Annotated in this window: 43 protein-coding genes and 2 pseudogenes (1 of these 45 running past the window's edge); 28 read left to right on the top strand and 17 right to left on the bottom strand. The window is 60.4% G+C overall.

What is annotated here, in order from left to right; genetic code table 11:
- Nucleotides 1–57: 57 nt before the first annotated feature.
- Nucleotides 58–405, bottom strand: coding sequence for a carboxymuconolactone decarboxylase family protein (locus tag V7773_RS23870; protein WP_092165140.1), 348 nt, complete (start codon nucleotides 403–405; stop codon nucleotides 58–60).
- Between the two features lie 110 nt (nucleotides 406–515).
- Here V7773_RS23870 and V7773_RS23875 point away from each other — a divergent pair, with 110 nt between their 5' ends.
- Entirely contained in the window at nucleotides 516–1,439 is a 924-nt protein-coding gene (locus V7773_RS23875) for an AraC family transcriptional regulator (protein ID WP_336075534.1), read from the top strand.
- Nucleotides 1,440–1,442: 3 nt separating this feature from the next.
- Here V7773_RS23875 and V7773_RS23880 read toward each other — a convergent pair whose 3' ends face one another.
- From V7773_RS23880 to V7773_RS23900, 5 genes are all read right to left on the bottom strand, one after another.
- Complete coding sequence (locus V7773_RS23880; RefSeq protein WP_336075537.1) at nucleotides 1,443–2,348, bottom strand: LysR family transcriptional regulator; 906 nt, start codon at nucleotides 2,346–2,348, stop codon at nucleotides 1,443–1,445.
- Nucleotides 2,348–3,268 (bottom strand): LysR family transcriptional regulator, encoded by a 921-nt coding sequence (locus V7773_RS23885; RefSeq protein ID WP_336075539.1) that lies wholly within the window; start codon nucleotides 3,266–3,268, stop codon nucleotides 2,348–2,350. The genes V7773_RS23880 and V7773_RS23885 overlap by 1 nt, the downstream gene beginning before the upstream one ends.
- Before the next feature lie 77 nt (nucleotides 3,269–3,345).
- Nucleotides 3,346–3,975, bottom strand: coding sequence for a glutathione S-transferase family protein (locus V7773_RS23890; protein WP_063321590.1), 630 nt, complete (start codon nucleotides 3,973–3,975; stop codon nucleotides 3,346–3,348).
- Nucleotides 3,976–4,160: 185 nt separating this feature from the next.
- The gene (locus V7773_RS23895) at nucleotides 4,161–6,215 is read right to left on the bottom strand and encodes a 2Fe-2S iron-sulfur cluster-binding protein (RefSeq protein ID WP_336075540.1); all 2,055 of its coding nucleotides are present in this window, start codon (nucleotides 6,213–6,215) and stop codon (nucleotides 4,161–4,163) included.
- A 199-nt stretch (nucleotides 6,216–6,414) separates the two neighbouring features.
- A complete protein-coding gene (locus V7773_RS23900) occupies nucleotides 6,415–8,022 on the bottom strand; it encodes an ATP-binding response regulator (protein ID WP_336075591.1) in 1,608 nt (535 codons plus the stop codon).
- A gap of 103 nt (nucleotides 8,023–8,125) precedes the next feature.
- Between V7773_RS23900 and V7773_RS23905 the strand changes: the two genes are divergently transcribed.
- The 3 genes from V7773_RS23905 (at nucleotide 8,126) to V7773_RS23915 (ending at nucleotide 11,466) form a co-directional block, all read left to right on the top strand.
- On the top strand, nucleotides 8,126–8,764 hold the full coding sequence (locus V7773_RS23905; protein WP_336075542.1) for a response regulator transcription factor: 639 nt from the start codon (nucleotides 8,126–8,128) through the stop codon (nucleotides 8,762–8,764).
- Between the two features lie 318 nt (nucleotides 8,765–9,082).
- Nucleotides 9,083–9,580, top strand: coding sequence for a hypothetical protein (locus V7773_RS23910; RefSeq protein WP_092141838.1), 498 nt, complete (start codon nucleotides 9,083–9,085; stop codon nucleotides 9,578–9,580).
- 191 nt (nucleotides 9,581–9,771) lie between these two features.
- Nucleotides 9,772–11,466, top strand: a complete 1,695-nt coding sequence (locus V7773_RS23915; protein ID WP_336075543.1) for an ATP-binding response regulator — start codon at nucleotides 9,772–9,774, stop codon at nucleotides 11,464–11,466.
- Here the strand turns inward: V7773_RS23915 and V7773_RS30595 are convergent.
- The 3 genes and pseudogenes from V7773_RS30595 to V7773_RS23925 form a co-directional block, all read right to left on the bottom strand.
- On the bottom strand, nucleotides 11,447–12,061 hold the full coding sequence (locus V7773_RS30595) for a methyl-accepting chemotaxis protein (protein WP_371914646.1): 615 nt from the start codon (nucleotides 12,059–12,061) through the stop codon (nucleotides 11,447–11,449). The two genes, V7773_RS23915 and V7773_RS30595, sit on opposite strands and share 20 nt — an antisense overlap.
- Nucleotides 12,035–12,802: pseudogene (locus V7773_RS30600) on the bottom strand (PAS domain-containing protein); the annotation flags it as partial. The gene V7773_RS30595 and the pseudogene V7773_RS30600, both read right to left, overlap by 27 nt.
- An 84-nt stretch (nucleotides 12,803–12,886) precedes the next feature.
- Complete coding sequence (locus V7773_RS23925) at nucleotides 12,887–13,792, bottom strand: transcriptional regulator GcvA (protein ID WP_336075592.1); 906 nt, start codon at nucleotides 13,790–13,792, stop codon at nucleotides 12,887–12,889.
- Nucleotides 13,793–13,905: 113 nt separating this feature from the next.
- On the opposite strand from V7773_RS23925, the gene gstA reads away from it, so the two are divergent.
- On the top strand, nucleotides 13,906–14,505 hold the full coding sequence (gene gstA, locus V7773_RS23930; RefSeq protein ID WP_336075545.1) for a glutathione transferase GstA: 600 nt from the start codon (nucleotides 13,906–13,908) through the stop codon (nucleotides 14,503–14,505).
- A gap of 149 nt (nucleotides 14,506–14,654) precedes the next feature.
- On the opposite strand, the gene V7773_RS23935 is transcribed toward gstA, so the two are convergent.
- The gene (locus V7773_RS23935; RefSeq protein ID WP_336075546.1) at nucleotides 14,655–15,611 is read right to left on the bottom strand and encodes a threonine dehydratase; all 957 of its coding nucleotides are present in this window, start codon (nucleotides 15,609–15,611) and stop codon (nucleotides 14,655–14,657) included.
- 93 nt (nucleotides 15,612–15,704) lie between these two features.
- Here V7773_RS23935 and V7773_RS23940 point away from each other — a divergent pair, with 93 nt between their 5' ends.
- The 13 genes from V7773_RS23940 (at nucleotide 15,705) to V7773_RS24000 (ending at nucleotide 32,655) form a co-directional block, all read left to right on the top strand.
- Complete coding sequence (locus tag V7773_RS23940) at nucleotides 15,705–16,520, top strand: helix-turn-helix transcriptional regulator (protein ID WP_336075548.1); 816 nt, start codon at nucleotides 15,705–15,707, stop codon at nucleotides 16,518–16,520.
- A gap of 221 nt (nucleotides 16,521–16,741) precedes the next feature.
- Nucleotides 16,742–18,616, top strand: coding sequence for a 3-dehydroquinate synthase (locus V7773_RS23945; protein ID WP_336075549.1), 1,875 nt, complete (start codon nucleotides 16,742–16,744; stop codon nucleotides 18,614–18,616).
- Complete coding sequence (locus V7773_RS23950) at nucleotides 18,613–19,503, top strand: UbiA family prenyltransferase (RefSeq protein ID WP_336075550.1); 891 nt, start codon at nucleotides 18,613–18,615, stop codon at nucleotides 19,501–19,503. Before V7773_RS23945 ends, V7773_RS23950 begins: the two co-directional genes overlap by 4 nt.
- Nucleotides 19,500–20,273, top strand: coding sequence for an EboA domain-containing protein (locus tag V7773_RS23955; protein WP_336075552.1), 774 nt, complete (start codon nucleotides 19,500–19,502; stop codon nucleotides 20,271–20,273). Before V7773_RS23950 ends, V7773_RS23955 begins: the two co-directional genes overlap by 4 nt.
- 39 nt (nucleotides 20,274–20,312) lie before the next feature.
- On the top strand, nucleotides 20,313–21,197 hold the full coding sequence (locus V7773_RS23960) for a TatD family hydrolase (RefSeq protein WP_336075554.1): 885 nt from the start codon (nucleotides 20,313–20,315) through the stop codon (nucleotides 21,195–21,197).
- Nucleotides 21,194–22,423, top strand: coding sequence for a metabolite traffic protein EboE (gene eboE, locus V7773_RS23965; protein WP_336075556.1), 1,230 nt, complete (start codon nucleotides 21,194–21,196; stop codon nucleotides 22,421–22,423). The genes V7773_RS23960 and eboE overlap by 4 nt, the downstream gene beginning before the upstream one ends.
- Nucleotides 22,413–23,858: an alkaline phosphatase family protein gene (locus tag V7773_RS23970; protein ID WP_336075558.1), complete on the top strand. Its 1,446-nt coding sequence runs from the start codon at nucleotides 22,413–22,415 to the stop codon at nucleotides 23,856–23,858. The genes eboE and V7773_RS23970 overlap by 11 nt, the downstream gene beginning before the upstream one ends.
- A complete protein-coding gene (locus V7773_RS23975) occupies nucleotides 23,837–24,979 on the top strand; it encodes a hypothetical protein (protein WP_063321603.1) in 1,143 nt (380 codons plus the stop codon). Before V7773_RS23970 ends, V7773_RS23975 begins: the two co-directional genes overlap by 22 nt.
- Before the next feature lie 10 nt (nucleotides 24,980–24,989).
- The gene (locus tag V7773_RS23980; RefSeq protein WP_336075560.1) at nucleotides 24,990–27,374 is read left to right on the top strand and encodes a hypothetical protein; all 2,385 of its coding nucleotides are present in this window, start codon (nucleotides 24,990–24,992) and stop codon (nucleotides 27,372–27,374) included.
- A gap of 136 nt (nucleotides 27,375–27,510) precedes the next feature.
- Nucleotides 27,511–28,431 (top strand): hypothetical protein, encoded by a 921-nt coding sequence (locus tag V7773_RS23985; protein WP_336075562.1) that lies wholly within the window; start codon nucleotides 27,511–27,513, stop codon nucleotides 28,429–28,431.
- 19 nt (nucleotides 28,432–28,450) lie between these two features.
- A complete protein-coding gene (locus tag V7773_RS23990) occupies nucleotides 28,451–29,755 on the top strand; it encodes a hypothetical protein (RefSeq protein ID WP_336075564.1) in 1,305 nt (434 codons plus the stop codon).
- A 3-nt stretch (nucleotides 29,756–29,758) separates the two neighbouring features.
- A complete protein-coding gene (locus V7773_RS23995) occupies nucleotides 29,759–31,567 on the top strand; it encodes a hypothetical protein (protein ID WP_336075566.1) in 1,809 nt (602 codons plus the stop codon).
- A gap of 32 nt (nucleotides 31,568–31,599) precedes the next feature.
- A complete protein-coding gene (locus tag V7773_RS24000; protein WP_336075568.1) occupies nucleotides 31,600–32,655 on the top strand; it encodes a hypothetical protein in 1,056 nt (351 codons plus the stop codon).
- Between the two features lie 465 nt (nucleotides 32,656–33,120).
- Here the strand turns inward: V7773_RS24000 and V7773_RS24005 are convergent, their stop codons facing one another.
- Nucleotides 33,121–33,885 carry an SDR family NAD(P)-dependent oxidoreductase gene (locus V7773_RS24005; protein WP_092221877.1) on the bottom strand — a complete coding sequence of 255 codons (765 nt, stop codon included), beginning with the start codon at nucleotides 33,883–33,885 and terminating at the stop codon, nucleotides 33,121–33,123.
- 304 nt (nucleotides 33,886–34,189) lie between these two features.
- On the opposite strand from V7773_RS24005, the gene V7773_RS24010 reads away from it, so the two are divergent.
- Both V7773_RS24010 and V7773_RS24015 read left to right on the top strand, forming a co-directional pair.
- Nucleotides 34,190–38,365 carry a DUF5801 repeats-in-toxin domain-containing protein gene (locus V7773_RS24010; protein WP_336075570.1) on the top strand — a complete coding sequence of 1,392 codons (4,176 nt, stop codon included), beginning with the start codon at nucleotides 34,190–34,192 and terminating at the stop codon, nucleotides 38,363–38,365.
- A gap of 464 nt (nucleotides 38,366–38,829) precedes the next feature.
- A pseudogene (locus V7773_RS24015) lies at nucleotides 38,830–39,188 on the top strand (DUF6124 family protein).
- A gap of 82 nt (nucleotides 39,189–39,270) precedes the next feature.
- On the opposite strand, the gene V7773_RS24020 reads toward V7773_RS24015, so the two are convergent.
- The 6 genes from V7773_RS24020 to V7773_RS24045 all read right to left on the bottom strand — a co-directional run bounded on the left by V7773_RS24020 (nucleotide 39,271) and on the right by V7773_RS24045 (nucleotide 46,743).
- Nucleotides 39,271–39,990: a response regulator transcription factor gene (locus V7773_RS24020; RefSeq protein WP_063321613.1), complete on the bottom strand. Its 720-nt coding sequence runs from the start codon at nucleotides 39,988–39,990 to the stop codon at nucleotides 39,271–39,273.
- Nucleotides 39,991–40,436: 446 nt separating this feature from the next.
- A complete protein-coding gene (locus V7773_RS24025; RefSeq protein ID WP_063321614.1) occupies nucleotides 40,437–41,810 on the bottom strand; it encodes a TolC family outer membrane protein in 1,374 nt (457 codons plus the stop codon).
- Between the two features lie 2 nt (nucleotides 41,811–41,812).
- On the bottom strand, nucleotides 41,813–43,138 hold the full coding sequence (locus tag V7773_RS24030; RefSeq protein ID WP_170867279.1) for an HlyD family type I secretion periplasmic adaptor subunit: 1,326 nt from the start codon (nucleotides 43,136–43,138) through the stop codon (nucleotides 41,813–41,815).
- Nucleotides 43,107–44,891, bottom strand: coding sequence for a type I secretion system permease/ATPase (locus tag V7773_RS24035; protein WP_092221869.1), 1,785 nt, complete (start codon nucleotides 44,889–44,891; stop codon nucleotides 43,107–43,109). Before V7773_RS24035 ends, V7773_RS24030 begins: the two co-directional genes overlap by 32 nt.
- A 117-nt stretch (nucleotides 44,892–45,008) precedes the next feature.
- Nucleotides 45,009–45,920, bottom strand: coding sequence for a bifunctional helix-turn-helix transcriptional regulator/GNAT family N-acetyltransferase (locus V7773_RS24040; RefSeq protein WP_336075593.1), 912 nt, complete (start codon nucleotides 45,918–45,920; stop codon nucleotides 45,009–45,011).
- 226 nt (nucleotides 45,921–46,146) lie between these two features.
- A complete protein-coding gene (locus V7773_RS24045) occupies nucleotides 46,147–46,743 on the bottom strand; it encodes a TetR/AcrR family transcriptional regulator (protein WP_063321617.1) in 597 nt (198 codons plus the stop codon).
- 511 nt (nucleotides 46,744–47,254) lie between these two features.
- Here V7773_RS24045 and V7773_RS24050 point away from each other — a divergent pair.
- The 8 genes from V7773_RS24050 to V7773_RS24085 all read left to right on the top strand — a co-directional run.
- Nucleotides 47,255–48,268 (top strand): SDR family oxidoreductase, encoded by a 1,014-nt coding sequence (locus tag V7773_RS24050; RefSeq protein WP_063321618.1) that lies wholly within the window; start codon nucleotides 47,255–47,257, stop codon nucleotides 48,266–48,268.
- A gap of 81 nt (nucleotides 48,269–48,349) precedes the next feature.
- Nucleotides 48,350–49,870: a class I adenylate-forming enzyme family protein gene (locus V7773_RS24055; RefSeq protein WP_336075572.1), complete on the top strand. Its 1,521-nt coding sequence runs from the start codon at nucleotides 48,350–48,352 to the stop codon at nucleotides 49,868–49,870.
- On the top strand, nucleotides 49,860–50,471 hold the full coding sequence (locus V7773_RS24060; protein WP_003201018.1) for an HAD-IB family hydrolase: 612 nt from the start codon (nucleotides 49,860–49,862) through the stop codon (nucleotides 50,469–50,471). The genes V7773_RS24055 and V7773_RS24060 overlap by 11 nt, the downstream gene beginning before the upstream one ends.
- 3 nt (nucleotides 50,472–50,474) lie before the next feature.
- Nucleotides 50,475–52,238 (top strand): FAD-dependent monooxygenase, encoded by a 1,764-nt coding sequence (locus V7773_RS24065; RefSeq protein ID WP_092461641.1) that lies wholly within the window; start codon nucleotides 50,475–50,477, stop codon nucleotides 52,236–52,238.
- A 118-nt stretch (nucleotides 52,239–52,356) separates the two neighbouring features.
- Entirely contained in the window at nucleotides 52,357–53,448 is a 1,092-nt protein-coding gene (locus V7773_RS24070) for an acyl carrier protein (RefSeq protein WP_336075575.1), read from the top strand.
- Nucleotides 53,449–53,522: 74 nt separating this feature from the next.
- Nucleotides 53,523–56,951, top strand: a complete 3,429-nt coding sequence (locus tag V7773_RS24075; protein ID WP_336075579.1) for a beta-ketoacyl synthase N-terminal-like domain-containing protein — start codon at nucleotides 53,523–53,525, stop codon at nucleotides 56,949–56,951.
- Nucleotides 56,952–57,007: 56 nt separating this feature from the next.
- Entirely contained in the window at nucleotides 57,008–57,478 is a 471-nt protein-coding gene (locus V7773_RS24080; protein ID WP_063321623.1) for an SRPBCC family protein, read from the top strand.
- An 85-nt stretch (nucleotides 57,479–57,563) separates the two neighbouring features.
- On the top strand, nucleotides 57,564–57,671 hold the 5' end (the start) of the coding sequence (locus V7773_RS24085; RefSeq protein ID WP_336075581.1) for an outer membrane protein. 591 nt of this gene lie beyond the right edge of the window; the window shows 108 of its 699 coding nt (coding positions 1–108); it begins with the start codon at nucleotides 57,564–57,566; its stop codon lies beyond the right edge, outside the window.

The raw sequence follows: 57,671 nt of genomic DNA on the forward strand, positions 1-57,671 counted from the left end.
TCAATGAACAGCATTGCGGTGTCGTTGAGGCAACCGGGGCTTGGGATCGGCTATGAATCACGCCGGCTTTTGCAGCGTGTCATACGCTTCAAGCGACCGCAGCGAGTAGATGTAGGCCGCGCCCGCATTCAACGAAATCGCAGTTGCCAGGGCCGCTGCGACCTCCTCGCGACTCGCGCCAGCCTTGATCGCCGCGTCCGTGTGGGCGGCGATGCAGCCGTCGCAGCGAGTGGTGACGGCGATGGCGATCGAGATCAGTTCGCGAGTCTTGGCATCGAGTACATTGTTTTCGCTGGCGGCTTCCCCTAGCGCCATATAGGCCTTGACCATTTTCGGGTTGCTGCGGCCCAGCGCGCCAAAGGCTTTCTGAATGGTGGGCAACAATTCGGACCAGTTATTGAACATGGCATTAACTCCTGAGTGGGTTGGGTGTACTGTTTTGACGCCCTCAGTTTTTCACCCTGGCGCCACTCGGATTTGCTCAATGCGCTCAGGTTTTTTGGCGAAACGCTCAAATGAATGCGATCGATAAACTCATCAGCCTGGCCAACGTGCGCGGCAGCCTGGACCTGCGCTGTCAGTTCCAGGGCGACTGGGCCCTGGATCACGGGCAGCAAGCCCTGGGCACAGCCCCCTATCACATCGTGCTGGCCGGTGAATGCCGCGTCGAGTTTGCCGATGGGCAGCGCTTGCCCATGCGCGCCGGCGACATCCTGCTGTTGCCGCGCGGTGCCCCTCACGTCATGCACAGCCCTGGCAAAACGGTAACGCCGACCTCACCCCGGGTCATGACCGGGGGCACCTTGCCGATTCATCGCATTGGCGGCGCCAGCGCGGAGCTGGACATGCTTTGCGGGGGCTTTCACTTCAACCGGGCTTCGTTGCTGTTCGGTGCCTTGCCCGAATACCTGGTGATTCCCAGCGGCGCATTACCAGCCAATGGGCCGTTGCCGGCGCTGGTGGAGGTCATGCGTGCAGAAGCGGATGGGGATAAGGTCGGCGCGCGCTTCTTGCTCGATGCCCTGTCACAAGCGCTGTTCACCCTGATTCTGCGTGCGCATCTGGCCAGCCAGGGACAGGACAGTGGTTCGCTGGCCCTGCTCGGCGATAAACGTCTGGGCCGGTCCTGGCAGGCCATGTTGGCAGACCCTGCGCACGCATGGACCATCCAAGGCCTGGCGGACATCGCGAGCATGTCCCGGGCCAATTTCATGCGCGCATTCGTCAAGGTGGCCGGCGTCTCGCCGTGGGTGCTGTTGACGCAAGTACGCATGGAGTTGGCCTTCAGCCTGCTCAGCCATTCACACTTGGGACTAAGCGATATCGCCGTACAGGTCGGCTACCAATCCCAGGCCGCGTTCAGCAAGAAATTCAAGGAAGTCTTCGGCGAGGCGCCAGGACGCGTGCGCCGCGCGATTCTGAGCCCAAGCGCGAGCTGATACTCAAGAAACATCCGCTCGCAGGGCCGGGTGCTCGCGCAGGCGCTCGACGATGTAATCCACGAAGCTGCGCACGCGCATCGGCGCCTTGCTTCTTTCGCGGTAGACCACATGAACCGGTATCGAGGGCGGCTCATAAGGTTGCAAGACCCGGCGCAAGCGTCCGCTGTTCAGATAGTCGTGCAGTGGATAGTTCAAGCAGCGCATCAACCCAGCCCCATGAGCCGCCGCATCGATGGCCGTCTGCAGCGTGGCGCAGCTGAGCCGCGTGCGTGCCTTGAGGCCGCTGGCCTGCTGATGAAAAGGCCACTGGACCCAATCCTGGTTGGCCTGCGTGGCGATCAGTCGATGATTGTGCAGATCCTGCGGCACAACCGGTTCACCATGAAGCGCCAGGTAGCCAGGACTGGCGCAGACGAGTGAACGAACGCTGCCGACCGGTCGTGCGACCAATGAGCAGTTGGGCAGATGCCCCACCAGCACCGCCACATCCAGCCCTTCCTCATGCATGTTCGGAAAACGATCGTGGTAGTGGGCGAATATCCTGATCTCGGGGTACTGATCCATGTAGCCGGCCAGCACCGGGGCCATGACATAGCGGCTGAACAGCAAGGGCAACAGGATCGTCAGGTTGCCTTGGGCCTGGACATGCCAGCCCTTGGCCGATGCCTCGGCCTCGTCAATCGCCCTGAGGATCCGTGAACAGTCGGCCATGAAGCCGATCCCGGCCTCAGTCAGCACGACCCCGCGCGTGCTGCGCAACAGTAATTGCACACCCAGTCGCGCCTCCAACCGAGCGATGGCACGCATCACGGTCGGTCCGGAAACGTTGAGGCGCTGGGCTGCCGAAGCGAGACTGGGGCACTGCGACAGCGCATGGAACATCAGCATTTCATGGTGGCGAGCCATCAGGCGAGGCCTTTTACGACAGGCTTGAGCGTGACGTCGTCCCCCAACCGATCAGCGAGAAAGTCGACGAACGTGCGCACCTTGGCCGGCACTCGATTGCTCTTCTGATACACCACGTGAATCGGCAACGCTGGCGGCTCGAACGCCTTGAGCACCACCTCAAGTTCCCCATCGGCGACCTGCCGGGCTACTTGATAGGACAAGACCCGGGTCACGCCCCAACCCTGGCAGGCGATATTGATCGCCGCCTGATTCGCGGTCACCACCAGGCGTGGATCAAAGCGCAAGCTCAGCGAACTGGCCTCGTCCATGAACTGCCAGTGGCTCAGCAAATGACTGGCCGAAGACATCACGATGTTGGCCTTGCTCAACTCACCAGGATGCGTTGGCCGTCCGTGTCGCTGGAAATAGGCCGGGGAACCACAAATCACCTGGCGCACTTCACCAACCTTGATGGCGTGCTGATTGTTTTCCTGCAAATGACCGATGCGGATCGCCACGTCGATGCCTTCGTCGGCGATGTTCACCACGCGGTCGACCAACAAGGCGTTGAGGTGTACCGAGGGAAATTGATCCAGGTAATCCGTCAGCAAAGGCGCGATGTACAGCTCGCCAAACAGCACCGGAGCAGTGACCGTCAGATACCCGCAGGGGACCGAATAGCTGCCGGCAGCAGCCTCCTCGGCTTCATCGAGCTCACTCAGGATCCGTCGGCAATCTTCCAGGTAGCGTTGCCCCGCTTCGGTCAAGTACACCTTGCGGGTGGTGCGCGACAACAGCTGGGTGCCAATCCGCTCCTCCATCGCCGCAATGGCGCGCGTCACGCTTGGCGGTGAAATACGCAGTCGGCGGGCAGCAGCGGCGAACCCTTCCTCCTCGGCCACCGCCATGAAAACCTGCATTTCCTGAAAGCGATCCATGGGCGGTCCAGTCTTGAGGGCACGTGGCTTGAATTACTTGCCGGAAGATGGCCCCCGGCAAGCACCCGCGGTTTGAATCAGGCTTGCTGCAAGCCCTTGGCGGTACGTTGCATGCCGACGAAATTCGGCAAGGCTTCGATGCTGCCCAGCCAGGCCCGGACGTTCGGGTAGTCGGTCAGCGCGACGTTGCCTTCCGGCGCATGGGACACGTAGGTGTACGCGGCCACATCGGCGATGGTCGGTTGCTCACCGGCCAGGAACCGGCTTTGCCCCAACTCCGTCTCCATCACCTTCAACAGGGCATGGGAGCGCTTGATGGCGTCTTCGGCGTCATAGCCGGCGCCGAACACGGTGATCAACCGGGCGTTGGCCGGCCCCTGGTTGATCTGGCCCGCCGCCACCGACAGCCAGCGCTGCACCCGCGCCTGGGCAAGCGAATCACTGGGCAGCCATTGCCCCTTGCCATACTTGGTCGCGAGGTAGACCAGGATCGCGTTCGAGTCGGCCAGGACGGTGCCGTTATCGTCGATCACCGGCACCTGGCCAAAGCTGTTGATGGCAAGAAATTCCGGCGTCTTGTGCTCACCTTTCATCAAGTCCACGAATATCAACTCGGTTGGCAAGCCAAGCAGCGAGAGCATCAGCTCGACACGATGGGCGTGCCCCGACAGCGGGTGGCGATAAAGTTTGATCGCTTTCTCAGACATGACGTACTCCATGTTGTTTTGGGCTCGAAGCGGTGATCGCGTCGATGGCGCTATCCTCTGCTCCTGTCCCGGACAGCGGAATAACCAGCTTCTACAATCCAGCATTTCATCCAGTGAAACAGTCGGGCGGTCAGCCTAGTGGCCTGTACGGTTAATTCGAGTACACGAATCAGCCACGCAGGCCACTAGACCTCCAGCACCAAAGGCTCGCTCCCCTGGGCCGGTACGGCGCAACAGATCAGCACTTCACCTTCGCCGACCGGTTCGGCCGGCTGGCTCAGGTAATGCACCTGGCCGCGGCTCAAGCGGGTTTTGCAGGTGCCGCAGGAACCGCCGCGGCAACTGAATTCCGGGTTAAGGCCGCGCGCTTCGGCCAGCTCCAGCAGCGTCCCACTGCCCGGCTCCCAACGTGCCTCCTTGCCGGAACTGGCGAACAAGACCTTCACCGCTTCATTGGCGGCCGGCACTTGCTCTGGCGCCGGCATGCTCACTTCGAGATCTCGCACGAGCGTCGAGGGCCCGAAGGTTTCCGCGTGGATGCGATCGTCAGGAATGCGCAGTTTGCGCAGCCCGTCGTACAACGCCTGGGTAAAGCTGCCCGGCCCGCACAAATAGAAGTCGTAGTCGTTGAGCGGCAGCAGCTTCTTGAGCAGTTCCACATCGATCCTGCCGGCCAGGTCATAGCCCTCAGCGCTCCCTCCATCAGTGGGTGGCTGGCTGACCAGGCGCAGAACCTGTAGCTTGTCGCCGGCACGGGCGGCCAGTTCGTCGATCTCGTCACCGAAAGCCAGGTCGGCCACCGAACGAGCGCTTTGCACCAGCCAGACCGGGCGCATGCGGCTGATGCGTTGGCCCTGGTACACCACCTCGCGCAACATCGACAACAACGGCGTGATACCTACCCCCGCTGCCAGCAAGACCAACGGACGCCGCTCGGTGGCCTGGACGGTGAAATGGCCCTGAGGCGCCCGCGCCTCAATCTCGTGCAGCGCCTGCACCTGATCATGCAGGTGGGACGACACCGAGCCATCGCGCTTGACGCTGATACGCAGGAAATCATCCGACGGCGCACTGGATACGCTGTAGGTCCGGATCGATGGAGCGCTCTGCCCCTCCAACAAGATCCTCACCGGCAAATGTTGCCCGGCTTCAAACCGGGGCAAACCCAAGCCATCGCTCGCCTGCAAGTAGAACGAGCGAATGTTGTGGCTTTCATCCACCACCCGCGCAACACGCAACGCCCGCCAGCGGCTACGCAGCGCCTCGGCCTGCAAGCGCTCGGCGGCCTGCTCCCAACTGCCGGTCATCATTGAATTGGGCGAGTCGCCTTCGTCCTGGTCCTTCCAGCGCAGCGCAATGGCTGCTGGGCGATACACGATGCGTTGCGGGATAAAGCGCAGCAGCCGCTCGGCGCCCTGGAACGCGCTGATCTCGGGGTCGTCCAACAGCACTTGCGCCGAGCCGCTCATTTGCAGCAGATCGCCCGTCCGGAAATCGACGAACACCAGCCCGGCCCTTGGATTGAGCAGGATGTTGCCCAGCGTGTTGAAAAACAGGTTGCCGGAAAAGTCCGGGATGGTCAGCGATCCGTCTTCATCCATGCGCACAAACCCCGGCTTGCCACCACGGTGGGAAGCATCGACCTGCCGCTCGCCATCGCGTACCACGTAGGTGGCGATATAGAACGAATCGGCCGCCGTCACCAGGCGCCGCACCAGCGGGTCGGACAGGGTCAGTTGACGCGGCGCAACGGCCTGCGCGTCGACAAAGTGGTACTGGCGCAAGTTGATGTAGCGAGGGCAGTTGCCATACGCCTGGCTCACTGAAATCTCGAGCCCCGGGTCGAGCTGACGACGGACGACACCGTTCATGCGGTTGCGTCTGCGGGTGTGCAACTCGATCCCCAGCATCCCGATGGCATCGCCCTCGCCCATGCCCTCCTGGGCCGGGTCGTTCGGCTCAGGTTCGAGTTGGATTTGCAGGGTCTGCGGATCGGGTGAGTTCATGAAGCCCGGTTGTCCCGCGCGCAGGGTCGCCCAGACGTCGCCTTGCCGATCCACCGCCCCCAGCACCACGAAAGGCAGTTGGGCGTAGAACTCCCGATGCTGGTCCGGCATCCAGGTACGCGCCAGTTGCCGTTGACCGACACTGGCCATCATGTCGACTGCCCCGACGGAGCGCTGCAAGGCCAGCTCTCCTTCGTGCCAGGGCGAGGTTTTTGCTTGCAAGGCTACGTCCATCAGCTACTCCTCGCGCTCGCAGCATGAACGCCTGCGCCAGTGCGCTACGGTTGGGGATTCTCCGCCTTCGTTTGCACGGCTGTGCAAGTGGCTGGAGTCATCTTCTGCCCAAAGCGACGGCGCAGGAATACGCACAAACTGCAATCCACCGTTTCATAAAATGGAATGGTGGAAGAACGAGCAATGGCCCGGACGGCGATCACGTCCTGATGCTGGAAAAGTTCTTGGTCAGCTCGAGCAAGGTCGCCCGCAACTCTGGCGGTCGCACGGGCTTGGCCAGGATCGAAATGTTCATGTGGTGCAGCGCATGGCGGATTCTCTCGATTTCATGGCCGGTCATGATCATGGCGGGGACTTCCCAGCCCCGTTGTTCGCGAATCGCGGCGATGCATTCGGAACCGGAGACCTTCGTGCCCAGGTCGAAGTCGGCAATGATGATGTCGCAGTCACTGGTCACGCCCACTCCGTCGCTGTGGGTTTCCACTTCGCACCCCCACTTCTCCAATAGCGCGGATGTCGCCATCAGCACGTTGGCGTCATCCTCTACCAGGCACACCCGCAAGCCTTGCAAACGGCTGTGCGTGGACACCGGCCTGTCCACCATCGCCCTTGGCGCGACCGTTTCCAGCCCCTGGATCATGGCGCGAGTGCCCCTGCCGAGCCGGGAGTCCAGTTGAATGTCCAGATTGATCAGGTGGCTGATTCGCTTGACGATGGACAACCCCAGGCCCAGCCCCTCGACGTCCTTGTCACGAACGTGACGCACCCGATAGAACTCCTTGAACACCTCGGGTAGGTGTTCGGCGGCAATGCCCCGGCCCTTGTCATAGATGACGATGGCCAGGCCACTGCCTTTCGGACGCACGCCGATCAACACCGGCTGGCCGGAGGCATATTTGAGCGTGTTGGAGACCAGGTTCTGCACCATGGTCGCCAACAGGCCGGCGTTGACATTGACCCAATGCCGGCAAGGCCGCAGGCGCAACTCGACACCGGCCCAGCGGGCCGCTTCGGTGTTCTGCTTGACCACATCTTGAAGCAGTGTGCCCAGGTGTACGGGTTCGGCCTGCGGTTCAAGCTGCCCGTTATCGAGGGTGTAGATATCGAGGATCGAGCGAAACAGTTGCGAGACGATGTGCAACGAACGGTCGATGTTGTCCACCAGTCGCAACTCTTCCTGGCCCAACCGGGCATCGCGCAGGCAGGCGGTGAACAAGCCGATCGAGTGAATCGGTTGGCGCAAGTCATGGCTGGCCTGGGCCAGGAAGCGGGACTTCTCCTGGTTCGCGGCAATCGCCTCTTCCGAAGCGATGCGGGTTCGGGTCAGCAGGATATGCGCGTAGGCGGGCACCACGATGGTGGTGACGATCAGCGTCAGGAACAGATAGGGTTGACCACGCCAGAACGGCGTGAGCAGGAAAATCACCACCAGGGTCGACAACGCGATAACGGTTGCCAGCGCCAGGTAGCGCGAGCCGAAGCGCATGCCATTGCCCAACGTGACCCAGAGCAATGCAGCGTACACCGGTAGCGTACCCTCCCCACCCACGATCAAGGCAAAGGCAAGACTGGCATAATCCAGTGTCATGGCAAAAAGACGACGCAGGAAGAAGTGCCCGGGCCAGCGCTTGACCGCCATGCGCAGAGGGATAGCGGTGCCGAAGAAAAAGGTCATGTACCACAGGATCGGTACATAGGTTTCGAAGTCGCTGGCCAGAAAGGCCACCACAATGATGTAGAGCGCTGCACAGGCCCCGACCGTCAATCTCAAGGTAGCCTGATCAAGCTCGCTATTCTTTTCCGTCATGGTCACTGGATTATTCCAACATGAAAGGTTGTTTCAAACTTGAAACCCAAGGGGGCAGTTTAGGTTACGATTCGTGAACTGGAAGATCAGAAGGATCTGAAGCATGACGTGCAGAGTAATTGTGGCAGATGACCACCCTTTGTTTCGCGAAGGTATGCTGAGAACCATTGAACGACTCATACCGACAGCATCCATAGAACAGGCTGGAAATCTGGACGAAGTATTGGCGCTGGCACGCTCCGGAGTGGAAGTGGACTCCCTGATACTCGACTTGCGCTTTCCCGGGATCAAATCGTTGCAAGTCATCGGCCAGTTGCGCGGTGAGTTCAAACGCACCTCGATCATTGTGGTTTCAATGGTGGATGATGTCGATGTTATTTCCCAGGTGATAGCGCTGGGTGCCGACGGATTCATCGGCAAGAATATCGACCCCGCCGCAATTGCCGACGCCATCATGGCAATACGCGAAGGCGAAGTGGTGGTGAAGTATCAAGCCGAAAACGCGATCCTGGACGATGCACTTTCCCAACTGACCGCGCGCCAACGGCAAGTGCTTGGCTTGATCGCCGCCGGCAAGACCAACAAGGAGATAGCCCGGGACCTGGGTATCTCCCCGTTCACGGTGCGCATCCATGTCTCAAGCCTGCTCAAATCCCTGGGTGTGCCCACGCGCGCGGCGGCTGCGGCGCAGTTTTCCAACTTCCCAAGCCATGGTGGATGGCCGGGAAAACAAGACAATTGAATGTATAACGGCGGCGAATATCAATTGAGCATCACCCTCCGTGCCGGCCCATCTCCGGGGCCATAGCACACTTGTACTATAGCTTCGCCCAGTACGCTCCCCCTAAGCTGTGGACGCTCCATAAAAAGGCTGTTCGAACAGCCAAATATAAAGAAAGCCAACATGCCATGCGCCGTGCAGTATCACTGTACCTATTGAAACGTCATGACGTGCGAAGCCTATGGATTTAATAAATCGATAGGCGGCGCAATGCTGGGTCAACTTCACCGTGCACGGTTGAAATGGAATGGTCCTGACATCAACTCAAGGTAAGTCATCATGTCCTTCAAATATGGAAAAACACTTAGAAATGGAATGACGCTGTGCATGCTGGCGGGCGTACTGAACGGTTGTGCAAACACCGGCGACTTGGGTAACTTGATGGGCGCCTTGAATCAGGGTGCCCAAAAATACGACGTCTCTTACCTCAAGCAAACGATCATTCCGGGCAAGACGACAAAAGGCCAGATCACTCAAATGTTCGGCGCGCCGACGAATGAAGAGCTCAATTCGACCAGTACCAGCAACGAGTCGAACTGGACCTATGAAAAGAGTGATGAGGGCCTGGATAAGTACATGAAGCTGGCCCACAAGTACGTGTCGCCCGAGACGCGCCTGAAGATGTACGACACCTCGGCACAACTGTCCAAGGCACAAACCGTGGCCAACGACCTCAGCAGCGTGACCGGCACGAAAGCGGGCCAAAGCCAGACCCAGGGTTCGGTATTGACCATCTATTTCGTCGATGACGTCGTGAAGTACTACAGGGTCTACTGACGCAATGGCATTGCCTTTGGGGACAGCATCAAGCCTGTCCCCAACCCTCACCTCATTTCTTCCAAGTACCTGCGCTCAAGACGCAAGCCTTGCAGATAACGAACGACTTCGTTCACGTGCTCTCCCGACGCCCTGCGTGGTAGTCCCCTCCTGAAGTATCCCGGCCCGGGCAACTATTCTGAGTCGCATTGATGGGCCAGCCGCTACGCTATCTCAAGGCACCAGAAGCCCATGAGGTTCGAAAACCGGTGGAAAAGAACAGTGAACTCGACCAGGCCACATTACGCCTGACCGTCAGCGCCTGCGCGCTGTTGTATATCGTCATCCTGGCCGGCCTCTATCCAGAAGACGCCGCGAGCTACGTACCCATCATTATCTACATCTGTACGTTCATCGTCGTCTCGGTGTTCCTGCGCATGATCATCAAGCGCTGGCCCGGACACTTCTTCTGGCGGCGCCTTTTCACAATGCTGCATGACTATGCCGGCATCGCATTTGCCATGATCGTCGGTGGAGAGGACACGCTCCCGGTGTACGCGGCATTACTCTGGGTCACGCTGGGCAATGGCATGCGCTTCGGCTCGCGCTACCTGGCGTTGGCGACCGTTATCGCATTGTCGAGCCTGGTACTGGTTTTCTGGCTGACCCCGTTCTGGCATACGCAGCCCTACATGTTCCTGATGTTGATCGTCACCACCATTGTGGTGCCCGCCTACGCGCACATTTTGCTCAAGCGCACACGCATTGCCTCCGAAGAAGCCATTTTGGCCAATCAGGAGAAATCGCGATTCCTGGCCCAGGCCAGTCATGACCTGCGCCAGCCAATCCACTCCATCGGCCTGTTCACGGCTTGTCTGCGCGATGCCCGGTTGGGCCAGGAAGAGTTGCGACTGGTGGACAACATCGACCGTTCGCTGCACACCGTGTCGCAGCTATTCCGCTCGATCCTCGATATCTACACCCTCGATCACGGCCAACTGATGCCGAAAGCCGACACCGTACACCTGGGCCAATTGCTGCAGGACGTCGTCAAGCAGAACACCGAAGCAGCCCGCTGGGCCGGCGTCGAGCTGCGTCTGCGCGATTGTCCTTACTGGGTCAGCGTCAATCCCGGCTTGCTGACTACGATGGTCCAGAACCTGCTGTCCAACGCGCTCAAATACGCACCCGGCCAACCCGTGCTGATCGGCGTGCGGCGCCAGGGCAAGCGCCTGGCCGTGGTGATCTACGACAAGGGGCGCGGCATCGCCGCCGAACATTTGCCCGAAGTGTTCAAGGAGTTCTACCGCGTGCGCCATATGCGCGACAAGGATGTCGAGGGCCTTGGCCTCGGCCTGTCCATCGTCAAGCGCATCAGCCAGATGCTCGACGTCGATATACACATCCGCTCCAAGGTCGGACAAGGCACCCGGGTGGCAATCAGCGGCCTGGAGCCGGCAGCACCACGTGTCATGGCGCCCAAGGTAGTGCCCGTCCAGAATCGCCTGGACGGGTTACGGGTGTGCTTGGTTGAAGACGACGCCAACGTACTGATGGCGACCTCGGCGCTGCTGGAAAAATGGGGCTGCGAGGTTGAGGCCCACAGCGACGGCGAAGGGTTGACCAGCGATTGCGACATCGTCATCGCCGACTTCGACCTGGGCACAAAAGTCTCGGGCGCCGAATGCATTGCCGCGCTACGCGAGCAGCGCGGCTGGCAAGTCCCGGCGCTGGTCATCACCGGGCATGAGATCGAGCGGATACGCCAATCGCTGCAAAGCCTGAGTATCTCGGTGCTGGCCAAGCCCGTGCGACCGCCGGAACTGCGAACGGTATTGCTTGAATTGGTCAAGCGCATGAATCGCAAGGGCGAGGACTCAGCTCACCTCAACCCACCCAGCCGATAGCCGTCTTGGGGATCACCTCGGACTCGTCGAGCTTGGACGCAAACATGCTCACGGCCTCAAGTGCGTCCGTGGTCCCGTTCCTGATTTGCACGATGACCGAACCGGCCTGATCTGCCAGGGTTACGCCGCGCAATGCGCCTTCATGGGTCACGTTCATGCTGGCGACGGCATCGCGGGTTTCGGAGAGGATCATGCCGATCATTTCGGCAATTTCAGAGGTGGAGCGACTGGTGCGCCCGGCCAGTTGCCGGACCTCGTCGGCCACCACCGCGAACCCCCTCCCCTGGTCCCCGGCCCGTGCGGCCTCGATGGCCGCGTTGAGGGCCAGCAGGTTGGTCTGGTCGGCAATGCCGCGAATGGTATTGACGATGGCGGTGATCTCTTCCGAACGCGCGCCCAACTGCCCAACCAGACGCGCGGAAGAGCCAATGTTATCGGCAATCTCGCGCATCTCCTTGGCAGTCTGGTGGATCACCTGGGCACCCTGTTCGGCCACTCGCTCGGTCTCGGCGGAGATATGGTACGCACGGGAAGCGCCGCGCGAATCCTCTTCGAATTTCTCCACCCGCTCGCTGATGTCACTGGCGAACTTCACGATCTTGCACAACTTGCCTTCGGCGTCATAGACCGGGTTGTAGCTGGCTTCCAGCCAGACGACTTTGCCGTTTTTACCGAGGCGCTTGAATTGGCCGCTGAAAAACTCGCCGGCGTTGAGACGGCGCCAGAAATCACTGTACTCCGAGCTGCCAACCAGGCTCGGCTCGCAGAACATCCGGTGATGCTTGCCCTTGAGCTCTGCCAACGTGTAATTCATGACATTCATGAAGTTGTCGTTGGCGGTCAGGATGTGGCCGCCCAGGTCGAACTCGATCACAGCCATGGCCCGGTCGAGTGCCGCCAGCCGGCCACGTGTTTCTGCCTCGCTGGCAACCTTGGCGGTGACATCGAGTGCGTACTTGACCACCTTCACGACGCGGCCCTGCTCGTCCACGATCGGGTTATAGCTGGCTTCCAGCCATACGTTCTGCCCTTGCGCGCTACGGCGCTGAAACGTGCCGGAAACAAATTGACCGGCGCGCAACTTGTTCCAGAATTCACGGTACTCGGCGCTGCCCACCAGCGCCGGGGTGCAAAAATCCCGATGGGACAGGCCGGCCAATTGATCCGCACGGTAGCCCATCGTGCGAAGAAAATTTTCGTTCGCCCGAAGGACCTTGCCATCGGGGCTGAACTCGATAACAGCCATCGACCGCTCCAGGGAGCCTACCAATCCTTTGTATGTTGCCAATTCGGCCGTCCTAGCCGTCAGTTCGTTTTTTAGTGTTGTATTAAACATGACGTACCCTCGGTGAACCCTGAAAGTAACCGGACCTTCTATTCATATCGGCTCGCTGACTGAAGGCTGAACGGTACGCTGTAATCATGTTTCGGCGCCAAAACCCAACGAATCCATCAACCAGGTTCTAAAGGCCTGCACTTTGGGGGTGTCGGCTGTTTCATGCGGGCTCACGAAGTAAAAACCGAGGTCAGATTTCAATCGCAGATCAAAGGGGGCAACCAATCGCCCGGCCTTGAGGTCATCCTCGACATAGGTCGAACGCCCAATGCAGACCCCCAGACCGTCAACCGCAGCCTGAACGGCCATCATCGCAAGGTCGAATGTCAGCCGGCTGCCTTCGGCCAGTTTTTTCGGCTGGCCAGCGGCACTCAACCAGGCACTCCAGTCGTCGCGGGTCACCCCACTGACCTGCAACAAGGTGTGCCGGGCCAGATCGCACGGATTCTCCAGGACTTTCGGACCTTGCAGCAGCCTGGGGCTGCACACCGGAAAGATCTCATCGGCCATCAGCCAATCCGCCCGCAACCCCTTCCAGTCCCCGGAACCGTAACGAATGGCCGCATCGACACCGCCCTTACGAAAATCCACTCGTTCGGTGGATGCCGTAACGCGCACGTCAATGTTGGGAAACGCCTGCTGGAATGACGCCAGTCGCGGCAACAACCATTTGGAAGCAAATGAAACCAGGGTACTGATCGTCAAGACGCTGTTGCTGCGGCTCTGCAGCAACGTCTGCGTGCAATAGCGCAACTCATGGAACGCCGCGCGAACGCCTGGGAAATAGGCATGTCCTTCGTCTGTCAGGGCCAGGCCATCCTTGAGCCGCAAGAACAGGCGCACGCCCAGTTCCTCTTCGAGCCGGCGAATTTGATGGCTGATGGCGGTTTGCGTGACGTTCAGCTCTTGCGCAGCCTTGGTAAAGCTCATATGCCGAGCGGCCGACTCGAATGCTTTAAGGCCATTGAGGGAAGGGATTCTGATGGCCATTGGGCTCGGCTTGCTCATGAGGTTTTGTCATACGCTAGCACTGAAGATGTCGTTTGAAAATGTTCCGGCCCTCGCGGATTCTGACAGCACGTCCCCCCGTCCTCGAGGAAACCATGAAACTGTACTTCGCCCCCATGACCTGCTCATTGTCCCCGCACATCGTGCTGCGGGAATTGGGCCTGCCATTTGAATTGATTCGGGTCGACAACAAAACCAAGCGAACTGCCGATGGGCTCGATTTCCTGAGCATCAACCCCAAGGGCTACGTGGCAGCCTTGGTGCTGGATAACGGTGATGTCCTGACCGAGGGGCCCGCCATCGTCCAGTACCTGGCCGACCTGGTCCCCGCAAGCACGCTGGCGCCGGCCAATGGCACTTGGGAGCGGGTTCGCTTGCAGGAATGGTTGAACTTCATTACCTCCGAGCTTCACAGCGGATGTGCGCCGCTGTTCAACGCCGATATTGCAGAGTCGACCAAGGCCATCTTCAGGGCAAAACTGTTCAGGCGCCTGGATTACCTCAGCCAGGCCCTTGAACAACAGGATTACCTGATGGGCACCTTCGGCCTGGCCGACAGCTATTTGTTTACCGTCCTGAACTGGCTGCCGTTGTTCAATATCCAGATCAGGGATTGGCCGGCACTGGCAGCGTTCATGGCGCGAATCGCAACACGCCCCAGCGTCCGGGCAGCCATGGCTGCGGAAGCGGCGTAGTCATTGGCGGCACATTCAAGCTCGATGCAACCTGACCTGCGGCTATCGCGAGCAAGCTCGCTCACAGTTGTCCGGGGTGATTGTAAGATTCGAGATACACCTCGGCCCTCCTGTGGGAGCTTGCTCGCGATGACGGCGCAAGCCCGACCTCAGCCAATCAGATTCGCATACACCGGCCGGTCGATATTGCCACCGGAGAGAATCACCGCCACCTTTTTCCCCCGCATCGTTTCACGTTCCTGCATCAGCGCTGCCAAGGCGGCCGCGCCGGCACCTTCGGCGAGGTTGTGGGTGTCGGTGTAATACGCCCGCATGGCCCCGGCAATTTCAGCATCGCTGACCGCTACGATTCTCGTCGCCCCGGCCCCATAGATGGCAAAGGCCTCGGGAACGGGCCTGCGCACGGCCAGGCCGTCGGCAAAGGTATTTGCCGACGCGGTCTCGCATAGCCTGCCCGCTTCAAACGACAACTTCGCCGCGAGGGCCTCGGTGGACACCACGCCCACCACCTGGGTCTTCAGGCCCAAGGCATCGCGGGCGGCGATGACCGCGCAGATCCCCGAGCCGCAGCCTATCGGCACATAGACGGTGTCCAGGTCCGGCACCGCGTTGAACAGCTCAAGCCCATAGGTCGCCACGCCCTTGACCAACTCGGGATGGAACGGCGGCACCAGATAGAGGCCATGCGATTGGGCCAGGCGTACGGCCTCCTCACGGGCCTCATCGAAATCGCGGCCATACTCGATCACCTCGCCGCCAAAACCGCGCATGGCGTTGTTCTTCTCCACCGAGTTACCTTGCGGCACGACGATCAACGCTTTCAAACCCAATGCGCTGGCCGCCAGCGCCAGGCTCTGGCCGTGGTTGCCGCGAGTCGCCGTGACGATGCCTTTTGCCTCTGGGTGCTCGCGCTTGAGCCAGCGCACGAAGGTCAGGCCGCCGCGTACCTTGAAGGCCCCCGTCGGGGTGTGATTCTCGTGCTTGACCCACACCGTGCAACCCAGCCGTTCAGCCAACAAGGGCCAGGCGTACTGGGCGGTGGCGGGCATGACTTCGTATAAGTGGCGGGCAGCTTGTTCGATATCGTCGCGAGTCAGTGTGTGCATGATGGGCCTCCGGGTTTTTGCCCAGTCTAATCAGGGCACCACCGGCGGGCTTTCAGAAAACTGACCTGACTTTCTGCTCCTCTCTTCACTACTATGCTGTTCATGAACCCTCGAAACCGCCAACAGCCGCCCCAGTCCGAACCGGTCCGTCGTATCGAAGCAGGGCCCTGGGCGATCGAATTGCTGCCCGGCTGCGCCTACGCCACCCGCTATGTCGCCACCCAGTCGGCGATCGGCTTTGCCTTCGACAGCCAGCGTGGCCTGCACGCCATCGGCAGCGACCGCGTGCTGCCCTTCGAGGCGATCCCCAACGGCCTGGCATTTGTCCCCGCCGAATGCGACGTGTTCTCCGAATCTCCCAGGGGCGGAGAATACCTGCGGGTCGTGCGCACCGACGGTATGGCGTTGCCGGGGGAACATGCGTTCAACAACCGTATGGACCCGCAGGCCATCACCCTCGCCCTGAGAATGCGCAGCGCACTGCTGCGTGCCACCGCGGAGGATGACTGGGAGGCCTGGACGCTCGGATTGGCTGAACGGGTGAAGGACCCCAAGACGTTTTCGGCCCCCGTACAAGGGTCCATCACCGGCGGGCGAATGCGCCTGCTCGACGAGTTCATCGACGCCGGTCTCGACGGTCCGCTGGGGGTCAAGGAAATGGCCAGCCTCCTTGGCTTGTCCGAAGGGTACTTCATGCGGGCATTCAAGAATGCCACCGGCAAAAGCCCGCACAGCTACCTGATCGACCGGCGCCTGGCCAAGGCGCGGGCGCTGATGCGCGACTCAACCGCCCGACTGATCGATATCGCCCACACTTGCGGCTTCAACTCCCAGGCGCACATGACCACGCTGTTCAAGCAACGCCTTGGCGTCAGCCCGGCGCAGTTGCGCGGCTATTCGAGGCCCTGAACGGGCCGGGCAAGCCGGTCACCTGAAACACGAGTGGCGCCCCAAATCAAATCGCCATCAGATGGCCTTGCAAAAACACCCGGGCCGTCTAGATTCAAACCTGTCATCAACCACACCTGACAGCCCTTCGGGCGAGAGCGTCTATTGGCCTAAAACACACACTTGGCGTTGCTTTCAATTACTGACACGGAATCAGTCAATAACAACAAGAGGGATGCTTGATGAAGCATGGCCGTGGGTATCGTTTGCTCTCGCAAAAAGGCGCAGCCGGACATTTCTGGCTGTCGCTGGTTTGCTTTTCCGCCCTGGTGATCGCCAGCTTCTTGCTGTTCGAACAACAGATCCAGGACTTCCTGACCCATCTCGAGCTGTACCAGCCCTCGACGCCCGCGCAGAAACTCTACCTGGCGTTGCTGCTGATCGCCCTGCTGGCGCTGGACGTGGTGCTGCCGGTGCCGTCGAGCATGGTTGCGCTGCTGGCCGTGGCCATGCTCGGCAGCGTGGGGGGGTACCTGGCGATTTTCGTGGGGCTGTGCCTGGGCGCCGGGTTGGGCTATGCCCTGGGAGCCGGCTATTTGCGTTTGTTGTCCGGCCGCCTGGGCCTGCATCAGCGCCAGCCGGGGCAACTGGCGTACCGGTTGGGCACACTGTCGTTGATCTGCCTGCGCGGGGTCCCGGTATTGGCGGAAACTTCAGTCGTCGCCGCCGGTATGCAAGGCTACCCTCTGCGCGCTTTCATCCTGGTCACCACCCTGGCCAACGCCGGCCTCGCGCTGGCCTACAGCGCCATTGGCACCTTTCTCGTCGAGCAGAACGCGCTGTTGGTGACCTTGCTCGCCAGCATGGTATTGCCCGGGCTGTTCATCGCCGGGTACAGCCTGTTCAAGAGCCTTCGCCGGCACGACGCGGAGCAACCGTTGCACGGGCGCTTCAAGGTCAGCTACGACTACCCGGTGGTGTTCACCGACCATGTATTCGATCCGCTCAATCCCTGCCTGCACCGCCAGCTCATGGCCGGCCACAGGGGCCCGGTCACGGTGTTGATATTCGCCGATGAACAACTGCTGCACAGCGCCCCGCACCTGCAAGAACAGATCAACGCCTACTTCGCCAGCCACTTTCCAGACCTGCACCTGCAGGCGCCGCCGATTGCGGTCCCGGCCGGCGAGTCGAGCAAGGATTCACAGGTGTTGCAGCGGCTGTACACCGACATGCTGAAACATGGCTTGGACCGGCATTGCCATGTGCTGGCCCTCGGTGGCGGCGCGGTGCTGGATGCGGTGGGCTACGCCTGCGCCACCTTCCACCGTGGCATTCGCCTGATTCGCATCCCCAGCACCGTGCTCGCCCAGAACGACGCCGGCATCGGTGTGAAAAACGGCATCAACGCCTTCGGCCAGAAGAACTTGCTGGGTGCCTTCTATCCCGCCACCGCAGTCATCAACGACTTTCAATTGCTGACCAGCCTGACCCGGCGCGACCAGATCGCAGGCCTGGCCGAGGCGGTCAAGGTGGCGCTGATCAAGGACCCGGCGTTTTTCCAGTGGATGGAGCAACAGGCCGACGCCCTCGCCCACTTCGAACATGGGGCCAGCCGCTATGCGATCCGCCGCTGCGCTGAATTGCACCTGGCGCACATCACCGGTGCCGGCGACCCCTTCGAACGCGGTAACGGACGGCCCTTGGACTACGGACATTGGTCCGCTCACAAACTGGAAAATCTCAGTCAGCACCGACTGCGCCATGGTGAAGCCGTCGCGGTGGGCATGGCCCTGGATGGGCTTTATGCCAATGCCCTGGGATTGTTGAGCGACGGCGACACCGAACGGGTGCTGAACCTGCTGCTCAAGCTCGGCTTCTGCCTGAACCCGCCAGAACTGACCTTGAAAGATGCACTGGGGCGCTCGCAGGTCTTGCTGGGATTGGAGGAGTTCCGCCAGCATCTGGGCGGGCAACTCTCCATCCCCATGTTGAGCCGGATCGGCGAGTCGGTGGACTTGCATGAAATCGATACCGCGCGAATGGAGCAGGCATTGCAGCGGCTGTCCACCCAGGTCGAGCTTGCGCCGATCCTGAACGAGCGCTGTGCGCAATGAACCAGACGGCGCCGAACCTCAAGACCTGGCTGACCCTCGGCCGTGTCTCCAACCTGCCCACGGTGTGGACCAATACCTTGGCCGCCGCCCTGCTCGCCAGCAGCGCCGGGGCCCTGGCACCGCCGTCTTCCCTGGTGTGGATCCTGCTGCTGGTGGCACTGTCGCTGCTGTACCTCGCCGGCATGCTGTTGAACGACCTGTTGGACGCCGACTGGGACCAACAACACCACAATCCCCGCCCCATAATCCTGGGCCTGGTGAGCCGCCAGCACGTGCGGCTGGCCACTGCGTTGTTGCTGGTGCTGGCTGCCGCCTCGCTGCTGGGCCTGAGCCAGTTGATCGAGCAGCCGCACTGGCTGCTGGGCAGCGCCACCCTGTTGGTGGGCTGCATTCTCGGTTACAACCTGCTGCACAAGAAATACGCCCACAGCGTCTGGCTGATGGGAGCCTGCCGCTCCGCGCTCTACCTCACCGCGGCGGCCAGCCTGGCGATGCCGGCGGGACCGATCTGGCTCTGCGCCATCTTGCTCGGTGTCTACATCAGCGGCCTGACCTACCTGGCCCGCCAGGAACACCGCAACCAACTGATCAGCCGCCTCCCCCTGCTCCTGATGCTGAGCCCACTGGCCTTGGCAGTCTATGCAGGCAGCGCCTGGTTTTGGCCGGTGCTGCTGTTATGGCTTGGCTGGTTGGGCTGGCATTACTGGCACAACCTGGCCAACCCGCGGCAACGACAGGTCCGCGCCTTTATCGGCGCTGGCCTGGCAGCCCTGCCGCTGTTCGATGCCCTGGTACTGGCCGTGGCTAACCAGCCCTTGGGCAGCCTGTTATGTGTCGTGGTGTTTTTCCTGCTTCCCCATTTCCAGCGCTGGATCAAACCAACATGAACACGGACGTTACTGCAGCGGCATCGGCGGCCCTCGACATGCGCCACGATTGCCTGAACGAACAACGCCAGCCCTTCATCCGCCATCTCGATGAAAGCGAACGGCGATGGTGGCATCAGGCACAGGAACAGCTTGCCCTAAGCCCGGACGCCAACACCGCGGCGCTCATGAGCAGCCAATGCAAGCGCAACCTCAAGGAGCGTGCGCAACCCGGCAGCGATGGCTGGAGCAACGTCCAGCTGGCGCGGGCGTTGCTGCTGGCCCAGGTGCTGGAACAGCAGCCCGCCGCCCGGCAAGTCCCCCTGCTGCACCAATTATTCCTGTGGGGCGACGACCAGGAAAAGATCGCCACCTTGAAAGCCCTCGATTGGCTCGATAGTCGCGGAGCGTGCGTGGAGCTTGCACGCCAGGCCGGGCGCACCAGCAACAGCCAGGTGTTCGCCGCCCTCGCCCTGGACACCGCCTACCCATCGCGTCACTACAACGAACAGGCCTTCAACCAATTGGTGTTGAAAGCGCTGGGCATGGGCCTCGACGTACGACGCCTGATCGGCCTGGCGCAACGACAAAGCGTCACCCTCAACCAGTTGGCCCTCGACCTGCTGGACGAACAACTCGCCGCCGAACGAACGGTGTCCGCCGGACTGCCCCACGTCATTGCCTTCGACCTGCTGAGCCCGGCGCAACGTCAGCGCCTGGCCGGCCTGGCCCAGCAACAACGCTTGCCGGCGCAATGGCACGAGCACCTGGGCGGCGTTTCGCCGAACTGATACCCCACCATCCCCCGCTTTTTTTGACGAGGATTCACCATGCTCAAGTACTTTGACCCGCATATCCACATGGTCAGCCGCACCACCGACGATTACCAGAACATGGCGGCCGCCGGCATCACCGGGGTGATCGAGCCGGCCTTCTGGCAGGGCCAGGCCAGGACCAGCGTCGGCAGCTTCATCGACTACTTCGACACACTGTTGGGCTGGGAGCGTTTTCGCGCCAGCATGTTTGGCATCCATCACTTCTGCACCATTGGCCTGAATCCCAAGGAGGCCAATGACCTGTCGGTGGCCAATGAGGTGCTGGAGATTCTGCCGCGCTACCTGGTGAAAGACGGCGTGGTGGCGGTGGGTGAAATCGGCTACGACGACATTACCCCGGAAGAAGATCGCTTTCTCGCCGCGCAATTGGAGCTGGCCAAGCAATTCAATCTGCCGGTGCTGGTGCACACCCCGCACCGCGACAAGATAGGTGGCACCAAACGCACGCTCGCCGTCATTCGCGAGGTCGGCATTGCCGAACATCTGGTGATCATTGACCACCTCAACGAACTGACCCTGCCCCTGGTGCTGGACAGCGACTGCTGGCGCGGCCACTCCATCTACCCCAACACCAAGATGTCGGAACAACGCATGGTCGCGCTGCTGCAGCAGTACGGCACGGAAAAAATGGTGGTCAACAGCGCCGCCGACTGGGGCATCAGCGACCCGCTCAAGGTGCCCAAGACCGGCCAGGCAATGTTGGCCGCAGGTTTCAGTGAAGCCCAGGTCGAACAAGTGCTGTTCCACAACCCGGTGGACTTTTTTGCCCAGAGCGGCCAGTTGGACAAAGTCCTGGTCAGCACGCCCCTGCCCATCGATCAGCGGCGGCAATGGCAGGACAACTCCGCCCTGCGGGGCCAGGAACCGGTGATCAAATGAGCGCCCGCACGGGTTGGACGGCCACGCAGATCGGCTATTGCAGCAACGTTCACCCGACCCATGACCTGGGCGGGCTACGCGCTTGCGTCGAACGGCATTTCCAGACCGTACGCACACTGCGCGGGCTCGACACGCAGGACAGTGGATTGTGGATCAGCGCCCTCGCCGCCGCCGAACTCCAACATGCGCCGACCCGTGCGGATTTCCTCGACCTGCTGCAACGCAGCGGGCTACGCCTGACCTCGCTCAATGGGTTTCCCTACGGCCAATTTCACCAAGGCGCAGTGAAAGCCGACGTCTACCTGCCCAACTGGGCCGATCCGCAGCGGCTGGCGTACAGCCTGGACCTGGCTCGACTTCTCGCCCAGGCCCTGCCAGCGGACTGTGCCCAGGGGGTGATCTCCAGCCTGCCGCTGGGTTATGCCGCCCACTGGAGCCCGACGGTACAGCAACGTGCCGAGCAGCAACTGCGCGAGCTCACTGCCGGGCTGGCCCGGCTGCAACGGGAGATGGGCAAGAAGATCGTGGTCTGCCTGGAGATGGAGCCCGATTGCGTGTTGGAAAACACCGACCAGGCCATCGCCTTCTTCCACCACTGGCAAGCCACGGACCCGCACCATGAACATCTGGCGCTGTGCTTTGACGTTTGCCACCAGGCCGTGATGTTCGAAGACTGCTATCAATCACTGGACCGATTGCGTCGGGCCCGGGTCCCCATCGGCAAGATCCAGTTATCCAATGCACTGATTTGTCGCCTGCCTGAGGACGAGCACCGGCGCGAACAGGTGCTCAAGACATTGAGCGGTTTTGCCGAGCCCACCTATCTGCATCAAGTGAAGGCCCGCGATGGACATGATCGGTTATCGGCCTGGGCCGATCTCCCCGCGGCCCTGGACGATTGTGAGCAGAACCGCGCCTCTCATCCCGAACTGAGGATTCACTTCCACATTCCGCTGTTCAGCGAGCAGTTGCTGCTACCCGAACTCAGCGGCAGCCAGCTTGCCCTGTCGCAGACTTTCGACTTTTTGGCCGACCATGGGGATTTTCGCCCCGTACTGGAAGTGGAAACCTACAGCTGGGGCGTCCTGCCCAGCCAATTGCGGCCCACGACCGAGCACGCCCAACTCCAGGGCATCGCGGCGGAGTTGCATTGGGTCGAGGATCAATTGCAACAGCGCAGCTTGCTAGAACCTCAGGCACTGGAGGCCCACGCCCATGCGCTCTGATCCTGCGCGCCAGCCGCTGCTGCTGATCAACGTGGTCGGCCTGACGCCCGCGCTGTTGGGTGCCGCGACGCCCTGCATCAATGCCCTGTTGAAAACGGCCAAGATGGCCACGCTGCAGCCAGTGTTCCCGGCGGTCACCTCGACCGTGCAGGCCTCGATCCTCACCGGACAACCACCGTCGGAACACGGCATCGTCGGCAACGGCTGGTATTTTCGCGATCAGGCCGAAGTACGTTTCTGGCTGCAACCCAATGCACTGATCCAGGGGGAAAAGGTCTGGCAGACACTCAAGCGCCAGTACCCCGGGTTTCGCTGCAGCCAATTGTTCTGGTGGTACAACATGTATGCCGACGTGGACGCCGCCATTACTCCTCGGCCCCACTACCCGGCCGATGGTCGCAAGCTGTTCGGCCTGTATTCGGCGCCGGCCTCGTTGCATGAGCGTATCGAACAGCAGATCGGCGAGTTTCCCTTTCCGAGTTTCTGGGGACCGGCGGCCGGCATCGCGTCGAGCCGCTGGATCGTCGACTGCGCCATCGCCGAATTCCAGCTCAACCGCCCCGACCTGCAATTGATCTACCTGCCCCACCTCGACTACAGCCTGCAACGCCTGGGGCCCGATCACCCGGCGATTGCCGACGAGGTACGGGCCATCGACAGCGAAGTCGGGCGTCTGCTGGACTTTGCCCAAGCACAAGGCGCGGCAGTGATGCTGCTGTCCGAATACGGGATCGAAGCCGTCACCCAATCCGTTTCCATCAACCGGTTGTTACGTGCCGAGGGCTTGTTGCAGGTCCGCCAATCGCTGACCTGGGAGTTGCTCGATCCCGGTGCCAGTGCAGCGTTTGCCGTGGCCGATCATCAGGTCGCGCACATCTACGTGAAGCAGGCGCGCGACATCCCCCGCGTCAAGGCGCTGTTGCAACGCCAGGCCGGCATCGAACAGGTACTGGATAAAACCGAACAACAGGCCTGGCAACTGGATCATCCCCGCAGCGGCGAACTGGTGGCCGTGGCCGCGCCCGGTTACTGGTTCGATTACTACTACTGGTTCGACGAGCGCCAGGCTCCCGACTTTGCCCGCACCGTGGACATCCATCGCAAGCCTGGCTACGACCCGCTAGAGCTGTTCATCGACCCGGCCATTCGCTTCCCGAAACTGAAAGTGGCGCGCCGCCTGCTCCAGAAAAAGCTCGGCTTTCGCTACTACATGGACCTGATTCCGCTGGACACCCGCCTGGTCCGCGGCAGCCACGGACGGCTGCCCACGAGCGAGAAGACCGGCCCGCTGCTCATCACCAATTGTGATCTGTCGTTGCCGCAGCACCTTGCGGCGACGGCGGTGAAGCAACTGCTCCTGGAACACTTCCGGGGGCACCCTCATGCCGATACGGCGAATGCCAAGGAGCTTCCATGCGGCGAGCCATTTCCATAACCGTTCTCAGTGCCCTGGCCGGTTTGGCCCAGGCACAGGACACCAACAACTTCGATTGCAGTAACTTCCTGCAATTTGGAGCAGACATCAACCAGACTCGGACCGCGTTTGCCCAGAGTCCCGAGACCATGGCCTGGAACTGGTTCGTCTGCTTGAACCAACCCAGTACCGCGCAAAGCAGCAATCTCGTGTGGGAGACGATGAAGCCCTCGGACCAGGTCTACCTGCCCAACGGCGCTCCACCGGGCACCTATGACAGCTCCGCGCCGCTCCCGGCCGCGGTGGTGACGCAAGCCAAGGCACAAGGTATGGACTTGTCCCGGTCCTTCCATAACATCAATGCCACCCAACAGGTCGATGGCCTGATCCTGCAAATGGGTGGTGCCGTGCCCGATGCCCAACAAGGCCACCCCGTACGCTTTCAGTTGCTGATGGGCAAGGACACGTTCGATTACATCGTGAATAAGCAGGTCTACAACATGAATGGCCAGGCCGCCCTGGCCAACGACCTGAACTTCCCCCCCACCGCCTGGGAGTTGAAAGCCGCGTGGCTGTGGATCGGCACAGACACGACCTACCGACAAACCCTGGTGAACGACGGCTACTACATTGCCCAGGCCTATTACCAGCAGGACGACGGTACTTACCAGGTCGGCTATGTGGCATTGAGCGGTTTGCATGTCGTCAACAAACTGAACGCCAACTGGGTCTGGACCACCTTCGAAAACATCAACAACAGTAAATACACCGTCACCAATGCCGCCCCGCCTGCGCCGATGACCAACACCACGGGGCCGACTCCGGCCGCCAAGCCGGTGAATGCCAGCTTCCAGGCCAATAACCGGAACCTGTCGAAGTACGAGTTGATCGGGGTCGAGTTCCAACCCATCACCCAGGTACTGGCCAACTCACAACTGGAATCGGCGTTCCAGAACACCTCGTCCTGCCTGGCCTGCCACGGCACCGCCGCCTATTCGAACGACAAAGGCTACTTCAATTTCGCTCTGAACCACGGGGGCGGCATCGTCTACCCCACCACCCCGCTGCCGCCCTCGGCATTCGATGGCTACAAAAAACTGGACTTTGTCTGGTCGCTGAAACGCGCCCAGTGGCAACGCTAAGGAGCATGACATGAGCGTATTGAATTTCCCCCGTATCTACCTCAACGGCCATATGTTCTGGAACCCGCCAACGGCCAACAACAACGACGTGTATCCGCTGTATGACGCGGTAAACGCGGACATCAACTGGCCGTTCATGAGCCACTTCGACATCAACGTCAAGAACGCCCCCACCCTACTGATGCCCTGGGCCATCAAGCCCCTGACAATGGCGGAGCTGCCGCCCTATATGCTGCAGGTACCGACCAATGCCAACCCGAAAACCTACCCATACATGCCCGCCGAATGGGATCTGTTTGGCGACAATGCCTGCGGCACGGTGAGCTACAAAGGGACTCGCTCAACGATCATTGGCGGCGAGCTGCAGGCCGACACCTACATCACCCAGGATGCGCTGGTTGGCAGGGACTACCAATTGCTCGGCAATCCCTTTGGCAGCAACGCTCCGACTGCCGCGCGCTTCGTGGACGTCAGCCCGTGGCAGAACACCTTCACCGCGTTGTATTTCGACAAGCTGATGCTGGGGGATGCCACGTGTGGCCTGACCCTCAATCGCCAGTATCGGATGATGGATCGCTTCCTCAATTTCAATTGGGGCGCCTTCGGTGGCCTGGTGTATGTCACCACCACCTGGCAGACCTGCTTTCCCCAGGAGAACCTGGAATGGGTCATCGGCGATTCGGCGCTGCTGAGTAACCTGCAGCAGCAGATGAAGCTGCAAGGGGCGAAGGGCCTGATGTTCAGGTTCTCCACCTACCTGACCTGCTACGACAGGAACGGTGTTTTCAACGACTTCCCGTACGTCAACACCCGTTCCAATGCCCCCTCGGATACGGCTCGTCTGCAAGCGATGTATCAGAAGGGCCTGGACAACGTTTCCGGTATTTTCTTCAACCCCGCCTACAGCCGCACCGCCGCGACCCTGGGCCTCTGGTTCGCCGACGAATACCCGACCGCCCCCGCCGGCCTGCGCCTGGTGCCCGCGCAGGCCGTATCTGTTGTTCAACCCAGTGGAACGCCCCAAAACGCCACACTGGGCGTGACTTCGGTGCAGATTACCGGCAACACCCTGTCGCTGGATCTGGCCAACACGTTCCCGTTCTATCCGGTAGAGCCCAATGCCCCCATCCTGACCGCCGAAAAATTCCAGGCCGGCGACTATCAACTGGGTGTACGCGAGGGTGATCAATTCACGCCGGTAGTGGACTTCGGTTTCGACCGGTATAACCAGGCAGCCTTCGACAAACGCTCCGGCCTGCAGGACTTCACGCTCAGCGACGCGGACCTGACGAAACTACAACCAGGTCATCCATTGGAGCTGCGACTCAAAGCTACGGCCGCCCCGACACCCGTGATCGCCGCCACCCAGCAAACCTGGACCGCCGAAGTGGTGGAGAGCGGCAGTTTCATTGACGTGGGTGACCATAAGACACTGACCATCATGGTGCAGAAAAATGGTCAGCCGGCGGCCAATACCACGCTGTGGGTGGCGGAATATGGCAACCCCTACATGGTGACCACCAGCGACTACTACCTGGCCTCCAGCAACGCGGCCAATTTCACGCTGTTCTTCGACCACCCAGACGACCCCAACCTGAACAAGGCCAATCTGCCGAACTTCAATAATGCGCCGCCCGTACAAAACTATCTGGCCAAAGGCAGCGGCCGCCGACTGACCGCGCTGCAGAATACGGATCAGTCCAGTGGAAACCCGATCGGTTATCAGCAATTCCTGCAGGGCGACGGCAAACCGGTCACGATCGACTTGCACCCTTGCCTGGCATTCGATGCCGGTGTCTACGCCACCGGAACCCTGAGCGACGACGTCCACGCCACTGCGGTGGATTACTCTTATGTCACCACTACCACCGACGCCAACGGCATCGCCCAGGTGAGCTTCAGGGCTATCGCCCCCGGCTTCCCGACCTTGCGTTTTTTCGTCAAGGATGGCGACAGCGATCCGGTCATCCCCTTCAGCTTCCCGCTGCCCCAAGCCTACATCGACTTCCTCGCCCCGCTCCGCGTCCTACCCTTGGACGTGCAACTGCAACAGGACTTCATCAACTACTGGAACACCGTCTACCAGGATCAGAACGCCGCAACGCAGCTGTGGGAGGGTTTCCTCTACCCACGCATCCTGCAGACCTTCTATTACCTGTACCCCATCATGAACAAGTACATGCCGCTCAACTCCCAGGCGCGCGTCGAAGGCGCCATCGACCAGTTGATTGTGCTGATCAGCAAGCCCTACCAGGAAGAAAGCACGCTCGCGATGCCCATCACCCGTGACATGTCCCAGAGCCGCCGTGCGGTATTGGAGCTGTGGGCCCAGAAACTGGTGAAGCGCAACTATCCGCCACAACAACTCAAGATGAGCGATTACGACAACCTCTGAGCTTGTGTGGGAGCCGAGCTTGCTCGCGATGAAGGCACCTCGGTCTTTCGAATGACCGCGTTATCGTTCATTGCGAGCAAGCTTTGCTCCCACAGGCTCCCACAGTGTCACCCGGTACTTTTCAAAGGAATGACCTATGAAAACCAGTATCTTGACCCGCCTATTGCTGTTGATCCTGCTGTTCAGCCCACCACTGTTCGCCCAGGACAGCGGTGCCGTCTACTTCACCATGGGCGTGCATAACACCGAAGGGTGCAACGAACAGAACGGCAACTGCATCGCCAAGCGTGTCCCGGGCGAGCCTTCCGATCCGTTTTTCCCGGCGTTCTGGATCAGCGATTGGACCATGTACCGGGTGATGCACAACTACGAAAAGAACCCGCCGCCCTACAGCAATCCCCCTTCCACCCTGACCCCGGCGGACTACACCGTCTCTCGCGGGACCAGCTATTACGACACGGCCTATATTCCGGCCGATGGCGACGGCTTCGGGGCGATGATGGAGCACTATGAGAAGTACTGCCTACCGATCTTCCCGATCAAGAACAACAACTACACCTGCTCCTTCGTGTCCCTGGGCAACAAGGCATACTTCCTGACCTACCCGCAGGATCGCCCCAAGGACATGCCGGCCTGCTGCATGTTCTCGCCGATGAATCATCCGCCGCGGCAAGACTTCATCCAGCACCTGCCCTACAGCGCCGAGCGCAGCAAGAACCTGGACGGTAGCGTGCAAGCCTACGCGCTGGACCTTCAATCGCCGCAGGGTCCGATCCTGTTCGGTTATGCCTTCTACAAAAAGATGTCGGGGCAACCACCCTACCGGCAGCCTCAATCATTCTTTTTCTCCGGTGACACCAGTGTCGCCAATGCCCCCATCGTCAGCCAGAACTACACCAACTTCCGCATCGCCAAACCGGACCCTGCCCAGACCTGGGCGCAGGTGGCTGCGATGTGCCCGGCGAATCCACCGCCCTGCCAGTTGTTCGAGCCACCGGCTTCACAGAGCAACGGGCAAAAGGCGCAGTGGAACAAGCTCATGCAGCGCAAACCCTGACCAATGACGAAGGATCGCCATGAACACTTCACTCCGTTTCACCCTGGTACTACTGGGTCTGGCCAGTCTTCCGGCCCTGGCCCTGGAGCAATCCCAGGAACAAACCATGCCACGGACGCAGGCCTCGAACCTGAATTGCCAGCCCCCCAGCACGGCGCCAGCGGCCAACGCCAGCCAGGACCTGTTCGATCAATACAGCTGGCAGTTGTTCATCGCCGTGAACTGGCCCGCCCAGGCGGGGCAGCGCGGTGATCCCGACTGCAGCAAACAACCGGGAGACCCTGGCTACACCGTCTGGCAGACCTACAAGACCGTGGAAGAAACCTTCCTGCCACGGGGGGCCGATCCAGGCCCCTGGAACACCCCGCAGCTTGCCAAGAGCCTGGGCATCATCAACATCGCCGCGCTGAAGAACAGCTCCCAGGTGAATGCCGTCGACCAGGCCGTCGGCGGCTGGCTGATCGACCAGGCCGGCAACCCGACCTACTACGACATCTCGGCCAACGAGACCTCCTACAACTACATCGTCGCCAACCAGTTCTATAACGCCGATGTGGTTTCCAAAGCCAACAACATCAACTTTCCCTATGGGGTCATCGAGGTCAAATCGAGCTGGCGCATCCTCACCCCCCATGACAATGCCAGCCGCTACCTGACCATGCTTGCGCGCGTGGCCACGTTCGACGACCAAGGCCAGCGCACCGGCGTCACCGAGGCCTACCTGGGCCTGGTGGGGCTGCACGTCATCACCAAGGTGAACGGCTATCCGCAGTGGATCTGGTCGACCTTCGAGCAGATCGACAACGTTCCGCCCAAAACACTGGTGAACGGTGTATGGGTCGACCAGCCGACCTCCGGCACGGCCTATTCCTACTTCAACCCCAGCGCCCCGGCAGCCACGCTCAACCAGTCGCCCTGCGACTGGCAGACCCAGGGCGCGCACCTGGTCTGCGTGCCCAAGCCTGGCACCACCTTCCAGACCCCGAACCCGTTGAACCGGTACACCCCGATCGCCGAGATCACCAACGAGGTCAACGCCCGTTACCGCAGCGACCCGGACCTGCAACGCAGCGTGCTGAAGTACTACCAACTCATCACCACCCAGCGCCCGCTGATGCCGGACAACCCCAGTAATCCACTGGGCCAGCCGACCCCCGCCCTTTCGGCCAACGTGACCATGGAAAGCTACATCCAGCCCAACAGCAGTTGCATGAATTGCCACTCCATGGCGACACCGGTCAAGAGCCCCTACAAATCCGACTACTCCTACCTGTTCAAATTCGCCAATTCGCCTGTCGGCAAAACCATCAAGGACGAGGAATAACTCATGAGCATCCTGAACGGACCACGGCTGAATTTCTGGGGCGGTATCCGCACGGACGTCAGCCTGCCGAACAACTCCCCGACCATTCCCTACGACGGCAACGACGACTGGCCGCTCTTCGACCTGACCACTTCGACCCTGGCACCGAGCGCCGAGTCCTACACCGACGACCAGTTGAACAACATGATCAATGCCCCCACCGGCAACTACTACACCGCCGGGGGCTGGAATCACTATGGGCAGCATGTCGTCGACATGCAGAACGCCCTGATCAGCTCCCAGGGCATCCCCGGCAGCATCAACACCACCGGCGACCTGGTGGGCCAGCCCGTCTACCTGCTCGGTTCGGTGGACCCGGTGACCGGCCAGGGGCCCGTTTCCGGACCGATGATGGTGGACCTGGACCCCACCTCCTCAACGACCACCCAAATCTTCGTCGGCGGCCTGCAAATCGGTGGCAACGACAACATCCAATTGCTGATCCGCAGCAACACCGTGTGCAGCAGTTTCGACGTGGCGGGACGTGTGCTGCTGCCGGCAAAAATGGATGCGCCGGGCTCTTTCCACGCCAGCGGCACGTTTCAACTGACCTTCCCCTTGAGCAGCATTGTCAGTTGGAACCAGAACAGCAGCGGCCTGCGCTCGATCATCCAGGCACCGGGGGCGACGGGCATCGTCCTGCGTTTCGTCATGTTCGAAATGTGCCCCACGATGACCACCGAACAACTGGACGCCGACTATGCCGCCGGCCGGTACACGCCCAACCCGAGCATCGGCAGGGTCATCGGCACACTGGCCCCGGCCTTCGCCGACGAGCCGCTGAACTGCCAGCCGGGCCGGCAACTGGTCAACCAGAGTACCGGCAATGCCGGCTATGCCGACCTGGACAACACCGGTTACCTGAGCATCGACATGGTGAACGTCATTCCGAAGGAAACCTTCCGGGCCGTCAGGGACGATATCACCAGCCCGATCGGCCCCAACGCCAATTACGGGACCGTGACCATCAGCGCCGGCTCCACCACCCTGACGACCCTGGAGCCGACCAGCCGCTTTTTATTCGATTACTACGTGTATGGCGGCATCGTCGACCTGCCCCTGACCGCCGACCAGCTACAGGCAGTACGGACCTCTGCCTTGGCGATCAACGCACCGGGCAAGGTCGCCGGCACCACATTGCAGGCCACCGAGTCGACCTATCGGATCTATGCCGACCAGCGCAACGTCTACCTGGAGGACTACCCCAACGGCCTGTCGATCACCCTTCAGGTCAGGTACCTGGGCGGGGCGGTGCCCAGCACCACCGAAATCGGTCTGCAGGCGGCGGCCCCCGCGGTCTATGATCAACCGCAATACTGGGACTTCCTCGACTTCCCTGATTCGTTGACCGTCGACAGTGGCCAGCTTTCCGTCAGTTTCCCGGTCACCCTCAAGCCGGGCAGCGCCGCTCAAGCGGGTTTCGTCGCCCTGACCTGCACGGCCAATGGCCTCGACAGCAGTGCCTACTTCACCAACTTTCGCAAATACGCCCAGACCGACTTCGGCATTCCCCAGGGCACCACCATCACCTGGCCGCTGATGTACCCCAACGTGCTGCGCTTTCACTACCTGGCCTTCCCCGCCATGTCGCGCTATATCCCGCTGAATCAGCCCGACGCCGTCATGGGCGCCAAGAACCCCATCCTCGCCCGCACCTCGGACGCCTACAAAGGCACCACGCTGTTCATGCCCGTGGTGCGCTCGATGTCGCCCTGCCAACGGGCGTTGCTGCGGGCCTATCTCACCGGTGAACCGTGGCAGCCGCCGCAATGACCGTATCCCCTGCTCATTCACGGAGAAAGCCTATGCCCGTTCCCCTTCAGATCCCCGCGCACCCCGGGGAAAACCTTCGTCCCAGCACCCTGGTCGCCGAGGACCTGCTGAACCCTCGCGGCCTCTGCCTGCAAGCCGATGGCAGCCTGCTGCTGACCGAAGCAGGCTCGGGGTTGCCCGACCAACCCTTCAGCGGCCGTATCAGTCGACTGCGACCGGATCCGCAGCGGCCCGGCACCTACCTGCCCCGCGAAACATTGGCGCATGGCTTTCGCGCCATGAACATGCAGGCGCGCATGCTGCGTGATGAAATCATGGGGGTGTCGGACATCGCCTGCGGTGACGGACGCTGCCTGGTCAGCCAGACGGATTATGTCGCCGGTTCCAAACTGCTGGACCTGCAATTCACACCGCCCGAGCCGGTGTTCCATAGCCGTGGCAACCTGAATGCGCTGTGCTACCACCCGACCCGCCACAGTTGGCTGGCCGTCAAGCCCGATACTAATCAGTTGGTGGAGTTCGTCACAGGCCAGGAAGAGCGCGTGCTGGCCCAACTGCCCGAACTGGATCAAGGCCAGGAAGCCGTTCCCGTGACCCTGGTGTACGAACCGGCGACAGACGCCGTGCTGATCAGCCTGTTCTCGGGCGAACTGCACGGCGACCCGAGCCGCAAGGGCATCGACTTTGCCGAGAAGGCCGGCCAGGTGATCCGGGTCTGGCCGGACAGCGCCAGGATCGACATCCTGATTCGCGGCCTGCAACTGCCCACCGGGCTGGCGCTGCGCCCCAACGGCCAACTGCTGGTGCTGGAGCTCTGCGAGCGCCTGCAACAACCGCTGCTTCCCGACTGGAACGGCGAACCCCTGCATGGCGGCTTTACCCGGTTCAGTGGGCGGCTGCTGAGCTGCGACTTGCAAACCGCCCAGGTCACGGTGCTCGCCCGCGACCTGGACACCCCTTCCAACCTGTGCCTGTTACCGGACGCGGTACTGGTCAGCGAAGGCATGGGGCTAGTCGGGCGGCCACTGCCTACGCCAGATGGAAGCGTGGTGCCGTTAAACGGCAGGCTTCGTCGGGTGCAACTCTGAACAAGCACTCAAGACAAAGGCAAAAAAAACGGTGCTTACCCTAATGCCAGTCAGTTAAGGATCACACGGGTTTGAGGCTTAACTGATCGGCATCAGGCGCCAGGGCCGCTTTTGTGGCGAGGGAGCTTGCTCCCGCTGGACTGCGCAGCAGGCCCAAGGCTGGCGACACCATTGAATCTGGCATTACCGGGATTCAGGTTTTAGGGCCGCTTCGCGCCCCAGCGGGAGCAAGCTCCCTCGCCACAGGGGGCTGTGGCGCTGCAACTGATTTTTTACCAGCCGCTACCAAGTGTTTGTATCCGGGTTGATTCATTCAGATAAATGAAGCACCCGGGCTAATGCCAGTCAGTTAAAGGATCACATGACACAAAACCTGTGGGAGCAAAGCTTGCTCCCACAGTTTGAGGCTTAACTGATCGGCATTAGCGCTTACCCTTTCATGGGATAAGCGCCGTTTTTCTTGACTCAGCCAGCAGTGACCGTCATGCCACCATCCGCCATGACCACCGAACCGACGATAAAGCTGGCACGGTCCGACGCAAGGAACGCAACCACCTCGGCAATTTCTTCCGGCTGTGCGGCTCGGCCAATAGGCGCAGCTTCACCATGCTGGGCAAGGAACGCCGGGCCGTCCTCGACCACGTCATTAAGGATGTTGGTGACCACATCGCCAACGCCGACCGCATTGACGCGAATACCATCCTCGATGACTTCCAGCGCCAGGGTCCGCGTCAGTTGTGCCAGGGCACCCTTGGAGGCGGTATAGGCGGCAATGGTCGGGAAGGCAAAATAGGACGCGTAGGACGCTATGTTGACGATGGCCCCCGACTTGTTCGGCATCATCGCCTTGACCGCTTCGCGTGAATGCAGGAAGGCCGCGGTGGCGTTGACCGCCTGGATGCGCTCCCAGTCCTGGCGCGTCATGTCGATCACCCGCTTGTTGATGATGATCCCGGCATTGTTGACCAGGATGTCCAGCCGGCCGAACTGCTCGACGGCCAGGCCGACGGCGCGCTCGGCAGCGCCATCCTCGGTGATGTCGGCCTCCAGCGGCACCAGCCCGGGACGGGCCAGCTCATGGACGGCGGGGTTGATGTCTTCCGCGACCACCTTGGCGCCGCGGGCGTGCAGCAACAACGCGATGGCCTTGCCGATGCCACTGGCGGCTCCGGTGACCAGTGCAACCTTGCCTTCGACTTCCTGGGGAATGCTGTGTTGGATATCGGTCATGATCGCTCTCCTGCGTGAGCGGGCCGACGAGACATTCGCCGGCCCGGCGCCCGTGGGCGCTGTCGTTATCGACGGCTTCACTTTCTCGCAACGGCGACTGCCGGGCTTTCGCAGGCTTGCTGGGACTGTCGGGGTTTTGCGCGAATCTGCCCACACAGGCTCAATCCCATTGCCGGTGGCATAGGCCGAAACTCCCACCCCGCCTGGGAGTATCAGCCGATACGCAATAACGCCGGGCTTGCCCATAGTTGCGGTCATAAGGTCAACGGTCAGACCTCGATGACCGCATGCTCTGGAGAAAGTCATGACTATTCGCGAGCAAGACTCAGCACTGCTGAGCGATCCGGCCTCGCCATTCACTGCAACCGCCAGCACCGATCTGGGGGTCGTAGCAACCGGCGTCGACGTAACGCTGGATGAAACCGCCAATTTGCAGAACGGCACCGCCACGCCGAGCCCTGCAACAGACGCGGATGATAACGACATTCTGGTCGCCTCCCTCCCCACGGCCTTCGCCAGTCGCCTGACCGCGCTTGGCACAGGGACCGCGACGGGAGCCGCCTTGAGCGGGTATACCGGCGCCGTGGGCGACACCGGCAGCGATGCGTTCACGGTCAACGCCGCGCCTGGAGCAAGCATTACCAATATCAGCTTCGTCGGCAGCACCGGTGCGCCGCTCGACGGGGTGGACAGCGGGCTGGATACACTCAATGGCACCAGCATCCTGCTCTACACGGACACCAACGACAATATCGTCCTCGGCCGGGCCGGCGGCCCAGCCGGCGCAATCGTCTTTGCCGCCTACATTGAAGAAACCGCCACCGGCGGCAAGATCTGGACCGTGCTCTACGAACCGCTCCAGCAACCCGTCAATACCAACCCCGACGATGCCGTCAACCTGCTGGACAAAGTCTTCATCGGCGCGAGCCAGGACCTTGAGTTCAGCCTGGCCAACGCCCCCTCCGGCCAGAACCTTTTCCTGATGTTCACCACGGCGAACCCGACGACGACGCTGGTCGACGGTGTCCTGCGGATCAACGAGCCCACCATCATCGCCACCGGCAAGGACCCCGCCGACCAATCCAGCGGCGCCAATATCACCACGGGCGATACGATCAACACCAGCCAGGCCGGTGGGCCCACGACCTTCGGTACCAATAACCAGATGATCGTGGAACAGGAAGGCATCCGTTTCACCTTTGTCACCGGTGCCAGGCAGGATGTGACCATTCCCAATCTGGACCAGACCGAAGCGGACCTGGAATCCAACATCGACTTTACCGACGTCTTCAATACGAAGATGGCCAACTTCGATGTCGTGCAGTTGCAGGCCGGCAAGACCGCCGTGGTAAAAATCAGCGCGTTCAGCACCGCGGCTGAATCCGGGGTGAATTTCATCAACGGCTATACCGGTGACACCCCGGTTGCGATCAGCAACGTGCGGGTCACCAACATCAGCACCGGCGCCGTCATCGAGAACTCGGACGGCTCGGCCAATGATGCGGGCATCGTCATCAGCTTCGCTTCCGGCGTTGCCACCATCACCGGCGTCAAGGCCGGCTACCAGATCGAATACACCACCACGTCAGATCACAACCGTGTGCTCATCGAAAACGGCGCGGCCCTCGATGCCAAGGGCACCGACCACGCCGACTTTGACATCGGTGGTTTCACCCTGGTCCAGGCGTCCACTGCGAAGACCGAGATCGGCTCCAAGATGATTTTCGAAGACGACGGGCCGAGCATCAGCACCACCGGCACCGAGCCAACCCTGACGGTGGACGAGACGCTACTGGGCACCAACGCTACGCAGAACTTCGCCGCCAACTTCACCTCCGCCTACGGCGCCGACGGTGCCGGTACACTGACTTATGCGCTGGGCGTGGTTGCGGGTGCTTCCGGGCTCACCGACACGGCCACGGGCGAGGAGGTCAACCTCTCGCTCAACGGCGCGGTTGTGGAGGGACGCACGGCCAGCACTAACCTGTTGGTGTTCACCGTCAGCGTGGCCGCCAATGGTGATGTCACGCTCGACCAGATCCGGGCCGTGGTGCACCCCGACACCACCAATCCCGATGACGCCAAGAGCCTGACCTCGGACAACCTGGTCACGCTGACCGCGACCAAAACCGACAAGGACGGTGACAGCGTCCAGGCGACGCTGAACATCGGCCAGAACCTGGTGTTCGAAGATGACGGGCCGAGCATCAGCACCACCGGCACCGAACCAACGCTGACGGTGGACGAAACGCTACTGGGCACCAACGCCACGCAGAACTTCGCCGCCAACTTCACCTCCGCCTACGGCGCCGACGATGCCGGTACGTTGACCTATGCACTGGGCGTGGTGGCCGGCGCTTCCGGGCTGACCGACACGGCCACGGGTGAAGCGGTCAATCTGTCGCTCAACGGCGCGGTTGTGGAGGGACGCACGGCCAGCACCAACCTGTTGGTGTTCACCGTCAGCGTGGCCACTAATGGCGATGTCACGCTCGACCAGATGCGGGCCGTGGTGCACCCCGACACCACCAATCCCGATGACGCCAAGAGCCTGACCTCGGACAACCTGGTCACGCTGACCGCGACCAAAACCGACAAGGACGGTGACAGCGTCCAGGCGACGCTCAACATCGGCCAGAACCTGGTGTTCGAAGATGACGGGCCGAGCATCAGCACCACCGGCACCGAGCCAACGCTGACGGTGGACGAAACGCTACTGGGCACCAACGCCACGCAGAACTTCGCCGCCAACTTCACCTCCGCCTACGGCGCCGACGATGCCGGTACGTTGACCTATGCACTGGGCGTGGTGGCCGGCGCTTCCGGGCTGACCGACACGGCCACGGGTGAAGCGGTCAATTTGTCGCTCAACGGCACAACGGTAGAAGGCCGCACGGCCAGCACCAACCTGCTGGTATTCACGGTCAGCGTGGCCGCCAATGGCGATGTCACGCTCGACCAGATCCGGGCGCTGGTGCATCCCGACGCCACCAATCCCGATGACGCCAAGAGCCTGACGGACAACCTGGTCACGCTGATCGCGACCAAGACCGACAAGGACGGCGACAGCGCCTCAGCGACGCTCAACATCGGACAGAACCTGGTGTTCGAGGACGACGGCCCTTCGGTCGCGTTCGGCAACCTGATCGGCACCGGCAGCGTGCTTGCGCAATACGGATTCTGGGAGAAATCGGCGGGGGCCGACGGGCTGGGAGCCGCGGGCCTGGACATCGCGCTGGTCAATGGCCAGTTCACCCTGGTCAGGCCCGACGACACGACCACGACCGGGACCGGCACGCTCGTCGAGCAAGCACCCTCGCCGGATGCCAATGGCGCGTACCATTTCGCCGGGACGTTGACCGGTGACTTCGACAACAACGCCGCCACCGCCGATACCAGCGTCGACTACACGCTGACCGCCTATGCCAATGGCAGTTATGCATTGGACCTGGTGCAAGGCTTCAGCTCGACCATCGTACGTAGCAGTGCCGACGGTTCGCTCGACGCCGGTGGCCCGGATCCGGTGCGCACCTTGTTGATCCCTGAGACGAACAATCCGACCATTCCTTCGGCATCCGAAGAAATCGTGTTCTTCTCCGCGAAGGCACTGGCCTCCACCACGGATATCCTGACCGGCATTGGACTCGGAGCCCCCGACCCCACCGAGGCGGCCCTGCAAACCACGCCACTGCCGTCCTACATCGACCCGACGGCCATGAACGTCAGCACCTCCGGCATCGGCGTCGGCAACAACCTGCTGCAAGGGGACAACCTGGCGGCAATCGGCGCGGCCGATGAAAGCTTCGTCATCAACCCGGAGAGCCTGGTAACAGGCATGAAAATCTTCATCGACAACTCGGTGGCCGGCTACAACACCGCGACCGAGGATTTGTACTTCCGGATCTATTATGAAGACGGCACGTTTTCCAATCTCACCGAGGTCAACACCTTGACGCCCGAAGCAGGTGGCCAGGTGTCCTTCGAAATCGAGCGCGAGGGCACGGCGATGATTGATGCCGTCCAGCTCACAATGGGCCGTGGCGCGATCAAGATTCCGGTCATCCAGTTCATCCAGGAAACCGAGAACCTGGCCAGCGATGTGCAACTCTCGTTCAACGCAACGCTGACGGACAAGGACGGCGATACCGCGACCAGTGCGTTCGACGCCAACCTGTTCGCCAACAACGCAGCCGATGCACTCTTCGACTACACGCTGGTGGGCACGGGCGGCGAGCGTGATGCCTTCAACGTCGATCTGACATTCACCGAGAACCAGTACCAGGTCACGGGCTTTGATGTAAGCCAAAACCTGCGGGACACGCTGGTGCTCAATGGTGACCAGAGCGCCGTTGTCCAATCGATCGATAACGCCGGCGCGGACAGCATCGTGACGGTCGCCGAGTCTGGCGGGCAAATTACGACCATTACGTTGGTGGGCGTGGACCTGCAGAGCAGCGACGTTGTCTTTGGCAACGCCTGAAGCATCGCGTGCGTGAAAGATGCGAGGATGGCCTGGAAACCATCCTCGCATCACTTTTCATACCTTCCCTGATCATGACAAAACCAGCTCCCCCCTTTGACGGCAGGCATCGAGTCTTACAGACAAATACCCAGTAACAAGGAGCGCCAGTCCTGAGGCTACGTCGTCTTGCGCCTTTGCCTACAACTAAGCCAGAATCCGCCCGCTTGTGCGCCTTGGGGCCGGGCTCTATCGTTTCCTGGTCGCTGACGAATCAGCGGTCGGGTTTAGCGACCCGAACCATAGGCACATAAGCAACCATGCTTCATTGCGGGATCTAACCGCAATTACGTCATGGCGGCTGTATGTAGGAGACCTTCGGGTCTGCCGGGTGCCTATGTCCGGTTCGCTAACCTGCGTGCAGTCGCCACCATTCTGTTTAGCGACAGGTCTTGGCGGCTCCCATTCCCCATAGGAGCGTCATCATGTTCAAAGCCACACCCAATCCACCGGAATCAGACCCCACCTCTTCCTACTCAAGCCTCGATCCGGAAAAATTCCACGAAGCCACCGAGCGGGCGCTCGATTATTACTTGAAGCCGGAACAGGCCACACCCAAGAAAGGCCGGCCAACGCCCCAGCTCTTCACCGTTGTCGATGACATCGACACTGAAAGCCTGCTCGCCAACCTCAGCGAAAACCTGGCCTCAGCAACGCCATGATCAGCGACCTGGCATTCGATCTTGAGGGTTCTCGCCGGCATGTTGCGATGGGTATCCAGCAAGTGATTGAAGTGAGTGAGCTGCTGGCGAATCGGGCGCTGGATATCGCCGATCCACGTTAACAACTCGCCCCAAATCGAAAGGGTTGGCGGGCACTTGTAGACGCCTCGACTACAAGGCCGCCAACTCGCTCCCACAGATCGGTCAATCCAACTCCACCCAAGTGGACTCCGGCGGCTCTTCGCTGTTGGTAAGCCCATGCTTGAGTGCATACATCAACAGGTCGATGCGGTTGATAAGATCAAGCTTCTGATAGATGTTACTGAGGTGATTGTGCACCGTGTGCTCGCTGATACCCAGGCGCTCAGCGATGCTGATGTATTTGGCAGACGGGTCCCCCACGATGGCACGAATCAATTCCTTCTCGCGCAGCGTCAACCGAGCCTGTTTCGCCTGCTCCAGATTGCATTGTGGGGTTGCATGGCCGATGGCGGCATAGCCGGAAAGCCCACCGGCCCAGGCCCTATCCATTCCGATATCGCGATGGTGCACCTTGACGATGGCCTGGATGATCGACTCCGTCGGGTCTTCGGCCAACACGATACCGCGTGCGCCCGCCTCTATCGCCTGGGCAACAGGAACGGCCTCATACAAACCCTTGAGCACGAGCACTTTCATCTGCGCGCTGCGGGTCAGCCCGGCAACCACTTCCAGAGGGTTCAGTGCGTCGGGAAAGAAACTGAAGAAAATCACGTTGGGTCGCAACTGATCGGCAAGGTCCAGTGCATGGGTATAGGTCGAAGCCTGACCGCTCACTTCCATCTGCGGCTTTCTGGCGTTGATCAAGTCATGAAGCCCCCGGAGGACAAGGGGACGACAATCGACCAACATCACGCGGATGGGTGCTCTATGATCCGGTCTCATAGCGCTACCCCCCTCGCAAGGCAAGCCAGGATGTCCGCTGGATGTTCTGATGGGGGTAGTGTGCATTTCAAGAAGTCGGGAGAAACCATCGAGACAACCTGAATAGGAATAATTATCAACAGCTTACACATGATAATGTGCCCCTTTCGAGCTCGTAGGCTGAGTCTAGGCCAGCCCAGCGCGCCACAGGCGGCCCATCAGCCAGCCGTCGGCCGAGGCTTGGCGCCGACCCGTCTGCCCACACTTCCCGAAAGTGAAAAAAACACTCGCTAAATCAGCTCGTTAAGCCAGGAGCAAGGCATTGGCAGCCTGTATGAGGCCGAGAGACAATCGTCAATTAATCGACGAGCGGCATGCACTTACACATCTCAATAAACATGACGTCAATATACCGTCAAAAACCTGCTCCGAATCAGCCAACGGTGTGCTGCATGGGCCTATCCCGATCAACGAAAGTCCTGGCCAACGCTGCCAGAACTCAGCCAGCCATTCACATTCTCGATACCCTCGGCCGGTGGTTTTCCCGCCCAGCGGTTCAGGATCAGCACGTTGCTGAGAAAGTCGTATTGGGTCTTTAGCAAGTCGCGCCGAGCGCGGAACTCATTGCGTACACTGGCCAGGACATCGACGGAATTGACCATCCCGTAGCTCAGCGCTTTCTCGGCAGCCACCCTCGATAACTGTGCCGATTCCAATGCCAGCCGGTTCGCACCGATTTTTTCGCCATTGGAATTGGCGGTCAGGTAGGCGTTGGTGATCTCCTTGACCACCCGGCGCCGGGTCGCCTCCAACTGTTGCTCGGCAACCACTTGATCCTCGTAGAGTCCACGGACCCGCGCCGAGGTCGAGCCACCGCTGTACAGCGGCACCTGGAGACCTATCCCGGCGACATAACTGTCGGTGCGGGGGGCCAGGGAGTTGTTGTAACCCTCATTGGTCTGTTGGGCACTCAGGTTCAGGCTCAGCGTCGGATAGTGCCCCCCCTTGCCGCTGCGCAACGCTGCCCCCGCCGCTTCGACGCCGCTTTCGTTGGCCTTGAGCGCCGGGTTGAGTGCCATGCCATCGCGAACCCAGGTCTCCAGGCTGTTTGCCGAGACTTGCAACTGAAGGTCTTCACGAATCCGGTTGAGGCGCTCCTTGACCGGCCGGCCAACGATCTCCGCCAGTGCCTCGCGACTGAGGCTGACCTGGTTGCGAGCGTCCAGTTCCTGGGCCGTGAGCAGATCCACCCGGGCCTTGAGATCGAGTTGATCGGTGATCAATGCCAGTTGCTTTTCGTACAACGCATTGATCCGGTCCAGGCTCCTCTGGGTGGTTCGACGCTCTGCCCGCACCAACTCCAATTCATCCTCGGCCGCCAGCGCGGTGAAGTAACGCTGGGCCAGCTCCACCGAGGCTTCGGCCTGGGTTTCCAGGGCCTGGGATTCGGACTGCCGAGCCAGGCTCTTGAACTTCTGATAGTTCTCCCACGCAGCTTTGTTGTAGAGGTACTGACGCAGCACCAGGCCGTAGCTTTCGCTATCGAAACTGCGCTGCACCAGGTCGCTTTCCTGGTGAATCCGGTTCGACCCGGCGCTGAACGACAACTGCGGCAAGAGCGCGCCCATGGCCTCGCGCTGATGCTCCTGGCCCGCCTTCGCTTGCGCATAGGACGCCACGATCTGCGGATCCTCCAGCCGTGCCTCGCGATAAAGCTGCATGAGGTCGGTGGAAAACGTCGAGGCGTTGACCCCGGCGGGCGTTGCAGCCTCGGTTTGTGCCAGGACCGCACCCGCGGCGAGCATCAATACACTGCCTAGCAGAGCTGCCGACGCAACCATGGTCATTCCTCGATCATCGATTGAGAAAGGGCATTGCGAGCCGGCTGCATCAGATACTGCAACAACGTGCGTTGCCCGGTGATAATCAAAACGTCCGCCGGCATGCCCGGCAATAATTTGCGCTCACCCAAGGTGCGCGCACCCGCCTCGGTTACCCGCACCCGAGCCAGGTAATAGGCCGTCCCCGTCTTTTCGTTGGTCATCCGGTCTGCCGACACGCTGCTGACCTCGCCTTCGATCACCGGCGTGGTGGCGCTATTGAATGCGCCGAAACGGATATCGGCACGCTTGCCGATGGCGATGCGATCGATATCCACCGGTGCCACCTGGGCCTCGATGACCAGGTCGGACACCGAGGGCACGATATCGAGCAGTGGCGTCGCCGGACGCACGATCCCGCCAATGGTGTGCACCGACATGTCGATCACCATGCCCGCCTCGGGCGCCCGGATGACGATACGAGAGAGCCGGTCTTCCAGCGCCGAGGTTTTCTCCTTCAGGTCGTAGATCCGGGTCTGGACCTCGGCCAGTTGCTTGACGACGTCAGCATTGAAATCCTTGTCGACCTGCAGGATCTGCAGTTGTGTTTCGTTGATCTGCAGGCGCGTCCGGTCAATGGTGGAGCGGTGATCGGCGACCTCTGAACGCAACAGCCCCAACTTGCGCTCCTGTTCGAGCAGGCGCTGCTTGTCAACGAACCCCTGTTTGAGAAGGTCGGCCAACTCATCGATTTCACCGCTGTAGGATTTCTCCAGATGAACCTTGGAACCGACCATCGATTCCAGCCCCTTGATCTGCTGGCGGAACTGGCCAACGCGCTCGCGCAGCACCGCGATCTGGCCCAGTCGTGAACCTTGTCGAGCGCTGAATACCCGGGTCTCGCCCTGGCGCGCCTCCATGCCCCGCACACTGTCGGGATCGGCGATGTCACCAAAACCGATCATCGGTAAACTGTCGCGCTCGGCGATAAGCCTCGCCTCCATGGCCCTGGCCGCGATCAGTTGGCCGCGAGCCATCTCGTACTCGAAGCGCAACTGGGCGTCATCGAGAATGATCAGCGGATCGTCACGCTTGACGATGTCGCCATCGTGGGCAAGCAGTGCTTTGACGATGCCGCCTTCAAGGTGCTGGACGGTTTTTCGATAAGCCTGCACGGTGACCACGCCTGGCGCATACGCGGCGCCGTCGAGGGGCGCGATGGCCGCCCAGGTGCCGAACACGCCGAAGATCACGCCGATGATGACAACGCCCAGGCGACGAATCTTGTGATCGGATGTCGGCAGGTCGGCGAAGCTCTCAATTTGACGACTGGGCACCATGGGATTCATTGGAATCACCCTTGCCGGTATCGACCGAAGCCGTGCCGGTGCTTGCGGGCACGGCTGGCATCTGTGCCTGCTGTCGCTGCGCGTTAAGTTCGGCCAGGACATGCTCGCGTGGCCCGTAGAGACTGATAATCCCAGCGTTCATCACCATGAGCCGATCAAGCTGCGACACGATGTTGGTCCGATGGGTAATGACAAACAGCGTCGCGCCGGTCTGCCTGAGCTGCTGGATCGCTGCCGCCAGGGCGCGGTCACCGACGTCATCAAGATTGGAATTGGGCTCGTCGAGAACGATCAGCCGTGGACTGCCATACAGTGCCCGGGCCAGTCCGATGCGCTGGCGCTGCCCTGCCGAAAGCATGAGGCCCTCGCTACCGATGACAGTGTCGTAACCATCGGGAAACTGCAGGATCATCTCGTGAACACCCGCGATCCTGGCCGCCTGGATCACCTTCACCGAATCGACTCCGGCGAAGCGAGCGATGTTTTCGCCGAGGGTGCCTTCGAACAATTCAATGTCCTGGGGCAAGTAACCGATATAGGGCCCAAGCTCATGCTTGTCCCAAGTGCTGATGTCGGCGCCATCGAGCCGAACCACCCCGTGCTGCGCCGCCCAGACACCCAGCAGCGCCCTGGCCAGGGTCGACTTCCCCGCCGCACTGGGACCGATGACGCCCACCATGCAGCCGGCAGGCGCGCTGAAACTGATGTTCTTGAGGATCGGCACCCTGGACCCGGGGGCCGCGACAATCAGGTTCTCGACCTGGACATGCCCCTGGGGCGCCGGCAAGGACATGCGCTCGGGTTGGGCCTGCTGTTTATCGAGGATGTCGTTCAAACGGCTGTATTGAGAACGAGCGGCGATAAATCCCTTCCAACTGCCGATGATCAAGTCGATGGGGGCCAGCGCCCGCCCCAGTAACACAGACCCGGCGAACACCAGGCCGGCCCCTACCTGATGGTCCACGGCCAGGTACGCCCCCAGCCCCAGCACCAGCGATTGCACAAGGATGCGAAAGGTACGCGACAGCGTGCTGATGATCGCCCCGCTGTCGCTCGCCGCCGATTGCAACAACAGCACGTTGCGTTGACGCCGTCCCCAACGATCCATCAGGGTCTCAAGCATGCCCATGGATTCGATCACTTCGGCGTTGCGCAGGCTCTTGGTGGTGTAGAGCGTCGCGCCAATGTGCTCCTTGTTGGCCTGGGCCAGTACCGGCCCCGTCAATCGTTCGTTGACGAAGGCGAGCACGAGCAACAACAGCGCGCTGCCCGTCGCGACCCAGCCAAACCAGGGATGAAACAGGAACATCACCGCGATATAGATCGGCAACCAGGGCGCATCGAAAAACGCGAACAAGCCGTTACCCGAAAGGAACTGCCGCAAGCCGGTCAAGTCATTGAGCGACTGGGCCGAGGCATCCATGCCGCCACTTTCCAGGGCACGTTTGAAACTGGCCCTATAGACCTGGCGACTGAGCAGCACATCCAGCCGGGTGCTGACCCGAACCATGACACGCGAACGGATCCATTCCAGCGAACCGAGGGTCACCAGCAATGCGGTCATGATCAGCGTCAGCATGGTCAGGGTCGTCAGACTTCCGCTGGTGATCACTCGCCCATAGACCTGGAGCATGTAAAACGTGGGTACGAGCATCAGCGCATTAATGAAAAAGCTGAAAAACCCGACAGAGATGAAGCTGTCCCGGCAGGCTTTCAGTGCCTTTTTCAGGCTGTTTTCAGGTGCGCTTCGCATTGAAACCCCCTGCTCGGGTAACCCTCCTCTGGAGCTTAGATCATGCCTGACAACGGCGTGTAGCAATTGCCCAGATTGTTTGTGAGGGCATATCCAACACCGCCGATTGATACGACTTCAAATTGGCGAGACAGCCGGGCCCGGTCGTACAAAACACTGTTCCGTGACGGGTCGCCCCCATTGCTGTCCTTCTTGCTCCAGTTCCAACTTGAAACCGAAATCCTCGTACAGCTTGCGGGCAGCTTCGAGCCCCTGGAACGTCCAGAGGCTCGTTGAACTGAAGCCCCACTCGTCACAGAACTTCATCGCTTCAGCCAACAGGCGTCTGCCGGCGCCCTTGCCTCGTGCCGAATCATCCAGGATGAAGCAACGCAGTACCGCACTGCCGCCCTCTCCTTCTCCGTCGATGGCAATCGAACCGACCACGCGTTCGCCATCCAGGGCCGACCAGACCTCATTGCGCGGGTTGTGCAAACGCCCCATCAGTTGCGCCATGTCCGATGCCACCAGGCTTTCGAACAACTGGCCGAAGTTCGAATGCCTGGAGTAATAGTCCGCATGCATTTGCACAATGCGGCCAATCACGCCTGGACGATAGCCCCGGGCAATCTCCAACGGCGCCGGCGCAGGCGGCTCTGTACCGAGTCGATGAGCGTGCAGCGCAACGGCATAGCTGGCAATCCCCGCGCTCACGATCTGACACTGCTCGCTGGATAAGTGAGACATGGCCGCGACAACCTGTTGGGTGGCGAACGCATCGATGGCTCGAAGGGTCTTTTGCCCCTGCGTGGTGAGCCGCAGTCGCTTGGCTCGGGCATCCTGTTCATGGGCAATTTCTTCAATCTCACCGGCCTCGACGAGCTTGCGAACCATCCGGCTTACGCTGGATTTTTCCAAGCCAAGCAGCTCGACAAGCTCACCCGCCGTCAGGGATTGGCGATGGCCGAGTTCGACTATTGTGTGCACCGACGACGGCGGATAACCCGTCGCAGCCAGCGTGGCGTGCATGAACCCCAGCTCCCGCACCATGAGACGCGACGCCGAACGGATTTTTTCAATCAGGTCTGGTGGGCACTGGTTCACGGGGGACCTCGGACGCAACGAGCCATTAGTTGTATTGCACAACTAAAGACCCATCCATGCGTCCAGTCAAACCTTGCGGTGCATCCCGGATAACTTCAAGACCTTCCAGGCCCAATGGCATTGCCGCCCTGCTCTACAGATTGCTGGGCCAATCAACGATAACGCCAGGGACTTATAGAGGCTCTGCGGTCTGGATGAGCGAGTTCAGCACCAGCTTGATTTCAACAGCTGGGTCTTTATGCCCTTGCAATATCAGGCCTTCCGCCAGGGCGGTGAAGGTCTTGGCAAGCGCGGCGTAGGCCAGCGGCGGCTTCTTGCCGGCATGATTGAATATGATGGTAATCAGCTTGCCCAAGGCCTCGCTGTTTTCCTCATGCAAGTCGTAGTAATGCGGCGAGAATTCTTCATCGCGCAAGGCGATCAATTGCAACTCGGCATCGAGGATCGCACAGCGGGTATTGTTCTTCAGCGTATCGATATAGGCATTCAAGCCGTGGCTCAACTGTTCCGCCGAATATCCCGATGCCAGGGTCGTACTCAGTCGCTCGATCTCAACTCGCTTGAAGCGTTGAGTCAATTGCAGCAGCAAGTCCGATTTACTTGAGAAATTTGAGAAAAAGGCGCCTTTGGAAAAGCCCGCCTCTTCGGCGATAACGTTGACGCTGGCGGCATGAAAGCCCTTGCGGATCATCAGCTCAGTGGCTGTGTCGAACAATTTGTCTCTTGTTACTTGCTGGCTCTCTTCTCGACCTAGTCTCTTTTTAATCACGCCCTCGGCTCCTTTGGCCAAACAAGATAGCTATGTGTGACTGAATGCAACGAATCGATTACTCACTGTACGGAACCCGTTTTCGCCATCATATCTTATACGCGCCTTGTTCAATCATTTACATTTTAACTTTCAAAAAATGCCATGTATGTGCCATGTAGTTGGAACAGCCGCAAAGGCACCCTAGATGGGGCTACAGGCCCCAGTTTTTGCCGGATAGGCGTGACTCACAGTCTTCGTTTCGCGCCCCTTGATGAGCCCTTGCCGTCCCTTTGAGCGGCTCAAACCGGATATTTTCCTGCCCTCGAGCATGCACCGGAACCTGAAAAAACGCGCACGAAGCCCAATGCAGAGCCATCAGCTCGTCAATTCGACGAAATACCACTTGATTTTCAGATACCGAATGGTTTTTACTTGCGCCGTTGGTGGAGCCCAACGCCTGATCAGCGCATCGAGTCAGTGACACCGCTCTCGATGCAATGCCAGGTCACCTCACAGGAGCGGGATTTTAATGGAATATGCCTTCGTTACAGGCGCTACTGGCCTGCTCGGGAATAATGTCGTTCGTGCGCTGTTAAAGCGGAACATCAAAGTAAAAGCGTTGGTTCGTTCCGTAGAGAAAGCCAGGAAACAGTTCGGCAACCTGCCTGTGGAGTTCGTCGAAGGCGACATGCTTAATGTCGAGGCCTTCGCCCATGCCCTGCAAGGCTGTGACGCCCTGTTTCATACGGCGGCCTATTTCCGCGACAGTTACAAAGGCGGGAAACATTGGCAAAAACTGTATGACACCAATGTGACCGGCACCGAGCGCTTGTTGCAAGCCGCTTATGACGCCGGTATCCGTCGTGCGGTCCACACCTCTTCCATTGCCGTATTGAAGGGCAATCGGGATCAAGTGATCGATGAAACCATGTCTCGCAGTGAATTGGAGGCTGACGATTATTACTTGAGCAAAATATTGTCCGAACAGAAGGTCCAGCAATTCCTGGCGCAGCACCCGGACATGTTTATCGCCATGGTCCTGCCAGGGTGGATGTTCGGCCCCGGCGATATCGGCCCTACTTCCTCAGGACAGTTCCTGCTCGACTTTGTCGGACAGAAATTGCCCGGTGTACTCCCCGGAAGCTTTTCCGTTGTCGATGCCCGGGATGTGGCCGAGCATCAAATCGCGGCCATCACCCGTGGCAGGTCTGGAGAGCGCTACCTGGCCGCCGGCAATCACATGGACATGAAGAGCATTTTCCAGGCGCTGTCCAGCGTCAGTGGCATAAAAGCCCCAGAGCGAAAAGTGCCTCTGTTCATGCTGCGAATCATCGCGCTTATCTATGAAGGTTACTACCGGATCACAAAAAAACCGGTGCTCATCAGTACCTCCACGGTCAAGCTCATGGAGCAAGAACAAGGCCGCACTCATTTCAGCCATAACAAAAGCTCAAGAGAATTGGAGTGCAAGTTCCGCCCTGTTGCTGAAACCCTGACCGATACCCTGGATTGGTATCGGAATAACAACTACACAGATGCTTAATTGAAACAATTCATATATAGCCTGCCTCTGTAGTACTTTTTTTGACTAGCCATACATCCAAGGATTGAGAGAGGTTGGTAAATGAAAAGCCTTTCATATAAAGAAGGTTTTCTGCATCGCTTTGTCGGTTTTTCGGAATCGTTTCCCGAGCAAGTTGCTATTCGGCATCTGGACACGGAAGAAGATACCGTTACTTACCGCGAGTTGCACATCAAGGCTGAACAATGCAATGGCGCTCTTACAGCGCTTGGTGTATTGCCTGGCGACAAAGTAGCGCTGGTGCTGCCCAATGGGGTGGCATTCATCGCTTACTACTTGGCGATCATCGGGCGAGGCGCCATTCCGGTCATCCTCAACTACAAGTTGACCCCTTTCGAAATGGCCAGTGTCGTCAGCCTCGCCAGGCCGACGCTCGTGGTCACGACCGAAACGCTATGGGTGCAACACAGTGAGGTGTTCCAGGCTGACAACGGTGTCAGGCACTCCCTGGTGCTGGACGGTGGGAGCGAACCGTCATCGTCCCTGCCCGCCAACGCAACGGCCATCTCTCAACTGCCTTGCCAGGTCGAACCCTTGTTGTTGCCCGAGGGTAATCCGGTCGTCTCGGTCCAATTCACCTATCGAGGCATCGGCAGGCCCCTGGCTGTTTCTCACCGATATCTCGACCTGACGCAATCGAGCGACGGGCTGCATGAGCACTTTCATCTGCAAGGCGTCGGCTCCGTTCATCTGGTGACGTTGCCACTGTATGCCATCTTCGGCCTGTCCGTGATGATGGTGTTTCCCTTGAGCGTGGGCGCCACCCTGCTGATGACCAACACCCTGCTCAACCGAGACCTCGCTGAAGTCCTGTCCGAGCATCAGGTCACCTTTGCCTGCCTGGTGCCCGATGTCATTCGCTACTTCAATACGCGCCTGGCCAAACGCAAAGGCGCGCTCCTGCCGTTGCACCCGCAGTTGATGATTTACTCGGGGGGCAGCCACCTGCCGGCCGATGAAGCCGAGAAGCTGGGGAAGTTGCTGGGGTGCAATCCGGTGCTGCAAGGCTATGGCTTGACCGAAAGCATGCCCGTAATCGTCCAGAGCTCGATTGGTGCGGTCCACCGTGGCGCCATGGGCCAGCCGATCAGCGGTGTGGAACTGCGCATCGTCGATGCCCAGGGCCAAGACGTAGCGCCGGGGCGTATCGGCGAATTGCTGATACGTGGCGCGATGGTGATCGACGGCTATAACGATGCCGAGGACACCAATGCGCGGTTCTTCCGCGATGGCTGGTTCCACAGCGGTGACCTGGTCTGGCAGGACGACGATGGCCATGTGTTTTTCTATTGCCAGCGCCTGCGAATCTCGAAGATCAAGGCGCAGATGGTCGACCTGGTGGAAATCGAATCCGTCGCCCTCAAGCACCCCGGCGTGGTGCGCGCCAAGGCCTATATCGTCCCGGACCACAAGGAAGTCAACGTGCTGCACCTGTGCGTCGAAGGGACTGGCGAGCTGAGCCAGAACGCACTGTCCACCCTGCTTTCGCGCTACCTATCGGGCTTCAAGCTGCCCAAGACCATCGAGATTACTTCTCTCAAGGAAGAGGCACATGCACGCTAACAGCACACAACCGGTCCTGGCCGTTTTCGACTTCGACGGCACATTGACCGACCGGCACACGTTCTGGCGCTACATGCGCTTTATCGTGGGCACCCGCTCGTTCTGGCTGCGGATCATTCCCCTGCTGCCCAAGATGCTCAGCGTGATCGTCGGCATCACCCCGCTGATGCAAGCACGGCTGGCGTTCATCGCCTGCTACCTGGGCGGCCTGTCGGTGGAGCAAGAACGCGAACATGCCAAGTATTTCATCAGCGAGCTGCTGCCGCTCTGGCTCAGGCCCGAGGCGCTGCGGCGGCTGCAATGGCATCAGTCCATGGGGCACGTCACCGCGCTGGTGAGCAATTCGCCGGAAAACTACCTGATCCCCTGGGGCCAGGCCGCGGGTTTTGACTATGTGTGCGGCACCCGCCTGGCAACGGCAAAGAACAAGCTGACCGGCGGGATATCCGGTACCAACTGTGTAGAGCGAGAGAAAGTCACGCGGCTCAAGGGCTGCTTGAGCAACCTTGATGATTTTTACATTTATGCCTACGGCGACTCATCGGGCGACGACGCCCTGCTCGGCATTGCCAACTCTCCCTTCTACAGAAACTGGTACTGATCGATGAACACTCTGAGCACGTTGGCCCCCAATCATTTCAAGCGCCCTGGCAGCGCCCCGACCGTCATGATCGTCGGAGCCGGTCCTGTTGGCCTGTCCCTGGCAATCCTGTTGAAGAAATGGGGCGTGTCGTTCCGCATCATTGAAAGGAACGCCGGCCCCTCGACGGCGACCAAGGCGATGGCTATCCATTCCCGGACCCTGGAAATCTTTCGGGACCTGGGCGTTGCCGAGCAAGCCATCAGCGACGGCTTCACGATCAACCAGTTTTCGGTGCAGTCGAACGCCAAGCGGGTGCTGAACTACAACTTCTCCTACCTGGACGCGCCCTATCCCCTGCTCCTGAGCCTGCCACAGCCGCAAACGGAGAAAATTCTCCTGGAGCGGCTCAGGGAGCTGGGCGCCGAGGTGGAGTGGAATACCGAACTGGTGGACATCGAAAACCTGCCGGGTTCGGTGCGCATGACGCTCAAGCATGCCGACGGCACCGACGAACACTTCACCAGTCGTTGGGTAGCCGCGTGCGACGGTGCTCGCAGCAACATCAGAAAACGCCTGGACATGACGTTCGAAGGCTCGTCCTACGACCGCTTCTTCATGCTCGCCGATGCCGATATCGAGTGGTCCGGAAGCAAGGATGAGGGCGCATTCTTCCTGGGTGCGCAGGACGGTTATGTGGCCGTTGCACCGATCAGCGCTCAATCGCGTTATCGGCTGTTCATCGAAATGCCCTACAACCTGCCACCAGAAGGCGAGCGCCCGTCCTTGAGCCTGGAGAACTTCCAGCGCTTGTGCGAAGGGCGCGGGCAAAAGATGACGCTGTCCAACATTTCATCGACCACCATCGCCTCTTTCCAGCATCGCCGCGTGCAATCGATGCAACAAGGTTCCGTGTTTCTGCTGGGGGATTCGGCGCATATCGGCAGCCCCATCGGTGGGCAGTGGATGAACCTGGGGGTTTCCGAGGCCTATAACCTGGCCTGGAAAATGGCCTATGTCGATCAGGGCCTGGCGAATCCGTCCTTGCTCGACAGCTACAACGAAGAGCGCTACCCGGTTGCCCTGGAAGTCGAGAACACCGCACACCGGCTGACGGGGCTGATTACGGTCCGGCGTCGCGCCCTGGTGTGGCTGCGCGACAACGTCCTGCCGCTGTTGAGCAACCGCAAAAAGGTCCAGCGTAAACTGCCGTCGATGATTTCCGGTCATCAATATCACTATGAGAAAAGTGACTACATTCAAGAATCGCTGACGAAGAAGCAGCGCAAGAACTGGAGCAAGAAAGGGAAAAAACCCGAGTTCCAGACCGCAGCACCTCGCGCCGGGCAACTGGCGCCCGATGTCGAACTGTGGCAACTGCAAGGGATGCCGACAAAACGCTTGATCGACTTGTTCCACGGGACATTCACGCTGTTGATTTTCAGCGCGGCCGATCAGTTTTCGCCGTTGTTGCCAGGCTACTACACGCTGGCCAAGTCGGTGGAACAGGACTACCCAGGCATCAAGGCCTACTGCGTGATCGACGCCCTGAGCAGCGCCGGCCTGCCGGCTTGGCATTCGACGTTGCTGGACCCCGATTGGCGACTGCATAAGCGCTATCACGCCAAGGAAGGCACGATGATGCTGATTCGTCCTGACGGCTATATCGCTTTCCTCGGCGCCGATGCAATAACGCTGATGACGTATCTGAACGTAAGGTCCGGGTTGCTCAAGGGCGCCAGGAAAACAATAACTTGCGAGACCGACGCAGTGGAACTCCAACTTTAAGTCGCTCCATGGCTACTGCCAGTTTGATGATTTGATATAAACAAGGCCCTGCCCTGGGCCATGATTTTTGATCTTTCTTACTTATAGAAATATCGACCGACTTGGTTAGGAGAACTTTATGCGCTTGCAACTTAACGATGTTGTGCAGGAATTCATCGTATCCAATGGGAGAATAGCCCATAGCTATTTCTCTCTTTCCGAAAAGATTATTGATTCACTGTGCGAATCCAATGTCGCCAAAGAAGCAATATTGCTGCGACTCCTGGAACAGGCTGAAACAGTCACTGCGCATTATTTCAATGCTCATCAACAAGTCCTTGAGGGCGTATATGCCAATGGGACCGAAGCAGCTGTCAACCAGAGTGCTCCCGTACTGGAGCCGGTTCACTTGAATCCGACCATACTGGCGCCGGCACCTGTCGTCGAAGCCGTCGAAGAGACAGATGCACTTAGCTACGGGCAATGGTTGCGTGCCGAAATCAGCACCGTCACCGGCTTCCAGCCGCAACAGATCGACTTCGATCAGAGCTTCGAGAGCCTGGGGATCGACTCGCTGGGGCTGGTCGATATTTTCGAATCCCTGGCCCAGCACTTCCCGGAAAAGAAAGACCTCACCTCGCAGCTCTTCGATGCCCCTACCCCGACCGCCTTGCTGGCACGGCTTGAAGCCGATCCGCAGGCACCCACGGTGGATGTCCAAGCATGGGTGCTCGACCAACTCGCGGCCATCACCGGCTTTACGGTTGAGCAGATCGACCCGTCACAAAGCTATGAAAGCCTGGGCCTTGATTCGCTGGTGCAGTTGGACTTCCTGGAGTCGGTAGTCGCCATGTGGCCACAACTCAAGGCGCACAGTTCCGAGCTGGCCAACGCCAAGCTCCCGCAGGCAACCATTGCCCTGATTCAAGCCGCCCTGGCCGATCCAACACCGCAGGCAGCGCCTGGCGTCGAGCCTTCAGCTGCCACGACGGACACTCAGGGGCAGGAAGAAAACCTGCTGCTCAATGCCCTGTCTCCGTTGATCCCGGACGCAGCGCAGTCGATCGACATCCAGACGCCGTTCGCACAACTGGGCCTCAACGGCTTTGCCCGCGAGGCGCTCTGCCAATCCATGGCGCAACAGTGCTCTGCCAGCGAGTTTGCCGGTGAAGCGCTGATGTCCCGTCGCACTCCTCAAGATGCCTTGTCGCTGCTGGCCAGGTTGAGCTGAGCCCAGCAGCAACAGGAATGGAATCCGGGTGATCGAACAGGTCACCCAGCATTTTGGCGATCAGGGAGACAGGTATGAGTGGCGCAGTAACAACAATGGGCAATTTCTGCTTCAGCGCGATGGCAGGCGAGTTTCCGGGGGCGCCGTCCACGGATGCGCTTTGGCAGTTGCTCTGGCAAGGGCAGATCGCACCGATCGAATCCATGCCGACACGTTGGGAATTGGACAAGGCGTCGATCTATTCAACCAAGGCCGGCGAGAAGGATCGCACGTACCTGGACAGCGCTTTTTGCCTGACCGATGACGCCTCGACCCCGTCACGGCACGAAGGACGACAGGTCGCCATCGGCAAGAAAGTGCTCCAGACGTTGCTCACCCAACTCGCCGGACAAGGCTCGGCGCTGAGCAGGGAGCGCACCGCGCTGGTGGTCGCGACCTCCTGGAGCGACGAGAGCTATTTCGTCACCGGCGTATCCGGAAAAACCGACACGCCGTCGGGCTTTACACCGGGTGAGCAAGTGGCGGAACTGGCGGCGGCCTTTGCCTTGGGTGGGCCGGCGTTGTCGGTAGACACCGCGTGCAGTTCGTTCCCCTATGCCTTGGATATGGCCCAGGCGCTGGTCAACAGTGGCCAGGCTGACAACGCGATTGTCATGGCCCTCAACACCGTGCTGCCACCCGCGCTGTTCCTGGGTTTCTCGCAGTTGACGGCTTTTTCCGCCCGCGCGCGGATGGAAGCGTTCGGCCAGGACGCCGACGGCATCGTGCCGGGCGAATGTGCCGTAGCCTTTCTGGTCGAACCACTCGCCCAGGCCCTGACAGCGCAGCGTCGTCCCCTGGGCGTGCTGCGCGCCTTGGGCATGTCCGCCGACGGCGCCGAAGGCTCGGTGTTTGCGCCAGGCAAACAGGCCCAGTACTCGGCCTACCAACGTGCCTATCGCGGCCTCGATCCACGCGATGTGGACTACATCGAGACCCACGGCACCGGTACACCGCTAGGGGACGCAACGGAGTTGGCCTCGCTCAACAGCTTCTTTGCCCCCCATCGTCCGGACGGCAAGAAAATCATCATCGGTTCGATCAAGTCGGTCATCGGCCATCCCCTGGCCGCTGCCGGAGGGGCCTCGCTCGCCAAGGCCTTGATGATACTGCGCCATAAAGGCATTCCCCCGCAGCCCGGTTACCGCCCCAGCACCAAGGTCGACGAGACCTGCCTGCGACTCGCCACCCAGCAGGTACACCCCCTGGAGGATCATCGATCTGCACTCCGGATTGGCATCTCCAGTTTTGGTTTCGGCGGCGCCAACGCGCACCTGGTGGTGGATGAATACATTCCCGACAACCACTCTGCCGCCCCCCTGACCGCCCCGGCGGGCGCCAGTGGCGTGGTAATGCTCGACCTTGCCATTGTCGAGGCTGAAGCAGCGCTGGGCAGCCACCGTTCCTTGCAGTCATTCCAACAGCAACTCGATCAACCCGCCGCCCCCTCGGTCATGTTCCCTTATGGGCGCTTCGTTGATTACACCCCGGCGCCCGGTCAACCGTTGCTGGGAAAATTCCTCGCCCAAGACCACGTTATCGATATCGATGGCTTTGGCATGGGTCCCAAGCCATTGGCTCATGTCGACCCGTTCAAGCTGTTGATCACCGATCGCGTCAATCATCTGCTGCGACGTTTGCCAGGCGTGGCCGGTTCGCCCGGCACTGCGATGGTCATGTGCTGCAACATGGGCGGCGAGCGCTTCAGCAATGCCTACAGCAGCGCCCACAACTTCTACTCCCGGGCGCAAGGTACGGCACCGGGCGTCGAGGTGACGGACGTGGCAACCATGCTGCCGAACATGTTGTCCGGCTACCCGGCGCAGATTTTTGACTTCAAGGGTTTCCATCAGACCCTGGTCGGCACGGCGGGACTGTTCTGGCAAACCCTGCTGGCCTCGCCGCAATGGTTCAACGATGGCATCACCACGCTGCTGCTCGGCGCAGGGCGTTTTTTCAGCGGTGAAATCGAGGTCGAGCGCGCCCGGAGCAACACAATCACGCAAGGTGAAGGACTGGGGCTGATCGCGCTGCGTCGTTATCAACCGGATGCCGCTGACAAACCCTTGCTGGTGATCCGCGCGGCGGTCCTCGCCCACGCTGCCGACTCGTTGGAAGAGGCTTGCCAACGGCTGGGCAAAGCGCCGAGCGACTATCCGAACGTTGACGTCTGTGAGTTGCAGCCTGCTGCGACGCCTGCCAGCGGATCGCTGCAGGAGATGACCGGCTTCCTGGCTGAAGCCAGTGGCATCGAGACCCTGCTGGCGGTGATGTTGAAGGGCACGACCCATTCGGTGATCGAGGTGCGCGATGCCGGCAAGACGGTGATGTGGCTGTTTACCGAAAAACTTCGCCAATGGAGTCCGGCGGCGGCCGAAGCCAGCTCGCCCATCAAGCATCCCTTCATGTTGCGCTTTGCCCATTCGTCATCCCACGAACTGCAGCAGGTCATCACGCCAGCCCGGCCTGTCAGCGTGGTTCGCGAACCGCAGAACGATGGCGTCGACGTGCAGCAACTCAGCGACATGCTCACCAGCACCTTGCTCTCCGGGCTGCGGGTGCGGGTTCGCGCCATGGAAAGCCTGTTCGCCCTGCACCGTGGCGACACATCCCAGCGCCCGACACGCTGGCAGCGCCGCGCGGAACATATCGTGATCGCCAACGCCCAGCGCAGCCCACAGTCGCTGCACGCCCAGCTCGTGGTGGATGAAGCGCACCCGTACTTCTTCGATCATCCCTTGGATCACATCCCGGGCATTTTGCTGCTCGAGGGCGTGCTGCAATTGATCGAACTGGCGATGCCCCCTCTGAGCGGACGGGTCGCCTACATCAAGACCCTGACAATCAAGTTCCAGCAATACGTACAGAAGCAAGGCGTGATCGATCTGCACGTCGAGCAAGGCCAGGATCCCCAGGTGTTCAACGCGAAGGTCATGCAGGCCGGGAAAGTGATGTGCACCTGCGTCCTCGGGATGGCCTACAGCTCGGCGTTCGAGACATCGCCAGCCGGCGAATTCACCGCCACGCCGTGCCGTAACAAGGCCCTGTTGCACAAGGCCAGGGAGGAGAACGTCATCGTCAGTGACATGAGCGGTGTCGCCCAGGGCCTGAGCGTGGACACGCTGAAACTGCCGCAGGAGCACTTCTTCCAGGCAGGTGATCCCGAGCACTATTCGATGGTGTATTTCCTCGAAGTCGCTCGCCAGTGCTACATGCAGATCGCCCACAGCCATCTGCGGATTCCACTCAACACCCCGATGAATCTGCTGGCCTTGAGCTTCACCCTGGATCGCCCCATCCCCAGGAACAGCCCGCTGTCATTGGCGCCGCAAGCCGGCTTTGATGCGGCGCTCCAGGCATTCAAGACCAACCGCATCTATATCGACCTGTTCAACCGGGGTGAAAAAATCGGTCAAGCAAGTATTACCGCCCAGGTGCTGAGTCAATCCGCACCGGCGGCCTGAGCATTGAATGGATCTGCCCTCCGCATGACCGTGCCCCCCACAACCAAGGTGTCGCCGTGAACGATGTCAAAGTGCAAGTCATAGTCAAATCGCCCCCTTCTGAAATCTGGAAGATCTGGAGCAATTTTGCAGAAGCGCCGTTATGGGATACCGACGTTCGCCAGTGTCAGCTCGACGGCCCTTTCCAGGCGGGGACACGCGGCAAATGTGTGCTCAAGAACGGCTTGAACATGCCACTGAAACTGGAAGCCGTGAGCCTGCACGAAAGCTATCGCAACAGTGCACGGCTGCTGTGGATCGACCTCGAATTCGATCATCAGATGCGCAGGCTTTCTCCCGACGAAACCCATGTCATCCATAGCGCGAAAATTTCCGGGCCGTTGAGTTTCCTGTACCGCGCACTGCTGCGCAAAGCGTTGACCGCAGCGATGACCACGGCACTGGACAACCTGTGCACGCTGGCTGAACAACGGGCCATCGCCACCCCAGGACACGAGAAAACCGCGACGCCTTTGCACCTCGTGTGAATGCCTCCCGGAAGCAGGCGTGCAGAACACGCCTTCCCGGGCTCGCTTTGCTTACTTATCGATAACAGCACATTTCGGATCTAGCATGAACCTACAGAAAAACACCCAGTATCTGCTCATGGCAATCGTTGGCCTGGGGGCTATTGCCCCAGCATCGAGTTTCGCCGACAACCTCGGCCCCTATATCAGTGGC

The organism is Pseudomonas sp. 3JA, from assembly GCF_036961705.1.
In the GTDB taxonomy this organism is placed as follows: Bacteria; Pseudomonadota; Gammaproteobacteria; order Pseudomonadales; family Pseudomonadaceae; genus Aquipseudomonas; species Aquipseudomonas fluorescens_Q.

Bases quoted from the DNA above. Each gene is read 5' to 3' on its own strand.
- V7773_RS23870 (WP_092165140.1), bottom strand. From the start codon at position 405: ATGTTCAATAACTGGTCCGAATTGTTGCCCACCATTCAGAAAGCCTTT.
- V7773_RS23875 (WP_336075534.1), top strand. From the start codon at position 516: ATGAATGCGATCGATAAACTCATCAGCCTGGCCAACGTGCGCGGCAGC.
- V7773_RS23880 (WP_336075537.1), bottom strand. From the start codon at position 2,348: ATGGCTCGCCACCATGAAATGCTGATGTTCCATGCGCTGTCGCAGTGC.
- V7773_RS23885 (WP_336075539.1), bottom strand. From the start codon at position 3,268: ATGGATCGCTTTCAGGAAATGCAGGTTTTCATGGCGGTGGCCGAGGAG.
- V7773_RS23890 (WP_063321590.1), bottom strand. From the start codon at position 3,975: ATGTCTGAGAAAGCGATCAAACTTTATCGCCACCCGCTGTCGGGGCAC.
- V7773_RS23895 (WP_336075540.1), bottom strand. From the start codon at position 6,215: ATGGACGTAGCCTTGCAAGCAAAAACCTCGCCCTGGCACGAAGGAGAG.
- V7773_RS23900 (WP_336075591.1), bottom strand. From the start codon at position 8,022: ATGACGGAAAAGAATAGCGAGCTTGATCAGGCTACCTTGAGATTGACG.
- V7773_RS23905 (WP_336075542.1), top strand. From the start codon at position 8,126: ATGACGTGCAGAGTAATTGTGGCAGATGACCACCCTTTGTTTCGCGAA.
- V7773_RS23910 (WP_092141838.1), top strand. From the start codon at position 9,083: ATGTCCTTCAAATATGGAAAAACACTTAGAAATGGAATGACGCTGTGC.
- V7773_RS23915 (WP_336075543.1), top strand. From the start codon at position 9,772: ATGGGCCAGCCGCTACGCTATCTCAAGGCACCAGAAGCCCATGAGGTT.
- V7773_RS23925 (WP_336075592.1), bottom strand. From the start codon at position 13,792: ATGGCCATCAGAATCCCTTCCCTCAATGGCCTTAAAGCATTCGAGTCG.
- gstA (WP_336075545.1), top strand. From the start codon at position 13,906: ATGAAACTGTACTTCGCCCCCATGACCTGCTCATTGTCCCCGCACATC.
- V7773_RS23935 (WP_336075546.1), bottom strand. From the start codon at position 15,611: ATGCACACACTGACTCGCGACGATATCGAACAAGCTGCCCGCCACTTA.
- V7773_RS23940 (WP_336075548.1), top strand. From the start codon at position 15,705: ATGCTGTTCATGAACCCTCGAAACCGCCAACAGCCGCCCCAGTCCGAA.
- V7773_RS23945 (WP_336075549.1), top strand. From the start codon at position 16,742: ATGAAGCATGGCCGTGGGTATCGTTTGCTCTCGCAAAAAGGCGCAGCC.
- V7773_RS23950 (WP_336075550.1), top strand. From the start codon at position 18,613: ATGAACCAGACGGCGCCGAACCTCAAGACCTGGCTGACCCTCGGCCGT.
- V7773_RS23955 (WP_336075552.1), top strand. From the start codon at position 19,500: ATGAACACGGACGTTACTGCAGCGGCATCGGCGGCCCTCGACATGCGC.
- V7773_RS23960 (WP_336075554.1), top strand. From the start codon at position 20,313: ATGCTCAAGTACTTTGACCCGCATATCCACATGGTCAGCCGCACCACC.
- eboE (WP_336075556.1), top strand. From the start codon at position 21,194: ATGAGCGCCCGCACGGGTTGGACGGCCACGCAGATCGGCTATTGCAGC.
- V7773_RS23970 (WP_336075558.1), top strand. From the start codon at position 22,413: ATGCGCTCTGATCCTGCGCGCCAGCCGCTGCTGCTGATCAACGTGGTC.
- V7773_RS23975 (WP_063321603.1), top strand. From the start codon at position 23,837: ATGCGGCGAGCCATTTCCATAACCGTTCTCAGTGCCCTGGCCGGTTTG.
- V7773_RS23980 (WP_336075560.1), top strand. From the start codon at position 24,990: ATGAGCGTATTGAATTTCCCCCGTATCTACCTCAACGGCCATATGTTC.
- V7773_RS23985 (WP_336075562.1), top strand. From the start codon at position 27,511: ATGAAAACCAGTATCTTGACCCGCCTATTGCTGTTGATCCTGCTGTTC.
- V7773_RS23990 (WP_336075564.1), top strand. From the start codon at position 28,451: ATGAACACTTCACTCCGTTTCACCCTGGTACTACTGGGTCTGGCCAGT.
- V7773_RS23995 (WP_336075566.1), top strand. From the start codon at position 29,759: ATGAGCATCCTGAACGGACCACGGCTGAATTTCTGGGGCGGTATCCGC.
- V7773_RS24000 (WP_336075568.1), top strand. From the start codon at position 31,600: ATGCCCGTTCCCCTTCAGATCCCCGCGCACCCCGGGGAAAACCTTCGT.
- V7773_RS24005 (WP_092221877.1), bottom strand. From the start codon at position 33,885: ATGACCGATATCCAACACAGCATTCCCCAGGAAGTCGAAGGCAAGGTT.
- V7773_RS24010 (WP_336075570.1), top strand. From the start codon at position 34,190: ATGACTATTCGCGAGCAAGACTCAGCACTGCTGAGCGATCCGGCCTCG.
- V7773_RS24020 (WP_063321613.1), bottom strand. From the start codon at position 39,990: ATGAGACCGGATCATAGAGCACCCATCCGCGTGATGTTGGTCGATTGT.
- V7773_RS24025 (WP_063321614.1), bottom strand. From the start codon at position 41,810: ATGGTTGCGTCGGCAGCTCTGCTAGGCAGTGTATTGATGCTCGCCGCG.
- V7773_RS24030 (WP_170867279.1), bottom strand. From the start codon at position 43,138: ATGAATCCCATGGTGCCCAGTCGTCAAATTGAGAGCTTCGCCGACCTG.
- V7773_RS24035 (WP_092221869.1), bottom strand. From the start codon at position 44,891: ATGCGAAGCGCACCTGAAAACAGCCTGAAAAAGGCACTGAAAGCCTGC.
- V7773_RS24040 (WP_336075593.1), bottom strand. From the start codon at position 45,920: ATGGTGCGGGAGCTGGGGTTCATGCACGCCACGCTGGCTGCGACGGGT.
- V7773_RS24050 (WP_063321618.1), top strand. From the start codon at position 47,255: ATGGAATATGCCTTCGTTACAGGCGCTACTGGCCTGCTCGGGAATAAT.
- V7773_RS24055 (WP_336075572.1), top strand. From the start codon at position 48,350: ATGAAAAGCCTTTCATATAAAGAAGGTTTTCTGCATCGCTTTGTCGGT.
- V7773_RS24060 (WP_003201018.1), top strand. From the start codon at position 49,860: ATGCACGCTAACAGCACACAACCGGTCCTGGCCGTTTTCGACTTCGAC.
- V7773_RS24065 (WP_092461641.1), top strand. From the start codon at position 50,475: ATGAACACTCTGAGCACGTTGGCCCCCAATCATTTCAAGCGCCCTGGC.
- V7773_RS24070 (WP_336075575.1), top strand. From the start codon at position 52,357: ATGCGCTTGCAACTTAACGATGTTGTGCAGGAATTCATCGTATCCAAT.
- V7773_RS24075 (WP_336075579.1), top strand. From the start codon at position 53,523: ATGAGTGGCGCAGTAACAACAATGGGCAATTTCTGCTTCAGCGCGATG.